At 38.1% G+C, this 56,594-nt stretch carries 51 protein-coding genes and 4 tRNA genes (1 of these 55 only partly in view); 8 read left to right on the top strand and 47 right to left on the bottom strand.

Translation table 11 applies throughout. The annotated features are described in order from the left end of the window. The 13 genes from Q4493_RS07020 to ompR all read right to left on the bottom strand — a co-directional run. The coding region (locus tag Q4493_RS07020; RefSeq protein WP_303450793.1) for a GTP-binding protein at positions 1–155 on the bottom strand (155 nt) is incomplete at its 3' end. A 77-nt stretch (positions 156–232) separates the two neighbouring features. Continuing rightward, a tRNA-Thr gene (locus Q4493_RS07015) sits at positions 233–308 on the bottom strand. A 14-nt stretch (positions 309–322) separates the two neighbouring features. Then, a tRNA-Gly gene (locus Q4493_RS07010) sits at positions 323–396 on the bottom strand. A gap of 26 nt (positions 397–422) precedes the next feature. Continuing rightward, positions 423–507: transfer RNA gene (locus Q4493_RS07005), tRNA-Tyr, on the bottom strand. 47 nt (positions 508–554) lie between these two features. Further along, positions 555–630: transfer RNA gene (locus Q4493_RS07000), tRNA-Thr, on the bottom strand. A 124-nt stretch (positions 631–754) separates the two neighbouring features. Further along, positions 755–1,501 (bottom strand): type III pantothenate kinase, encoded by a 747-nt coding sequence (locus Q4493_RS06995; protein ID WP_303450754.1) that lies wholly within the window; start codon positions 1,499–1,501, stop codon positions 755–757. After that, positions 1,498–2,475 (bottom strand): bifunctional biotin--[acetyl-CoA-carboxylase] ligase/biotin operon repressor BirA, encoded by a 978-nt coding sequence (gene birA / locus Q4493_RS06990; RefSeq protein ID WP_303450750.1) that lies wholly within the window; start codon positions 2,473–2,475, stop codon positions 1,498–1,500. Before birA ends, Q4493_RS06995 begins: the two co-directional genes overlap by 4 nt. Before the next feature lie 10 nt (positions 2,476–2,485). Further along, on the bottom strand, positions 2,486–3,511 hold the full coding sequence (murB, locus tag Q4493_RS06985) for a UDP-N-acetylmuramate dehydrogenase (protein WP_303450747.1): 1,026 nt from the start codon (positions 3,509–3,511) through the stop codon (positions 2,486–2,488). 78 nt (positions 3,512–3,589) lie between these two features. After that, entirely contained in the window at positions 3,590–5,740 is a 2,151-nt protein-coding gene (locus Q4493_RS06980) for a polysaccharide biosynthesis tyrosine autokinase (protein ID WP_303450744.1), read from the bottom strand. Further along, positions 5,740–6,258 carry a polysaccharide biosynthesis/export family protein gene (locus tag Q4493_RS06975; protein WP_303450741.1) on the bottom strand — a complete coding sequence of 173 codons (519 nt, stop codon included), beginning with the start codon at positions 6,256–6,258 and terminating at the stop codon, positions 5,740–5,742. The genes Q4493_RS06980 and Q4493_RS06975 overlap by 1 nt, the downstream gene beginning before the upstream one ends. A 19-nt stretch (positions 6,259–6,277) precedes the next feature. Further along, positions 6,278–7,474, bottom strand: a complete 1,197-nt coding sequence (locus Q4493_RS06970; RefSeq protein WP_303450739.1) for an outer membrane beta-barrel protein — start codon at positions 7,472–7,474, stop codon at positions 6,278–6,280. 178 nt (positions 7,475–7,652) lie between these two features. Beyond that, positions 7,653–8,948 (bottom strand): two-component system sensor histidine kinase EnvZ, encoded by a 1,296-nt coding sequence (gene envZ / locus Q4493_RS06965; protein ID WP_303450736.1) that lies wholly within the window; start codon positions 8,946–8,948, stop codon positions 7,653–7,655. A 17-nt stretch (positions 8,949–8,965) separates the two neighbouring features. Next, positions 8,966–9,691, bottom strand: coding sequence for a two-component system response regulator OmpR (gene ompR / locus Q4493_RS06960; protein ID WP_303450734.1), 726 nt, complete (start codon positions 9,689–9,691; stop codon positions 8,966–8,968). A 347-nt stretch (positions 9,692–10,038) separates the two neighbouring features. Between ompR and Q4493_RS06955 the strand changes: the two genes are divergently transcribed. Beyond that, on the top strand, positions 10,039–10,434 hold the full coding sequence (locus Q4493_RS06955; RefSeq protein ID WP_303450732.1) for a hypothetical protein: 396 nt from the start codon (positions 10,039–10,041) through the stop codon (positions 10,432–10,434). Here Q4493_RS06955 and Q4493_RS06950 read toward each other — a convergent pair. From Q4493_RS06950 to Q4493_RS06940, 3 genes are all read right to left on the bottom strand, one after another. After that, on the bottom strand, positions 10,403–10,873 hold the full coding sequence (locus Q4493_RS06950) for a hypothetical protein (protein WP_303450730.1): 471 nt from the start codon (positions 10,871–10,873) through the stop codon (positions 10,403–10,405). The two genes, Q4493_RS06955 and Q4493_RS06950, sit on opposite strands and share 32 nt — an antisense overlap. Positions 10,874–11,044: 171 nt before the next feature. Beyond that, positions 11,045–13,264 (bottom strand): xanthine dehydrogenase family protein molybdopterin-binding subunit, encoded by a 2,220-nt coding sequence (locus Q4493_RS06945; RefSeq protein ID WP_303450729.1) that lies wholly within the window; start codon positions 13,262–13,264, stop codon positions 11,045–11,047. Continuing rightward, positions 13,264–13,734, bottom strand: a complete 471-nt coding sequence (locus Q4493_RS06940) for a (2Fe-2S)-binding protein (RefSeq protein ID WP_303450727.1) — start codon at positions 13,732–13,734, stop codon at positions 13,264–13,266. The genes Q4493_RS06945 and Q4493_RS06940 overlap by 1 nt, the downstream gene beginning before the upstream one ends. Positions 13,735–14,039: 305 nt before the next feature. On the opposite strand from Q4493_RS06940, the gene Q4493_RS06935 reads away from it, so the two are divergent. Beyond that, a complete protein-coding gene (locus Q4493_RS06935; RefSeq protein WP_303450724.1) occupies positions 14,040–14,498 on the top strand; it encodes a TlpA disulfide reductase family protein in 459 nt (152 codons plus the stop codon). 2 nt (positions 14,499–14,500) lie between these two features. After that, the gene (locus tag Q4493_RS06930) at positions 14,501–15,313 is read left to right on the top strand and encodes a formyl transferase (protein WP_303450721.1); all 813 of its coding nucleotides are present in this window, start codon (positions 14,501–14,503) and stop codon (positions 15,311–15,313) included. Between the two features lie 59 nt (positions 15,314–15,372). Here the strand turns inward: Q4493_RS06930 and Q4493_RS06925 are convergent, their stop codons facing one another. The 6 genes from Q4493_RS06925 to pepN form a co-directional block, all read right to left on the bottom strand. Next, a complete protein-coding gene (locus tag Q4493_RS06925) occupies positions 15,373–15,840 on the bottom strand; it encodes an FKBP-type peptidyl-prolyl cis-trans isomerase (RefSeq protein WP_303450718.1) in 468 nt (155 codons plus the stop codon). Between the two features lie 242 nt (positions 15,841–16,082). Beyond that, positions 16,083–17,021 (bottom strand): PDZ domain-containing protein, encoded by a 939-nt coding sequence (locus Q4493_RS06920; protein ID WP_303450716.1) that lies wholly within the window; start codon positions 17,019–17,021, stop codon positions 16,083–16,085. A gap of 78 nt (positions 17,022–17,099) precedes the next feature. Then, complete coding sequence (locus Q4493_RS06915) at positions 17,100–17,630, bottom strand: PDZ domain-containing protein (protein WP_303450713.1); 531 nt, start codon at positions 17,628–17,630, stop codon at positions 17,100–17,102. 13 nt (positions 17,631–17,643) lie between these two features. Further along, entirely contained in the window at positions 17,644–18,219 is a 576-nt protein-coding gene (locus Q4493_RS06910; RefSeq protein ID WP_303450711.1) for a hypothetical protein, read from the bottom strand. Continuing rightward, positions 18,206–18,775, bottom strand: a complete 570-nt coding sequence (locus Q4493_RS06905; RefSeq protein WP_303450708.1) for an RNA polymerase sigma factor — start codon at positions 18,773–18,775, stop codon at positions 18,206–18,208. The genes Q4493_RS06910 and Q4493_RS06905 overlap by 14 nt, the downstream gene beginning before the upstream one ends. Before the next feature lie 149 nt (positions 18,776–18,924). Further along, entirely contained in the window at positions 18,925–21,624 is a 2,700-nt protein-coding gene (gene pepN, locus Q4493_RS06900; RefSeq protein ID WP_303450706.1) for an aminopeptidase N, read from the bottom strand. A 305-nt stretch (positions 21,625–21,929) separates the two neighbouring features. Here pepN and Q4493_RS06895 point away from each other — a divergent pair, with 305 nt between their 5' ends. Next, a complete protein-coding gene (locus tag Q4493_RS06895) occupies positions 21,930–22,853 on the top strand; it encodes an alpha/beta hydrolase (RefSeq protein ID WP_303450703.1) in 924 nt (307 codons plus the stop codon). A gap of 7 nt (positions 22,854–22,860) precedes the next feature. Here Q4493_RS06895 and Q4493_RS06890 read toward each other — a convergent pair whose 3' ends face one another. From Q4493_RS06890 to Q4493_RS06775, 24 genes are all read right to left on the bottom strand, one after another. Then, positions 22,861–23,838, bottom strand: a complete 978-nt coding sequence (locus Q4493_RS06890; protein WP_303450700.1) for a tetratricopeptide repeat protein — start codon at positions 23,836–23,838, stop codon at positions 22,861–22,863. A gap of 3 nt (positions 23,839–23,841) precedes the next feature. After that, positions 23,842–24,543, bottom strand: a complete 702-nt coding sequence (locus Q4493_RS06885) for a phage tail protein (RefSeq protein WP_303450697.1) — start codon at positions 24,541–24,543, stop codon at positions 23,842–23,844. A gap of 29 nt (positions 24,544–24,572) precedes the next feature. Further along, positions 24,573–25,412: a hypothetical protein gene (locus tag Q4493_RS06880; protein WP_303450694.1), complete on the bottom strand. Its 840-nt coding sequence runs from the start codon at positions 25,410–25,412 to the stop codon at positions 24,573–24,575. Positions 25,413–25,611: 199 nt separating this feature from the next. Beyond that, positions 25,612–28,089 carry a beta-N-acetylhexosaminidase gene (locus Q4493_RS06875; protein ID WP_303450692.1) on the bottom strand — a complete coding sequence of 826 codons (2,478 nt, stop codon included), beginning with the start codon at positions 28,087–28,089 and terminating at the stop codon, positions 25,612–25,614. An 11-nt stretch (positions 28,090–28,100) separates the two neighbouring features. Continuing rightward, positions 28,101–29,549, bottom strand: a complete 1,449-nt coding sequence (locus Q4493_RS06870) for a sodium:solute symporter family protein (RefSeq protein WP_303450690.1) — start codon at positions 29,547–29,549, stop codon at positions 28,101–28,103. A gap of 47 nt (positions 29,550–29,596) precedes the next feature. Continuing rightward, positions 29,597–29,983: a RidA family protein gene (locus Q4493_RS06865; protein ID WP_303450688.1), complete on the bottom strand. Its 387-nt coding sequence runs from the start codon at positions 29,981–29,983 to the stop codon at positions 29,597–29,599. 42 nt (positions 29,984–30,025) lie between these two features. Beyond that, positions 30,026–31,558, bottom strand: coding sequence for an amidohydrolase family protein (locus tag Q4493_RS06860; RefSeq protein ID WP_303450685.1), 1,533 nt, complete (start codon positions 31,556–31,558; stop codon positions 30,026–30,028). A gap of 1 nt (position 31,559) precedes the next feature. Then, positions 31,560–32,411 (bottom strand): MurR/RpiR family transcriptional regulator, encoded by an 852-nt coding sequence (locus Q4493_RS06855; RefSeq protein ID WP_303450683.1) that lies wholly within the window; start codon positions 32,409–32,411, stop codon positions 31,560–31,562. Next, complete coding sequence (locus Q4493_RS06850; protein ID WP_303450680.1) at positions 32,411–33,718, bottom strand: amino acid deaminase; 1,308 nt, start codon at positions 33,716–33,718, stop codon at positions 32,411–32,413. Before Q4493_RS06850 ends, Q4493_RS06855 begins: the two co-directional genes overlap by 1 nt. Before the next feature lie 230 nt (positions 33,719–33,948). After that, positions 33,949–34,860 (bottom strand): LysR family transcriptional regulator, encoded by a 912-nt coding sequence (locus Q4493_RS06845; RefSeq protein ID WP_303450677.1) that lies wholly within the window; start codon positions 34,858–34,860, stop codon positions 33,949–33,951. Positions 34,861–35,003: 143 nt separating this feature from the next. Beyond that, positions 35,004–36,584 carry a S41 family peptidase gene (locus tag Q4493_RS06840; protein ID WP_303450675.1) on the bottom strand — a complete coding sequence of 527 codons (1,581 nt, stop codon included), beginning with the start codon at positions 36,582–36,584 and terminating at the stop codon, positions 35,004–35,006. Positions 36,585–36,690: 106 nt separating this feature from the next. Beyond that, positions 36,691–37,137 carry an SRPBCC domain-containing protein gene (locus Q4493_RS06835; protein ID WP_303450674.1) on the bottom strand — a complete coding sequence of 149 codons (447 nt, stop codon included), beginning with the start codon at positions 37,135–37,137 and terminating at the stop codon, positions 36,691–36,693. Position 37,138: 1 nt separating this feature from the next. Next, positions 37,139–37,438, bottom strand: a complete 300-nt coding sequence (locus Q4493_RS06830; protein ID WP_303450671.1) for a helix-turn-helix transcriptional regulator — start codon at positions 37,436–37,438, stop codon at positions 37,139–37,141. Between the two features lie 213 nt (positions 37,439–37,651). After that, positions 37,652–38,509, bottom strand: a complete 858-nt coding sequence (locus tag Q4493_RS06825; RefSeq protein ID WP_303450668.1) for a tryptophan 2,3-dioxygenase — start codon at positions 38,507–38,509, stop codon at positions 37,652–37,654. Beyond that, a complete protein-coding gene (locus Q4493_RS06820; protein ID WP_303450665.1) occupies positions 38,509–39,927 on the bottom strand; it encodes an NAD(P)/FAD-dependent oxidoreductase in 1,419 nt (472 codons plus the stop codon). The genes Q4493_RS06825 and Q4493_RS06820 overlap by 1 nt, the downstream gene beginning before the upstream one ends. Continuing rightward, entirely contained in the window at positions 39,920–41,209 is a 1,290-nt protein-coding gene (gene kynU / locus Q4493_RS06815; RefSeq protein ID WP_303450663.1) for a kynureninase, read from the bottom strand. The genes Q4493_RS06820 and kynU overlap by 8 nt, the downstream gene beginning before the upstream one ends. Positions 41,210–41,254: 45 nt before the next feature. Further along, positions 41,255–42,274 (bottom strand): amidohydrolase family protein, encoded by a 1,020-nt coding sequence (locus Q4493_RS06810; RefSeq protein WP_303450660.1) that lies wholly within the window; start codon positions 42,272–42,274, stop codon positions 41,255–41,257. A gap of 120 nt (positions 42,275–42,394) precedes the next feature. Next, positions 42,395–42,949: a 3-hydroxyanthranilate 3,4-dioxygenase gene (locus tag Q4493_RS06805; protein ID WP_303450658.1), complete on the bottom strand. Its 555-nt coding sequence runs from the start codon at positions 42,947–42,949 to the stop codon at positions 42,395–42,397. Then, complete coding sequence (locus tag Q4493_RS06800; RefSeq protein ID WP_303450656.1) at positions 42,946–43,389, bottom strand: RidA family protein; 444 nt, start codon at positions 43,387–43,389, stop codon at positions 42,946–42,948. Before Q4493_RS06800 ends, Q4493_RS06805 begins: the two co-directional genes overlap by 4 nt. Before the next feature lie 50 nt (positions 43,390–43,439). Then, positions 43,440–44,912 carry a 2-hydroxymuconic semialdehyde dehydrogenase gene (locus Q4493_RS06795; protein WP_303450653.1) on the bottom strand — a complete coding sequence of 491 codons (1,473 nt, stop codon included), beginning with the start codon at positions 44,910–44,912 and terminating at the stop codon, positions 43,440–43,442. A gap of 197 nt (positions 44,913–45,109) precedes the next feature. Further along, the gene (locus Q4493_RS06790; protein ID WP_303450650.1) at positions 45,110–45,961 is read right to left on the bottom strand and encodes an ROK family protein; all 852 of its coding nucleotides are present in this window, start codon (positions 45,959–45,961) and stop codon (positions 45,110–45,112) included. 98 nt (positions 45,962–46,059) lie between these two features. After that, positions 46,060–48,741 carry a family 20 glycosylhydrolase gene (locus tag Q4493_RS06785; protein WP_303450645.1) on the bottom strand — a complete coding sequence of 894 codons (2,682 nt, stop codon included), beginning with the start codon at positions 48,739–48,741 and terminating at the stop codon, positions 46,060–46,062. Between the two features lie 46 nt (positions 48,742–48,787). After that, positions 48,788–50,044 carry an MFS transporter gene (locus Q4493_RS06780; protein ID WP_303450642.1) on the bottom strand — a complete coding sequence of 419 codons (1,257 nt, stop codon included), beginning with the start codon at positions 50,042–50,044 and terminating at the stop codon, positions 48,788–48,790. A gap of 61 nt (positions 50,045–50,105) precedes the next feature. Beyond that, complete coding sequence (locus Q4493_RS06775) at positions 50,106–51,182, bottom strand: acyltransferase family protein (RefSeq protein ID WP_303450640.1); 1,077 nt, start codon at positions 51,180–51,182, stop codon at positions 50,106–50,108. Positions 51,183–51,347: 165 nt separating this feature from the next. Between Q4493_RS06775 and Q4493_RS06770 the strand changes: the two genes are divergently transcribed. Further along, positions 51,348–52,223: an AraC family transcriptional regulator gene (locus Q4493_RS06770; RefSeq protein WP_303450638.1), complete on the top strand. Its 876-nt coding sequence runs from the start codon at positions 51,348–51,350 to the stop codon at positions 52,221–52,223. Between the two features lie 57 nt (positions 52,224–52,280). Here Q4493_RS06770 and Q4493_RS06765 read toward each other — a convergent pair whose 3' ends face one another. Next, positions 52,281–53,114: a mechanosensitive ion channel family protein gene (locus tag Q4493_RS06765; protein WP_303450636.1), complete on the bottom strand. Its 834-nt coding sequence runs from the start codon at positions 53,112–53,114 to the stop codon at positions 52,281–52,283. A gap of 412 nt (positions 53,115–53,526) precedes the next feature. On the opposite strand from Q4493_RS06765, the gene Q4493_RS06760 reads away from it, so the two are divergent. The 3 genes in view from Q4493_RS06760 to Q4493_RS06750 are tightly spaced (at most 57 nt apart) and all read left to right on the top strand, a layout consistent with a single transcriptional unit that may run on beyond the window. Further along, entirely contained in the window at positions 53,527–54,645 is a 1,119-nt protein-coding gene (locus tag Q4493_RS06760) for a glycosyltransferase family 4 protein (RefSeq protein ID WP_303450635.1), read from the top strand. Positions 54,646–54,702: 57 nt separating this feature from the next. Further along, a complete protein-coding gene (locus Q4493_RS06755; RefSeq protein WP_303450633.1) occupies positions 54,703–55,977 on the top strand; it encodes a lipopolysaccharide biosynthesis protein in 1,275 nt (424 codons plus the stop codon). Then, positions 55,974–56,594, top strand: partial view of a glycosyltransferase gene (locus Q4493_RS06750; protein WP_303450631.1) — the 5' portion only. It continues 480 nt past the right edge of the window; 621 of the gene's 1,101 nt are visible here — the first part of the coding sequence; the start codon lies at positions 55,974–55,976; its stop codon lies beyond the right edge, outside the window. The genes Q4493_RS06755 and Q4493_RS06750 overlap by 4 nt, the downstream gene beginning before the upstream one ends.

Raw genomic sequence — 56,594 nt, 5'->3', positions numbered from 1 at the left:
TTATCAATTTGTGCGAAGTCTTTTACATCACCACCGAAAGCTTTTGTTAATACCGCAGAGATAGCAGCTGTTAACGTAGTCTTACCGTGATCAACGTGTCCGATTGTACCAACGTTTACATGTGGTTTCGAACGTTCAAATTTTTCTTTAGCCATTATAAAATACCTCAAGGGTGTTAACAAAATTAATAAATTATTTACTAGAGATAAAGAATAGACCAAGAATTAAGGAATGGTGCTGATAGGCAGATTCGAACTGCCGACCTCACCCTTACCAAGGGTGCGCTCTACCAACTGAGCCATATCAGCATTCAACTTAAAAATGGAGCGGGCGGCGAGAATCGAACTCGCAGCTTTAGCTTGGAAGGCTAAGGTATTACCACTATACGACGCCCGCTTAATCTTTTAGTTATCTCTGCAAAATGGTGGAGGGAGGTGGATTCGAACCACCGAAGGCGGAGCCGTCAGATTTACAGTCTGATCCCTTTGGCCACTCGGGAACCCCTCCAATATTTTGGACTTAATCACTATTTCATCATAGTCATTAAGTATTAATGGTGCCGACTGCCGGAGTCGAACTGGCGACCTACTGATTACAAGTCAGTTGCTCTACCAACTGAGCTAAGTCGGCACTACATTAAGTGGTGCGAATTCTAGAGTAATGTTTTGCCCCTTGCAATAAAAAAGCGTAAAAAAATAAAGTTTTTTATACTTTTTTATTGCAAGTGATGTTTTTTTACCCAAAGTCGATTTATTTAAGCACAGTTCTTCGCATCATAACGGTTAATTCCTACAAAAATTAACTTTTCAATGTATTCACATTCTATTGCCATTAATTGCTTAAGCTTTGCCGCATTTCCGCCAGTTAAAATAATCTTTAACGATTCATCTTGAGATAAGTATTGTGAATGAGCACTAGCAATTGCAATATTGATGCAACCTATTGTTGCCGCCCAGTTCGCTTGATTAACAGCATCAGAAGTATTATTAGCGAATGCTATTTGATTGATTTCCTTTGGCGTAGCAATCACTTTTTTCGTATTGTTAGTCACACTTGAAAACATTAACTCTATTCCAGGTAATATCCATCCACCTTGATGAACACCTGAAGATGTTAATAAATCTATCGTGGTAGCCGTGCCAACATCAATAATCAGTGCAGCTTGATTTGGAAATAACGTTGACGCTCCAATTAATCCTAACCAACGGTCAACACCAAAGGTACTTGGGTCGTCGTAAGCACATCTTAGATTAAATTTTTCCGTTTCACTTTTAACAAAACAATACGCTATGTTTTGAGATTCACACCACAATGAAATAGTTTGGTTAATTTGACTATCATTAACGTTACTCACTATGCATTGTGCTACGGCTGGAAAGTTTTTTGTTAACCATTGCTGATTGATCAAATGGCTTTCAATTGAGGTAACCGCCGATAGTTCGCCTTGTTGAAAGGTCACGTATTTGCACAGCGTATTGCCGACATCAATCAATAATTTCACAGTAACCCTCGCAAACTCACTTCACCACCGTAAATAGGTTTAATTTGTCCATCTACTTCAAGCATTAAAGCGCCTTGATTATTAATACCTCGACATATTCCTAACGTTTCTTTTTCGCCGGTAATTAGTCTTACTGGTTTGTTTAAATACAAATCTTGCTTGTGCCAATCGTCAAGCATGGTCACTATACTGCTTTCTTTATGTTGATTTAAACGGGAGATAAGACAATTGATGAGCGTTGCCACTAACTGATTTCTATCAACTTCAACAGAAATAATTGATTGTAAATCGGTCCATGGTTGATCAATATTTTCTGCCGCTTTCATCGGCATATTAATGTTTAAACCTATCCCTATTACACAATGGCTTGATTCTAACGCTTGCCCTTCTAATTCAATTAAAATACCCGCTAATTTTTTGCCATTTGCATAGATATCATTCGGCCACTTTAATTCTACTTCAACATCATATAATTGTTTTATTGCATCACTCACGGCAATTGCCGCAACAACACTCAGCCCCATGGCCGCAGAAATCCCTTGCGTTAAACACCAATACATAGACATATAAATATGTGAGCCAAACGGTGAGATCCATTGTCGCCCCCTACGACCACGACCGGCATTTTGAAACTCAGCCACACAAACTTGACCCAATTTTACTTGATGTGGAATTCGGCGTAATAAATAACTATTGGTCGAATCAATTACACTATGCACTTCTAGGGAAACGGCACAATCATCGTCTTGTAAATGTTCACTGATAAGCGTTTTATCTAATAAATGCAGTGGTTGTGCAAAACGATAGCCTTTACCGGTCACACAAAAAACATCTAGCCCCATTTCTTGTAACCCAGAGATATGCTTAGATACTGCGGCCCTGCTGATCCCAAGTTCATCACCTATCGCTTGACCAGAGATAAACTGCCCCGGCGCAAGCCGTTTAATTAATTGTTCTTTTACTGATTTTGCCATATGTCGATAATTACGCTTGATTAGGTTGAGTTAATTCAATTAAACCTTTGCTCGATAATAATCTGACTTCAGGTTGAAGAAAAATATCGAATTTGGCTAATACTTGGCTTTGTACATATTGCGCTAAATGAATAATATCTTGACCGTTTTTACTAGCGTAGTTCACCAGTACTAATGCCTGTGTTTCTGCTACGCCAACCTCACCTGTGCTATATCCTTTTAACCCTGATTGTTCAATCAACCAACCCGCAGCTAATTTTACTTTGCCATTGTCTTGCATATAAGCCGGCATATTTGGGTATTTTACTTTTAGTGTTTCGAAGGTTTGCTTGTCAACCACAGGGTTTTTAAAGAAACTCCCCGCGTTAGGTAAAATTTCTGGATCAGGTAATTTAGCTTGGCGAATAGCAATGACCTTATTGAACACTTCTTTGGCGGTAGCATCACTGGGTAATTCATCTAAGCCACGATAAGTTAAGTTTGCTTGCCACAGTTTAGCTAACCGAATGGTAACTTCAACAATAAGTCCTTTACCCGCAAGTTGATTTTTAAAGATACTATCTCGATAAGCAAATTTGCAGGCCGAGCGATTTAACTTTTTAATGGTTTTGCTGGCAAATTCATACCATAAGACATGATCAATAACATCGGCCAGTTCAGTGCCATAAGCGCCAATGTTTTGCACAGGTGCTGCACCAACACTTCCAGGGATCAAGGCTAAATTCTCAATACCATAATAATTATTTTCAACGCAAAAACTGACTAAAGTATGCCAATTTTCACCGCATTGAGCAGAAATAAGTATAGAGTCGCCGGCGTCTTTAACCGTTATACCTTGAAAGTCAGGTTGTAAAATTGCGGTAGTAGTGGCTTCGGTAAACAAAGTATTGCTACCAGCTCCTAAGATATAAAAAGGAGAAGTTAAGTGTTCTAGAATATCTTCCAATTCTGATAACGAGTGCGGTTGATAAAATGCAGGACAAATGGCTGGAAAAGCAAAACTATTATGCCGACTTAAATCGTATTCTTGCTGCATTGTGTTCATTTTTAGAAAAGAATTTCGCTCATTGTAATAGAAATCAATCAGCTTAGGTATGGAAAATTTTGTTGGTAATTATCCTTGCTTACGCATCGGAAGCTTAATGATATTGGCTTTACTAGTATAATATTTATTTTGGTATTTATCGGTATCTATGTTTTCACTGTGGTTAATGACTACGCCATCTACAGGAGCATTAACTTGTCTGAGTAAACGTAAACCTGTGGTAATTTGTTCTCGCTTGGTTTTTCCACCATGAACAATATATAAAACACTGTCCACCAAACGCGAAATAATTACGGCGTCACTAACGGCATTGACCGGCGGCGTTTCAATAATGATGCGGTCATAAAAATTACCAAAAACTTTAATAAGCATGTTAAAACGTTTCATCGACAAAAATGCAAGCGGATTTGCTGGGGTGATCCCTGACGTTAAAATATCTAACTTAACGTTTTTATCGCGTACTATACATTCATTAATTTGATGAGTTTTGGCTAATAAATTAGATAAGCCTGGGCGATGAGGCGGTAAATCCATATTCTTATAAATAGTTGGATGACGCATGTCGGCTTCAATTAATAACACTTTTTCCATTTCGCTAAAAGAGCGCGCTAACTCTAATGCAACGGTTGACTTTCCTTCATTTGGCACCGATGAAGTAACGGCAATAACTTTAGGCGGTTTTTTCTCATGATTAAATAACAAAGACGTTCGTAACGTGCGAATCGCTTCAACAAATCGATTATCAGTATAATATTTTTTATCACTATCGTTGGTTTTAGGTCGAAACTTCGGTAGTACAGCTAAAATAGGCGCTTCATTAAAGTTTTCTAATTTACGTCGTGAATTAAGCGTATCCATTAATAGTTCACGTAAAATCACCACCATAGAAATAAAACCAAGTGACAAAATAAAAGCTAAAATTACCGCCATTGTTTTATTAGGCGCGACCGGTCCTTTAGGAATAATAGCTTTATCGATAAAGCGAACATAGAAATTCGATTTATAATTGCCCATCGCATCAGTTTCTTTCAGACGAATTAAATAATTGCTATAAAGCTCTTTATTCGTCTCAACTTCACGCTGTAACTGTGAGAATTTATTTTTAAGCCGACTCATTTTTAAATAATTTTGTTTGGTAATGTTAAGTCGTTCCGTATCAGCTTTCACTTTTTCTGCCGAAGAAAAGTACTCTTTCTCAATCGCAATAACCAAGTCATTCACTTGTTCTTCTAAATTACGACGCAATGAGGTTAATTCAGCTTCAACAGACATTCTTTTCGGATGTTTAGGACCATAACGTTGAGAAAGCTCAGTAAGTTTACGCTCGATTTCTTCTTCAGCGCGGCGCAGTTGAATATAACTAGGCTTACTATTTATTTCTTGAAGATCCGTTAATTGCGTGTAATTACCTTTATGCTTTTGAATGTATTGATAAGTAACTTTTAAGTCGCCCTCTTTTTTCGAGGCTTTTAATAATGAGGATGTTAACTCGGTCAATTCCGACTCGATAAGACCGTCTAGTCCTTTAACATCAACAATGCCTTCACTTTCACGATAAGCTTGCAAAGCTTGTTCAGAGGTTTCAAGTTTTTTACCTAATTCTTCAAGTTGATCAACTAACCATTGCGAGGTTGATTCTTTTGAAGCGCTATGAATTTCATCTTGATATTGAAGATAAGTTTGACCCACTTGATTCGCCACTTTTTGGGCTAATCGAGGATCATAAGCAGTGAAGGTTATTTTTACTAATTCAGTTTCAACAATAGGCGATATTTTTAATCTGTCTTGAAAGTCTTCCACAACCTGACCAATACTCGGCGGTGTAGAAGGTTTATTTCTGTCAGCAAGAAACTGAAGTTTATCGTTATATTTACCACTGTTAAATTCTTCGTGAACTGTAAGATTTAACTTTGACACGACACGTTCAGCAAATTTTCTTGACCGCAACAACTCGTATTGAGTTTGAATTTGTTCGTAACTTGCTGAACTTTCATTAAACGCATCATTAATCGATAAGGTGTTTTTAGGTTTATTACTACCAATTTGTAAAATGGCAGTCGCTTGATAGGAATGTTTTAGAAGAGACACATAAAAAGCCACCACTAAACTCATTAGTAGTGTGAAAATAATAATTTTCCATCGTCTTGTCCAAAGCGGACTTAAAACTTCTTTTAAGTTTATTTCGTCTTGAACTATTTTAGGATGCTCGTGTTCGTTCATCAAAAAAAGCTTTGCTCTATCTCAATTATGTCGTCTGGGTACACCAATGTCATAACACTTCCGGTGATTATGACGCTCTTACCATCAACAATCCTTGTGATTTTCCATTCAGTTTTCGATGCTCTATTCCCTAAACCACCAGCAAGGGCTATGGCTTTATCAAGCGTTAAATCATCTTGATACGGATAACCGCCGGGTCGCATGACTTGTCCATGAATAAAAAAAGGTCGGTATTGTACAATCGACACCGTTACTTGTGGGTTGATCAAATAATCACCCAACAAACCTTGTTTAATTACATTTTCTAGTTTTTTAGGTGTTAAACCAATCACCTTAATATCATCTAAAAAAGGGAAGGAAATAAAACCTGTTTTATTAATTTTTACATTGGTCGATAAATCGGGTTCATCATAAACAACAATTGATATTTGATCCCCAGGCCCTAAAACATAATCAGAACCAAAAGAATTTGTACTAAAAGTACTAACCAACCAAAATAAAAAGACTAAAAATCGCATATTTTTTATCCACCCAATCCTAAAGAGTAACATCAAACCCTATTGAAATGCTATTTCTCTGATAATCGAGCACAATTTCAGAAGCACTTAAATCATGATATTGATATTTTAGGTAAATGGATAACCACTCGTTTCTTTGGTACTGCAACGTAAATTGACTAAATAAATAGTCTTCTTTTTCTTGGCTTTGCTGATAAATAATTTTTTCTCGTTTAGTGCCAACAACCGCAGTAACCTTGAATAAATCACTCAACTGAGAGGTTACATTCATATCAAAATTATCGACAATACGATAACTATTGGATAGACGGTTCGCTTCTTGAAAATCCCTCTCGGTTTTTATCGCGACTTTTGTAGAATAAATAGGATGCCATTGCCAATCAAATCGCCATTTAAAGCCGTCATCATCATTAAACGTAGCGTGAGCAAATTTTATCTGTTGGTATCCTAATAATAGTGCCAATTGGCTGATCTCAGTGGTTTGCCATTTCATCCCAGCTAACGCAGTATATTTCTTCTTATTGAGAACATTATTATGCTCAAAGGATATATTTTCATAGGCGATATTCGTTGCTAAATACGACCGCCCAGATAATAAATAGTCAAATGAAATATGAGCAAAACGCTTTTGTTGATCTAACAAGTAGGTATTATTTCTACGCGTTTTATATTGATGGGTATATTGTCCTAATTCGGCAGTTAATTTTGCCACGGAAACTTGTGAGCCATACAAATAACCGACTGAATAATTTGTGGCTTCGCGTTTATCGCCTTGGGTAAGTAACTTCGCATTACCTAAGGTCAGGCCTGTCCCTCGGTTTTCATAGCTATTAGCCAACCTTGTGTTAATAAAAAGTGCTTTGTTAGGTGCAATCTTATATTGATATCGAGGTGCGAGAGTAAAGTTTGTATGATCATCTTGTGAAAAATCTTGATATTTAACGTGCTCACTTTCAAAGTCGAGATTAAGTAACTGATTTTCAAATTGTGTTTGAAGCGCTAACGAAGGCGATAATGTGATAAAAGCGGTTTGTTCTTTATGCTGATTACTGAATAAAAAATTATCAGTTTGGCCTATTTCAGTATGTAATGAAAGATTAAAAAAATTGCCTGATTCCGTATTAAAATCACCTTTCGCAAAAACGTTTGCGCTTAGAAATATCCACGATAAAAGATAAACGTCAGTGAATTTTAATCGAAATTTTTTATTATTCATGTCAATAACAGCATTATTTTAATAAATGACATTCCACAGGATTTTAACGAAGAACACAAGCAGGTAGGCAAAAAATTTTACATTTTGTTAACCAAACGAAAATATATCACAATAAAATTAATTTTGCTTAAAATATCTTCACATTGCTTGTTTTGCAACCTTGATGAGATGAGTCGAGTTAATGAGAAACAGGTAAAATTACTTTTGCTGACAGCCCCCCTTCTTCTCGATTGGTCAGTAAAATTCTTCCTCCATGAGTATCAATAATTCGCTTAATAATCGCCAAACCTAAGCCACTACCTTCAGTTCCGCGAGCCTTATCACCTTGTGTAAAAGGTTGAAACAATCGCTCGATATCCGCTTCAGGAATACCGGGGCCGAAATCACACACGGAAAAATAAGCAAACCGGCCTGTCTCATCCATGCCTGAATTGATAATAATATCCCCCTCACTATAACGAACGGCATTTTGAATTAAATTGGCAACAACACGTTTTATAGCGACATAACGTAAAGGAATTTTTACTATTGGCTGTGCATTTAGAGTAATTTTTCTATCTAAAATAGATTCAGATTGCACCACTTCACTTAATAACACATTAAGATCATCAAGCTCAGCTTTATCTTTACTATCATGGCGTATGTAATCGATGAATTGATCGATAATGGTATTCATATCATCAATATCGCCATCAATGCCTTCTTTAAGAAACTCATCTTGTTTAGACATCATTTCTGTCGCTAACCTTATGCGTGTTAAAGGCGTTCTTAAATCATGGGAGATACCTGCCATCAATAAATTTCGGTCATCCTCTAATTGCTTAATACCTTTTGACATATGATTAAATGCTTGAGTAACAGCCACTATTTCTGTGGTACCACGTTCTGCTAATGGTTCTGGAAAGTCACCACGCCCCACATCATGTGCCGCAGATTGTAATGATTTAAGAGGACGGTTTAATTGCCGTACAAACAACCAACCACCAATAACACTTAAGGCACCCAGAATCATTAATACGATAATTAACGGACTATAATTGGCCTCTTCTAAACCCGTTAACGGTATTTTCACCCAATAGTTGGGCGCTTGAGGCGGACGTATCCAGAAAAGAAACTCATCACCTTGTGAAATACGAACTTCGGCTGGACCGCCTAACAGCTCAGTCATTATAGAAGAACGGAATTCAAAATAGGTCGCGTCTGCCAACCCTAACGGTAAAGCATCTTGTTCGGTGTAAATGCCAATGCCAGTTTCTAAGTGGAACGCTTTGGCCATGGCAGGAGTTAACACAGGGTCTTTTACATCTAAAAAAACCACGCGTACTTGTTTAGCTAACAATTGATCTACTTGATCTGATTGTGGCTGTACTATGTACACCATAATGGAAACCAATGAGACGACTTGATTGATTAATAGCAAAACACCAATCAATAAAATTGTTTGCCCAAAAGCACTACGTGGCAATATTTTCATAAAGGTTTATTTGTCAGTTATGCAACTGCTTTTCCTTCCGGAACAAACACATAACCTAATCCCCAAACGGTTTGAATATAACGAGGCTTAGCTGGATCTTCTTCAAGCATTCTACGTAAACGAGAAACTTGGACATCAATACTCCGCTCTAACGCTGAATAATCACGGCCGCGTGCTAAATTCATTAATTTATCGCGAGAAAGTGGCTCTCTTGGGTGAGTAATTAAGGCTTTTAATACGGCAAACTCACCACTGGTTAAAGGCATATTAACATCACCTTTAAGCATTTCACGTGTTGCTAAGTTTAATTGGTAATCGCCAAATTCAATAATATTTTCTTCTTGTGATGGTGCACCAGGGGCTTCTTGAACTCGTCTTCTTAAAACGGCTTTAATACGAGCCAATAATTCTCGTGGATTAAAAGGTTTTGGCATATAGTCATCGGCACCCAATTCCAAACCAATGATACGGTCAACCTCATCACCTTTAGCGGTTAACATGACAATAGGAATATCATTTGAACCTTGACGCAAGCGTCGACAAATAGATAAACCATCTTCTCCAGGCAACATTAAATCTAACACGAGTAAATGAAAGTTTTCACGTTCGAGTAAACGATCCATTTGTTCAGAATTTGCCGCACTCCTTACAACAAAACCTTGTTCAACAAGATACCGTTCTAATAATGCGCGCAAACGCATATCATCATCTACAACCAATACTTTAGGTGTTTCGTGGCTCATATCTCACCTTTATTTTTCCCAACTGTTATTTTTTGACTTATCGCTACTATATGCTATTGCCCGCAATTTTAACAAAGTTACTATGTGTCAAAGCAACAGCATTTGTTACAAATTATTAACAGTATAGATTATCTAAGACAAAGTATTATAAGAAAAAATTATTATATTTCCTCGCTTAGAAGTTATCATGAATTTCCATACTTACTAAATCTTTTCTGAACATGAGCAACGGAAACAAAAAACGCTCACCTTCTTTCATCACACAACATTCACGTTATAAATCTGGAAGGAAGTTCATATAATTTTTTTATCTGCGTTAATTACGAAAAGTAAGGTAGAATGCGAGCATGAAAACTTGGATTTATTTCTTTAAAGCACCTAGACGTGTGCTCAGTATTAATCGAAAGCGCCAACTAACGAAATTAAAGCGTCAGCTTATTCGTGTCAAAATTGCGCTCGCCCAAGAAAAAGTGGAAACTAAAGAAATGCTAAGCATCTACCGCCGTTACACTATCAAGCAAGCAACACCTGAAGAAATGAAACAAGCAAATAGGCAATTTCTTGATGTGTTAAAAGGATTAGGTATAGGTGTGTTTGCCGTATTACCTTTTGCCCCTATTACCATTCCTATCGTTATAAAATTAGGTAAATGGGTGGGTGTAGATATTTTGCCAAGTTCATTTAATGAAGAGCGTGTGAAAAATACAATTGTTATTTCAGATAACCAATCGCCTGATCAGTAACACACTGCGTGAAACTGCTTTGTCTTTCCTCTTTTGACAATCGAGATATTGCTTGTTTTACTAATTTTGTTTTAACTTTTCTGTCAGCTTCGGGTAAATCTTTCAGCTGCTCGTGAAAACAGCCAATCAGACCAAAATTTAAAGCTGTTTCTGAATTTGGCAGCTCACCTTGCAAACAAGTACTTAATTTTTCAGCAAGGTCATCTCGGGTCACTTTCGTCACTAACTCTGCAACTTGATAATTTACGTTATCTGTTTTTCTTACCTGATTACACGCAAAGAAAATATCTGCGACGGCGACTATAGGGATGAGCTTTTCATGTTGCATACTAAATTTGTCTTTTAACCACTTTTTATGCTCAGCTGTCATTTCAGATGCAGCAGCATTGACCACTAAACAAAAAAATGAAAGTAAAAAAACGATATTTTTAGATAACATAAAACCATCCATTAAAGTCAATAAATAGCGTGAATAAACCACTATTGTACGAAAACTATCATAGTAAAGTTCATCGCAAAGTTGAAGTAGATTTATCTTTCAATAATACAACTGAAATAAAAAAGCCATCTCAACATTGAGATGGCAGATTACAAAGGTAACATTCAGTTTTTAAACCGTCATAGGTTTAAATGGAATATCGCGATATCGTTTTCCAGAAGCCGCAAAAACGGCATTACTTAATGCCGGTGCAAACGGTGCAACACCAGGTTCACCAAGACCAGTAGGTTTATGATCTGATTCAACAATATGAACATTTACCTTAGGCATATCATTGATACGCATTACTGGATAGTTATGGAAGTTAGAATTTACTACCGCACCTTCTCTAAAAGTAATTTCCGTACTAAGCGCCAGCGACATGCCCATAACAACAGCACCTTCCATTTGCGCGGTTGCGCCATCACGGTTTAATACTTGGCCACAGTCAATGACACAATCAACTTGCAGTACTTTAATATTATCGCCATCTGACTCAACCCTAACAGCCATAGCGACATAGCTTTGAAAACTATAATGTACTGCTAAACCAATACCTTGTCCTTTAGGAAGATTTTCACGCTCAAACCAGCCCGACTGCTTAGCTGCAATTTCTAAAGCATTTTTAGAGCGACTGACTTGCTCTTTTTGCTCTTCAATATTATTTGCATCATACAATTGATTCAAAAATGTTAACGGATCTTTACCCGCTTTATAGGCTAATTCATCCGCGAAAGTACTAAATGAGAAACCATAAAAAATCGCATAAACAGCGCGATACCAACCAATTCGCGTATGTGCTTTCGCGTCGCCTATTTCACTTCTAAAATTAGGTAGGCCGAAAGGATAATTATCAACGGCAGAAACATCATCTTTAGACGGTTTGACAGTCGCTGGATTAAATAATGAGCCAATTGGCGGAAAAGCCGTACGATGTAGCCAGCCTGTTACTGCGCCGTTCTCATCTAGTGATGCTTCAATATGTTGAGCACTAATAGAGTGGTAATAACCCGTACGCATGTCTTCTTCACGAGACCACGTTAACTGTATAGGAAAACCGGTTTTTTCAGAAAGAACTGCCGCTTCATGTACGTAGTCACATTTAAATTTACGACCAAATGCACCACCTGCCATGGTGACATGAACAATAATATCTTTAGGTTCACGTTTTAAATACTGACCAAGTACTTTTTGGATATCAGCAGGAGATTGGGTTGCTGCCCACACCTCACATTTATCTTTTTCAACAAACACAACACTGGCATTGGGCTCCATAGGAGAATGCGATAAATGACCGCCAGTATATGTAGCTTTAAGGGTTTTAGCTGCCGTAGCAAAAGCAGAGTTTACGTCTCCCCGTTCAGTCGCTAGTTCAGCAGGGTTTTCAACATTTTTTACTAATTGTTTTTTATAAGCAACGGTGTCATAGCTGGCATTTTCACCTAAATCCCATTCAATCTTTAATTTCGCTAAAGCTTGTTGTGCAGTCCAAGTATTATCAGCCACAACGGCAACACCACCAATTGAACCATAAGGCACAGCTAAACGATCAACCACAATGACGTCTAACACTCCCTTCATAGCTAATGCCTCATCTTTTACAAGAGACTTCAACTTACCACCAAGTACCGGACAATGCGTAATGGCGGCATACTTTAAACCGGGTAATTTAGTATCTACACCATAAACACGTTCACCAACGACTACTTTTCCTTGGTCGTGTCTTGGCAGTGCTTTGCCAATGTAGTTATAGGCAGACTTTGCTTTTAATGCTGGTTTTTCAGGTACAGGTTGTGTCGCGGCTAGGCTAGCTAGTTGCCCGAAAGAGAGCTTTTTGCCTGTCGATTTTTGATATACAAAATGATTTTTTGCTTCACAGTCATCAACGGATACTTTCCAAACTTTTGCCGCAGCCGCAACTAACATAAGTTTAGCGGCAGCGCCTGCTTCACGCATTGGCTCGTACATCACACGAATACTTGCTGAACCACCGGTGCCCTGTGGACCATATTTTTCATCGCCATCAGCCTGTTGCACAGTAACCCGTGACCAATCTGCTTCCATTTCATCGGCAACCGCTGCCGGCAAAGCAGTACTAATACCTTGGCCCATTTCACAACGACCACAATATAGCAGTAAATCACCATTTTCTTGTAAATGAATAAAAGCATTAGGATTAAAAGCAGCCTCACTTTCCGAATGACTAAATGCCATCGCTTTTGAAGGAATTGCCACGCCTAGTACCAAACCAGTGGTCGCCACACCAGAAGCTTTGATAAAATTACGGCGACTGACATTTTCAATATGGTTGGTTTCGTTTGCTTTATTAGTTAATTTTTCAAGAATACTCATTACGAAACCTCCTTGGCTAATTCAAAGGCTGCTTCACCAATCGCCTTTTTAATACGTTGATAAGTACCACATCGACAAATATTGCCTTGCATCGCAGTATCAATTTCTTCAGCAGTAGGCGTTGGATTAGTCGCCAAGAACCCCGCCGCGTTCATAATTTGTCCAGCCTGACAATAGCCACACTGAGGAACATTATTATTTAACCAAGCTTTTTGTAAGGGGTGGTCACCATTTTCAGATAAACCTTCAATCGTGGTAATTGCTTTTCCTGCCAACATGCCAACAGGCGTTATACAGGCGCGAGTTGCAACACCATCAACATGAACTGTACAAGCACCGCATAAACCTGCGCCACAGCCAAACTTAGTGCCTGTTATTTCTAAGCGGTCACGTAAAAACCACAATAACGGCATATCATTGTCAACATCGATAGGGTGTTGTTCACCATTTATAGTTATAGATTTATCCATAGTAGTCACTTATTTTTCGGTTAAGTAATCAGCACTTTATACAGTAACACTTGCTGATGATCAGAGTACAGTAAAACGATTTAACCCCTTTTTTATAAGATAAACAACGGGTAATTAATACTTTGTTACAAGTGATAAAAGTAATCTAATCGGGTAAGTTTGTTTCAATAATGTTGACTAATGGTAGTAGCAATTAAGTTTAATTTCTATTTAAATTGGTAATTAATCCCTTGCAAAAAATAGTATTTAAAAGCTTATAACTGTGTAAACATAACCTTAGCGTCTTATTAACTTGTAGAGAACAAATGAACAAATACAATATTATTTTGATCGCGGCAATATCATTATTGATAAGTCATATTAGCTTCGCCGATACGTTAAGCGACTTTGAAAGCCAAGTAGCGCGCCACAAAGGCAAAGTTATTTACGTAGACTTTTGGGCATCTTGGTGCATTCCCTGTCGAAAATCTTTTCCGTGGATGAATGACATGCAAGCTAAATACGCGGATAAGAACTTTACTATTCTCAGTGTTAATTTGGATGCAGAGTCAGACTTAGCTGAAAAGTTTTTAAAAGAGACTCCGGCACAATTTCCAATTTTTTATGATCCAAAAGGTAAGGTTGCCCGAGCATTTAAATTAAAAGGCATGCCCAGTAGTTTTATCATAAATAAAGAAGGAAAAATTGTCAGTACTCATGTTGGTTTTACCGAAGAAAAGAAGCAGCAATACCAACAAGAAATTGTAAACTTATTGGCTGAATAACGGTGAAAATATTATTTCTTGCTAATAAAGATCTGGCCAGCAATTTTGCTCTGAATAAGATATTACCTGAAATATCGGCAAATCATGACACTCACTTATGGTTATCTGCTCGCGTAGGAAAAGAAGGCAATCCACCAAAACAATTAGCTCGATTAAAGTTTTTCGAACAAGATTTATTTAATCAATTACTCAGTCCTCTCATACAGAGAGCGAAGAATAAAAAGTCATATAAAACTTTTGAGAATTTCACCTCTCTTTTAAGTTCAGAAATAAGAGAAGTTAACCAAATTAACTCACCACAAATGATTGAAGATTTAAAAGCTCTTGCGCCAGACCTTATCGTTTCAATTCGCTATGGCGGTATTTTAAAAGAGCAGGTTATTAACGTTCCTCACAGAGGCGTTATTAACCTTCATTCGGGGATATTGCCAAAATATAAAGGTGTCATGGCGACATTTTGGGCACTGAAAAATAAAGACAGTGAAATAGGCACTACTTTACATACGATTGATGACAGCTCTATTGATACCGGGAAAATCATAAAGGTTTCAAGGTTAAAAGTAATGGCAGGCCGCTCTTATCTTTATCATGTACTTGAGCTTTATAAACAAGGGGCTTTAGATATTTTAAGCGCGATTGAAACGCTTTCAGCAGGATTAACTCTCAACTCTCATCCACAAGATGAGAGTCAGAGCTATTTTACATTTCCAAATGCTTCAGAATGTGAGGAATTTGAAAATGACGGACTAACAATCGTTGATGAACAGGCATACATGGCGTTTATGCAACGTTATTATATTGATAATAACGCTTAAGCCTTTAACCTTTAACCTTTAACCTTACAGCCTACTCAATGTATTGATAAATGAGCAATTTATTGAATCGCTAACAGCTCAACTTCAAAGATAAGCAATGAACCCGGTAGTATTTTACCCGTAGCACTATTACCATAACCAAGATTAGCCGGAATAAAAAATTTAAACTTATCGCCAACAGTCATGAGTTGCACACCTTCGGTCCACCCTTTTATCACTTGGCTTAAACCAAAACTAAGTGGTTTACCACGCACAACAGAGCTATCGAACATAGTACCGTCTAGTAACGTTCCATGGTAGTGAACACTTACCTTAGAACTAGCGGTTGGATGTTCTGTGCCTTCCCCTGATTTCAACACTTGATATTGCAAGCCAGATTCCGTTTCTATCACCCCTTCAACCGATTTATTGCTCGCTAAAAACTGCTCACCTATTTTAATATTTTCTGCCGCTAATGCTTTGTTATTGTTATTTCTCACTAAAAGAAAGATTATCAAAACAATTGCTACCACTAAAAAAACTTTCATTACTTTCCTATAAAAAATTATTACGCTGAAATCAGTCTAACATTCGAAGTAATACAGATAAAATTAATAAGTGAATAATCATTATTTATTGAATAGCAAAAGGATAAACAATCAGAATCATTTATTTCACAGATAAAAAAGCACTTCGATGGAAGTGCTTGTATGAGCGAACTCAAGTTAATAAACTTTTATAAGTAAATTAGCTAACTAAAAATTCCTACTAATAATTTCATGTTAATAAATTAAAGACTACATTCCTTAGTTTCAGTCTTCCATATAACTGGCTGCCACTTAATTTTCTTCTGAATGCGAGTACCCATCGTATGTCTAGTCCTATCAAAACGAGATTCGTCATGAATTTTTACGGCGACATAATAAGTCGTATTAGCCTGAATATCTATTTCTAATGGCATGGCTTTACCATCAGGGCGCCCACTTGAAACTCCATTATAGCCACGATATAAAGACAATTGATGTTTACCAACAGGTAACTGTATAAACCTTCTCTCTATTGGAACTCCAAGACCATCAACTTGTTTAAACAATGCATCATAAAGTTCACCCGATCTGAATAAAGAAACAGCCCCACAAGCATTATCTAAGTTTGTTATTTCACCTTCTAAAGGTTCGTTACTTGTCATAGATGAATTATTTGAACTACTATTGCCCATACTCAAAGTGACGGCAGGCACTGAAACGCCACTGAGTTTCGTTTTGAATTCTTTATAATTACCTGATGTTTCGCCCCCTAAAGTTAACTCCTCATTAGGTTTTATATTACTTAATGCATTTAACGCCGCATTTGAGGGTAACGTTTTTAATTCAATACCATTAATGTGCTGGATAAAATCATTGACTTTCAATCCTAGCTTTTCTGCACTGCTGCCTGCTTTAACCGAGATAATTTGATATCCTGTATTGGCGATGTTGCGATTTAATAAGACGCCTAAATTTACATACAGCTTTTCTGGCAACGATAATGAATGATAGAAATTTTCCATATCATTTCCTGAATTACTTTCATTGACCGCGATAGCCAGTCTTGTAGCTTCTATTTTCTTTTGTAATTGCTCGATAAGTTTTTGTGAGTCATCCGTTAAAACGGTCGAATCTAACGTCGCAGCTGATGAAAAGCTTAATAACATCCAACTGGTAACTAATAATAATTTGAGTAATTTCATAATATTCCCTATTTTATAATAGTAATTCTCTTGTTAAGTTAAATTTGAACTATTAATTGAACAAGCTGAACTATTTCCTTAGTTTTTACCTACATTCAATCTGATAGCAGGAAGCAGTACACCATGAATTTTCACAACAATTTCTTGATAAACACCTTTAGATTCAACGCCTAGCGATATAACATCATCAGGGTTTACCTTATATAAAGTACCAATAACTGCCTTTTTCGATAATTCCCCAACATTCACGCCATCAATTTTTTGTATGAAATCATTAACCCGTATGCCAAGTTTATATGCATCGCTGCCAGGCGTTACAGATATCACCTGATACCCCTGATCTTTTATAGTTAAGTTTACTAATAATCCTAAGTTCGCATATTGCTTTTCAGGCAATGAAATAGCGTAATTTAGTTCAGTAATATCTTTATTCTTACTGCTTTCATTCTTGGCGATAGCAAGAGTCGTTGCTTCAATTTCTTTCTGTAAGTTCGACAATAATTGTTGAGTACTTGGCGTATGCTCAACTTTTTTTGAGTCTTGAATCGCATATGCTGAAGCATTAAAGGTTAAACCAATTAACAGCGCGAGTAAGATAGTTTTTGTCATCAGATAATTTCCATTAAATATTGACGCTACTTTGGGAAGATTGACGAGAAAATTGATTTTTCATTAATGCCAAACGTTGAGTCCACAACTTTGATAAATCATCAATTGCTCCTTCTTCAAGGTAAGCTTGCTGAATAGACAAATCTATTAGACTTAATTCAGACTGCATTAGAGCAACATCTATTGGTTGATTATTCTTTTCGTTTAAAGACTCAAATAACTGTTGCTGTAGTTGATTATTTTCTAATATCAAATTAGCTAATTGCTGATCTTTATTTAATTCTGGTGCATTTAACATATTCACTGATGGCATATAAATCATTAATAAAGCGGACGCCGCTATCGTTAAACTCGCCACTTGCCAAAATTTAAAAGCGGAAATACGTGGTTTAGCTATCACTTGCTGACTTTCGAATTGCTCTTTAATTGCTTGCCAATTTTTGTTTGGCATCTCAACGGTTGGCAAAGCATTGAATTGATCTCTAATCTTTATAAGGTTTTTAGCTCGTAAACTACACTCTTTACATTGTTCTAAATGATGTTTATTTTCATCACTTAGTTCAAGCAACTGTTGATCATTTAAGTGCATGGTTTTGCCCTCGATCTAACGTCATTTCCATTAAACTGCTATACGCTCGACTTAAAGTGGTTTTTGAAAAACTTTCTGACTTACCAAAAAAGGCAGCTATTTCTTTATGCTTATAACCTTCTATTTCGTGCAATATAATTACCGCACGACTCATAGTGGGTAATGCTTTAAGCAAAAAATCAAGATCGCTACATGCAGAAAGCCACTCTGTGCCAAATAAATTTGTTTCTTGTTGCTCTAAAATTTCGTCATCTGAAACAAGACGTAAAAGGTTTTCAGACTTCACTCTATTAATGGTTTCATTGGCGACAATACGTCTCACCCACCCAGCAAAAGCACCATCATGTTTAAATTTGTTGATATTATTCATTACTTTAATAAAAGCCTCTTGCACAATATCTTGAGCTAAAGCTTGATTATTACAAATGCGAAAGGCCAAGTTATAACTCGCATCAGCATACGTAAGATAAATTGTCTCAAATGCCAAAATATCGCCCGCTTGAGCTTGCTGTATCACTCCTTGTGATAAATGCTGTTGAAATCCTGATAAGGCCATTAAACGTTCTTTTAATTAGTCGTTATATAGATAGACAAATGAAAATGTAAAAGGGTTACAAAATATATCAATTAAATTGTATTTACTTTTCAATATACAAAAAAAGCACTTCGATGGAAGTGCTTTTTGTTCACAAGGTTAATCGAAAATTACTTAAGTAATGTTAATGCTTTCACACATCGTTCGACATTTTGATGTTGTGCTTTAACTGACTTTAACGCTTGTGGTTTCATGTCTTTATAATCATCAACAAGTTTTGCCAATTCAGTCTCACTTTCAGCCGTACATTCTGTCGGTAACATTGAACCGGTAAATGCACTTAATAATTCTAAATCGCTACCTTCGTTCAACTTGGGAATATGCGCTAGAATTTTTGCTTTATAAGGAGCTTCAAGCTTACCTTGATCTGATGGGAATAACCCCCACATGATGTAGCGCAATGTTGAAAGTTTTAAGTTGTCTGGGTTATTCACCACCACATCAAACCATTTAGCTTTTACTTGTTCTTCTGGGCGAAGTACTTCAGCATATATCGCGCTTTTAATGCCGCTGTCTGAATTATCTTTCGCTTTTTCGGCTTCAAGTAAAGCTGCATAGTTTCCGTGTTGATAACGATTTAATTGCGTAAGAATCTTCCAACGCTTATCTTGGTCGATCGTTAAACCATCATACGATTTTTCGCCTTGTAGAACATTTAAAAGGTTTTTTAAATGTTTATCAGACTTAGACATAGACACATAACGGCTATACCACATTTTTTGAAAATCAGAACCCGCTTCAGCTTTTTCTAGTAAACCTAAATATAAGTCTTCAACTTCACGATATAAATCAGCATAATCTTTCTGCTCCAAACGAGTTGCCGTTGTTAAATAGCGCAATGCTGTGGTTAAACTTCCGGCAATTTTTCGCACGACGTTGTAGTCAGTTTCACCTTCGATATTGGCAATAGCAAAGTGCACAAATTTGTCAGCTGCTAAGTTGGCATCACGAACACTGTCAGACAAACTTTGCCATAACATTAATCGCATTGTGGTGCTTTCAACGGCATTGATATGTTTTTCAACTGAGGCAAGTGACTTGTCATCTAAATCAACTTTAACAAAGCCCCAATCAGCTTCGTTAGGATAAACAAGATCAGGACATGCTTGACCAATTGCTGCTGTAACTTCCGTATTCGCGCCTTTATAAGTCACCGGAATTGCTGTCGTTAAAGTCATCTTATTATCAGCATAATTATATAAGCCAACTTGTACACGTTGCTCACGTAACGTTGGATAATCAGACGGCGCTGTTTGTTCAATGTTCAATTGGCTAATTTTATTATCGCTACATTGATAATTCACTTTAATAGTATTTAAGCCGGCATTGTATAACCAGTCTTGTGTCCACTGCGTCATATCTTTACCAGCAGCTTTACCCAATTCGCCAATAAAATCATCAAGCTCAGTATTTTTATATGAGAATTTTTTCAGATAATTACTCACGCCAACGCGGAAGTTTTCTTCACCTAAGTAATAAGGCAATTGCTTCAGTACTGACGCACCTTTACCGTAAGTAATGCCATCAAAGTTAGTTAACGCATCACCTGTTGAAGGTACCGGCAATTCAATCGCATGAGTATTTACTGAGTCATCACTTCTGTATGCCCATTGTTTAGTCCCTGAATAGAAAACATCCCAGGCGTTTTCAAAGTCACTCGCTTCATTAATCGCTAAATTTGCCATATAAGTGGCGAAACTTTCGTTTAACCATAAGCCATTCCACCAGCGCATAGTTACTAAATCGCCAAACCACATATGTGCCATTTCATGAGCGATAACATTGGCTAAACCCATTTTTGCCAGTGTCGATTTTTCTCCACGCGCAATATAACCTTCGTTAAACGTAACTGCCGCAACGTTTTCCATTGCGCCAGCATTAAAATCAGGCGCAACAATTTGATCGTATTTCACAAACGGGTAGCGAACATCAAAATAGTCATTAAAAAATTTAAAGCTTTGTTTCGTTGGTTCGAACCATTCTTCCGTTTTTACATATTCCGCTAAACTTTGGCGAGCAAACAATCGCAGCGGAATATCTTCAAATTTATCTTCCCATACGGCGTAGTTACCCGCATGAAGAGAGAAAATATAAGAAGAAAACTTGGCTGACTCTGGGAAGTTCCAAACATTGTTTTCACCTTGTTGATCAATTGCCGTTTCACGCACTGAAGTAATTACTTTCCAATGACTTGGCGCTGTTACCTGCATGGTGTATTTAGCTTTTAAGTCAGGCTGATCAAAATGTGGAAATAAACGGTTCGCATCATAAGGTTCAAAGTCTGTGTATAAATACACTTCGCCATTTTCAGGGTCTACAAAACGATGTAAACCTGAGCCATCGGTCGCATAAGGACGTTGATAATCAACGGTAACTGTATTTTTACCTTCTGCTAACTCAGCGGCAGGCACTGTGATAAACCATTTTTCATAAGTAAATGAAACCGGTTTACCATTTACTTTTACTGAATTTACCGACCCCATTTCAAAATCAATGGTTAGGTCGTTTTGATTGTTGGCGACTAAATCAAAACTAAGATCCGTTACCCCAGAAAAACTTTCCGTTTTGTTATCTAGGGTAACTTGTAAGTTGTAAGTAACATTATTAACTTGCTGAGCACGCATTTTCGCATAATCCTCATATAAGGATTCGCTATTTTGACGTGTTACTTTAGCTATCGCAGTTTGTTCAGCAACAGACGGGGATTGAGGCGCTTGAGCAGTGTTTTCTTCACATGCAGTTAAGCTTATCGCAGAGGCAGCAATAGCTAAAGCTAGCGCATTCTTAAGGCGAGATTTTACTATGTTCATTATGTGGAACCTTGTTGTTAGTTATTTAGGTTTTATGCTTTTATCATTATTTTTTATGTAGCAAATTTGTTAACGGGGTTTTATATCATAAGTTTTCAAGTACGTCAGGGCATTATATTGTATATCTTGGGTTTTGAGATAAATTAACTGATTTATCAGATAAATGAATGATTAACTAAAACAAAAATCATTATTTAACGACTCTCAAATTATCTATAGTGAAACAAACAATTACCCATTATCGAAATATTTGACTGAAATTTTGGCTTAACTTAAATAGCCGTGTGGAAATAGCAGAGGCTCATTTGTCTAAAATAAAAAACAATCACTTGCTCTATCAAGACTTCGATTTAAAATCACTTGAACAAGAATACTCACCGAGTAGTTGCATAGATGATATTAACGTCTACATTAACCAATACCTCACGTTGAGCCAGCAAAACCTCCTTTATGCACAGCAACAACATAAAGTGTTGGAAAATCTTCAATATGGTTATTCAAAAGATGAAGTACTAGATTTATTTCTGCCATTTGATTCAGGCAACGTTCAAAAGAAAATTCATGTTTATTTTCATGGTGGCTATTGGCAAGAGCTTTCAAAAAATGAATCTTGTTTTGCCGCCAATAACTTTCAACAGCAAGGCTTTCATTTTGCCGTCATTAATTATTCACTAGCCCCACAAGCAACATTGACAGAAATTGTTGAGCAATGTCGACAAGCCATCGTTTGGCTTTATCAACACGCGAATGAATATGGGTATGATAACAATGAAATTTATCTTTCTGGCAGTTCGGCGGGTGGGCATTTAGCCATGATGTTGGCGCTTACTGATTGGTCACAATACCTCACAGTTAAGTCAAATATAATCAAAGGCATATGTGCCGTTAGCGGTATTTATGATCTAACTCCGATTGCGCAAACCTATATCAACAAACCTTTGCAATTAACATCACAAGAAATCATTGAAAATAGTCCGCTTTTGATCGATTTAGAAAGTAATCATACAGCAAATATACCCTTACCTGACTGTAAAGTTATTCTGGCGTATGGTGATAACGAAACCAATGAATTTAAACGACAAACTAACGCAATGAAGCAACGATTAACAAAACAAAACATCCACTCGTCATTCACTGAAATTGAGGGTAAAAACCATTTCGATGTTATTCTCGACTTATCAATTCCTGACTCTTGGCTTAGCCAAAGTGTACTTCAACAAATGGCTTAACCGTTAACTAATCTAGAAAGTTATTCACCTGTTCGTCTAATTTAGGTTGCCAACTTTCAGGCATTTCATTGGTTATCAGCATTAAAAAATCAAGGTTCTCTTGACTAGGGTTAACTTGGTATGCCGTTTTAGCCCACAAGTAAGATTTGGCCAACACTGAGGACGCATTTTCGGCGTCAACAGTTGCTAACTTTCGCCAATATATAGCTGCTGTTTTTTCATAAGATGGGGCATATTTTAATGAGGAAGAGGTTTCCATCATCAAAACCGCTTTTTCCATTAAATCAGTATCATCTTGCTGAGTTATCACCATAGAATAATAAAGATTCGCCAATTTAAACGCTGCCTGTCCTGAATTGCGCTGAACAGCCTGTTGATACCAATATTCTGCCCTAGCAACATTTTGTAATGGTGAAGATAAAACATATGCATCACCTAAGGTAATTTGTGCAGCAACTGCACTCCGCTCTGCGGCAGGCGTACACCATTCAATTACTTTTTTAATATCTTGGTTTTGCCATTTCGAATCTAAATATAATCTGCCAATATCACAGCCTGCATCATGCAAGCCATTTTCAAAAGCTTTTTTATACCAATAGCTTGGCAGCGATTCTACGTCAGTTAGTTGTGATTCAAGGGGAGCGGCAAGATAGTTAAAATTGATACAGTCAGCAAACTCTTTTTGAGCTTGTGGGATCTCAGATAATGCCGCTTGATAAAACCAATGACACGCTTGAGAGTTATTTTTTTCCACTTTACCCCAGCCTAATTTATAAAATAAGCCAAGTGTCATGTTTGCAAGCGAATGATTATTTTTGGCAAGCGCTTCAAAAAGTTTAAACGATTGATCAAACTTTTCTTCTGCAAGTAATTGTTGTGCAACTTGTAATGATTGATTTGAGTCTTGTTTATTAGCTAGTATATTTTGGCTAAAGACAATAAAAAACAGCCCGATAACGAGCTGTTTGTAGGTATTAAATCTCATGAATTAATTCCTTGATGGAAATGTTCCTTGAGTTGCTATAATCCAATTCATGGTGATATAAGGTGCTCTGATATCAAATTGTTGTCCTGCGCCATTTGCATTAACGTTGGTGGTTGCTGTAGAAGTTACCGCACCCGATAAGTTTAACGCTATAGAGTCTGGATGCATGGCTACACTCGGCGCTGATGCACTGTAAATATTTTGACGATTAGGACTTTGGCCTAAAGCTTTACCGCCTGGAGTATTACTAGAAGAGCGCCCATTAACGGCATTTAAATCAGCAACACCATCAATTGTCACATCATTTACAACTGTTGTTGTCGCCGTATGAGTATGTGACGGCATATGAATAGTAGTTAACGTCTGAAATTCTCGTCCACTTTTTTGACCAAGTCGATAGTCTTGTAAACCTGGTCCATGTCCCGATCCAATAACCGAACGACCTCGCGTATCAGGCAAGGCAAAGGTTGTATATCCATTGCCGCCATATGTTGTACCTAAAATTGAAAATAGTGCACTGTTTTGACTGATAGGAAGCAACTGGCCTTGAGCCAATGCATACCCTCGAGGCGCGAAATTACCCGCGAATACACACATAGAACCAAGCATTGATTCGAATGAGCTACAAGCTAGGGCGCTTTTACCAATGAATAGACTCGGTAATAATATTAACAGTAAGGCAATTTTTTTATATAAATTTTTCATGGTTAAATCCTTTTTTATTTTTAAATGTTTTATATTTTTGAACGTTTTATTTTTGAACGGATAGATAGAATAAATATTGATAAAAACAGAATGAAAGAAGAAGGCTCTGGCACACTTGTAGGTGGCTGGCCAACATGAATTTGACGCACATCATTAAGGCCTAATTCTCCGAATGATTTTTGCATAGCCGGGGTAACGCCAGGGGGAATAAAACCAAAGGAAGCTTCTATCATCCCAGTAATATTTAAACTTTCACCTGCTAATAAGGTATGTGAGAAGTTGAAATACCCTGAATCTGCAACTGGACCACCATAAGGAGGAGGCAAAGGGGCTCCATTATGCTCATTACCAAAATCAGCATCTGAGATGATATCTGAATATAAGAACTCATCATTGTTATCATAAAGACTGATCAAAGAGCTAGAAAAGCCGCCAAATTCTGTGCTGACTTCGTTTAGAAAATTAAAAACAAAATAAAGCTCAAAAGTGTCTGTTGCATGAGTGTTTTCTATATACATATTAAAATCAAAGGCAACAATTTCATATTCTACAGCATGCGAGAACAAATTAGTGTTAAAGCTTAACTTCTGATCTGTATCTGTAATGGCGACATTACTCGTATTATCTCCAACAACATCTAATGCTCCAGGAAGGTTAGAAGGATTAACTTGACTCGAATTCGAACCAACAGACATGCTACCCGTAAATGTTGTATCCGGTGTGATCCACACGCCAGAAACTTGGTCAATTGAACCAAGGGCAATACTGCCTTCAACGGTTAAGTCTGATGTAATAATTGATGCGGAGATAGAAAAATGAGTGAATAGTAAAAAAGTGGTTAATATTATTTTTTTGTTAAAATTTATCATGTGAGTCCTTTCTTTAGTTTTTAGTTTTTCTCAATAAAGCAATTATTGAACCACGCTAACAATACTTAAGAAAAGCAACATATTACCACTAACGTGAAAATCTTAATTACGACATATGTAAAGGTTTCTGACAGTTTCATATTGATCTATTACACGCCAAATAGGTGTAATAGATCGATTCTAATACAAATTTTCCACATTATGCTTTACACGCGTCGAGTAGTTTTTCAACAAACAATCCAGAAGCCAAGGAAATCTCTCTTACATTTCGATGTAAATTAGCTAAGTGCTGCTTAATGCGCTTCACTTCGGGTGTTCTTATTTTAACGCCTGCTAAGCAACTATGCGCAACGGTTAATCCTAAGGTATTGATGGTTCTTACATCGTAAACAACTTCAGTTAGTGTTGATAACTTTGGGTTTTTCTTGATAATTTTTATTGCCTCGTCATAACTCGTATGCCATTGCCTCATGGTATTTACTATCGTTTGTAATCCGGCTTTATCGCCGCCTTTAAAGGCATAAAGTTGTTGCTGCATACTGACCAAAGCTAAACTTTCAGTCGGCAGATAATCAACAAAGCTATTTAAGCCAGCTCTTTGGTGATATTGACCTTTTTTAAACTTTAAATGATGGCGAGTATAGTAATGTGCTGGCTCTAATTGTTCCGCTAACATCATCAAAGAACTTAGCCTTGTCTCGGGAAATACTAGCCCACGAATACCGTTAATATTCTGTTGTAAATGATGTAATCCCAACTTAGCCGCACTAGCATTTATTTTAAATAAACGTTGGTACATCTGATTGATATTTTGTCTTGATTTTGCTGACCATAATCGTTCTGCAATTGCAAAGGTACGTGGCCAAATACGGAGATCAATATTTTTTTCTGTAACAAGCTCTGTCCATAGTGTTGCTTCGCCGCCAAGAATATTTTTTTCATGCTCAGGTAAAATATTGGGTAATAATTTAACGCTAGTAAAATCAAATTCATTTATCTGCTGGCCTTGCACATCATAATGAGCGTTACCCACTAAAATACGGCCAGTTAAGGTGGTTGGGTCAGACAAATCAAATTCACCACGTGTTGGCCCCATCCAGCTATCTACAGTAAAATTGATTTGCGTCTGTTGTAGAGTTAATTGACGTTCAAGTTGCACTTTTTGATAGTGATTATTATTTAATTTAACATAGGCATGGATAAGATAATTATTGCGACTAACCATAGCCAATGTGCCTTGTACCGCATTGCCTTTTAAACGTGGCATAGTAAATTGCCACGCCGAAATCGTATCTTCACTACTTGGTGTAACTACTGCATTTGGCCGCTTTGCTAACAATTCATTACGATAATGATAAGCACTGCTCTGTGGTTGATCGATATAAAAGCCCGTCGACAATAACCCTTGGTATTGATTGGCCGCAATTTGACTTAAAGATTCCATTCCTCGCCATGACTGCACCATAATATCTTTAGGTAATTTAGGGTGATAAATTTCATCCCAACCCATCATTTTTCGCTGATGTTTTGTCAGAATAGTTTGTACTTTTTCATTAAAATGTACTTGTAACTCATGGCTGTCTTTAACGTTGTTTTCGGCCATATACTGTTGAACCGCTTCACTTTTTTGCCACTGTATGGGGTGAACTTCATCACCACCAATATGTAAATACTCATCAGGGAAAAGTGAAGTAAATTCCGCAACAATTTTATCAATAAATACGTAAACATCAGGATTACTTGGGTCAAGTAATGGGTCGAAAACACCCCAACCATCTTCCATTGAGTAACGCTTTTTCTCGGTAATTAATTCAGGGTACGCCACAGCAATAGCTGATGCGTGACCTGGCACATCAAATTCAGGCACAACACGAATACCTAACTGACTTGCATAGTGAACAACGTCTTTGATTTCTTGTTGGCTGTAATATTGTCCGTCAGACGCTAATTTATGTAATTTAGGGTAGGCTTTTGATTCAAATCGCCAACCTTGATCATCGGTTAAATGCCAATGAAAGACATTTAATTTGGCAATAGCCATACCATCAAGTTGACGTTTTATTGCTTTAACTGAAATAAAATGACGAACACTATCAATCATCAAGCCACGCCAAGGAAAACGAGGAAAATCATTTATCACAACTTGCGGTAAAATCGTAATTTGTGATGAGTTATTAGCGGCAATTAATTGCATAAGCGTCGCTAAGCCATGTAAGGCACCAAAGTCATTATTCGCTAAAATATCAATACCTTGTTGAGATATTTTTAACTGATAACTTTCATCATTGTTAAGTGTTGGTTGATAGTTTTCGTGTGCTTTGCCTTGGTTGATGATCAAATTGATTTTACTAAACCCTTCACTATCAACAGACGGTTGTTGAATAACTTGATGCCCTAGCTTTGCAAATTGGCTAACGACACGTTTGTTTATAAATGATTGACGTTTTTCATGAACACCTTGTACCTTTAATTGCACATTCTTTGTTAACGTGTATTGTTCAGGCAATAATTTTACTGACTGTGGATAAGGCATCAAAGCCAATGACTTTTCTTGCGCGCTGGCCTGTTGCGTGAACATCATCATAAACAAACAGACGCTAATAACGATAATTTTTGCCATTGATAACTTATGGTTTGATAAGGTCATGTTGTAAAACTCATAATAAATATTTCTCATTCAGTAATTACCTAAAACGATTCCATTTCTGCACGCTCAGCATTTAACTTTGCTAAGGCCTGTTGGGTATTCAACGTAGATTGTCGCGTTAAAACTGTCACTATCACACCGGCAATAATACCGCTTATTAAGGCTGGTATTACAGGGTTACCCCAATATTCACTCCACGCTGGCTGTAAACTTACCGTTAATGCCGCACTCATCGACGCTAATAAACTAGCCATCGCCCCTTGCCAATTATAACGATGCCAAAAGCGCCCTAATAAGCCACAAACACACATGCCTGACATTAAAATTGCGATCATTTTGGTGATATAAGAAATAATATCATTGGAAAGTAACGCAAAACCTAACGAGATACTAATGGTGATCACTAAGCTGATTCTTGATAACCACACAACGCGTTCTGGTGTTGGCATTTTTCCCATAACCAAACGATAAAGGTCACGAAGCGCAACACTCACTCCAGCAATAGCATCAGAGCTAGCACTTGATAGTGTGGCTGATATGCCTGCGATGATAATAAATACACCTAAGCCTAATGGCATTACATTTAATGCAATATGTGGAAAGGCATAGGCGGCATTGGCTAATTCTTGGTTCATAGCAAATGCACTCATGCCAATAATGGCAGGAATAATCGAAAAACCTAAATACAATAAACCTGAATAGATAAACGATTGTCGAATCGACTTAACATTTTTGCCTGAATAAATGCGTTGTCTAAATGAAGGGGTCGCTAAAATCCCCACTAAAATAGCTAAAGATAAAGAAACTGCCGGTAAAACGCCGATTTTATCCAGAGCAAACCATGAAATATTCGCACTTGGTTGTGCCTCAATCATCGCTTGCCACCCACCGACATGTTGCACCGAAAAAATCGCCATCAAAATAAAGCCCGTAAATAAAATGAGCGCTTGAATAGAGTCGGTCCACACCACAGCAGTATAACCACCAATAACAACATAAATGGTAAAACTAATCGCGATAAACAGCTTAGCCGTATTAATATCTAAGCCGGTTAACCAAGATAAATACATACCACCACCAATAATATGTGCCCCTAGCCAACCTATGCTTGCGACATAAATAACGATGGCGATCACATTTTTAATCACCGGATGAGCGCCAACATAAAAAGCAATTTCTTCACTCATGGTCATAAATTTATACTGACGAACCGGTGCAAAAATCCATGCGAGTAATAAAATACCAATAGAACCGCCTATGCCATAAAGCATACCAGCCCAACCGTTGTGATAGGCAAAACCGACAGCGCCCATAGAAGAGCCTGTTCCAACCATAGTAGCAACCGTTGTACCTAAAGTTAGTAATAACGGTAAACTGCGGCCACCAAGCAAAAAATCTTCGCCAGAGTGATGCTTTCTTGAAACAAACCAACTAAGCGCGATCATTGCCAATGCATAAATAATAAAGGCAATGATAAAGGTGCTTTCCATAATATTATCCTATCATTTAACGTGTATTTTACTCGCGAAAAACAGTGTTATGGTGCTTTGTAACAAGTCACATCCACTTCAACTTTACAATCCACCACCAAATCAGCAACGGCACAAATTCGTGCTGGGGGATGTTCGCCAAAAAACTCTTTAAATACTTTATTGAACGATTGAAAGTATCGCGCATCGGTCAATATCACTTTGACATGTGCCACATGCTCTAAACCGTAACCGGCATCGGTCATAATTTTCAGACAGTTCTCAATGGCGATGCGTGATTGCTCAATAATGCCTCCTTCAACAACTTCACCATCACGCATTGGCGTTTGTCCGGAAACCATTAACCAACCACCGGCTTCCACGGCACTTGAAAAAGGTAAATGTTGTCCGCCTGTTCCCACGCCACCATCTGCGCCAAATCGTTTAATTGTCATTTTAATACCTCGTTATGTAAGTTATTTGTGTTGTGTTCATTACTATTTTTCTAATGTCTGTTCATTAAAATCAGACGTTACGCTATGTTCATGTTTTAAAAACAAGCCGGCTCTTGAAGTTTCATCGGTGATCGCACCTTGCTCTTCTTGATAAGTTAACTGACCATTCACCCATAAAAATTTAACGCCAATTGAACGTTCAAATGGTTGCGAAAAACTTGCTTGGTCTTGAATATTTTCAGCATCAAAAAGGACTAAATCGGCGAAATAACCCGTTTTGATAAAGCCACGTTTTAATAATTTAAAATTTGTTGCCGACAAGCCAGTCATTTTATGAACAGCTTGCTCAATGGAAAGGAGTTTTTTGTCGCGAGTAAAATGCCCTAACACTCGCGGAAATGAGCCCCATAATCTCGGGTGGGGATGAGGATCACAAGGCAAACCATCAGAGCCAAACATGCTACTTGGAAACTGCACTATGTCTTCAACATCTTTTTCATTCATGCCATGATAAACCGCACCGGCAGGCATCAGTTTTACAGCAGCATCATATAAAGATAATTGCCATGCTTTCGCGATGTCTGCTAAGGTTTTTCCTGCCATACTTGGCTCAGCATCCGACCAGGTAATAAATATTTCAAAGTCATCCGTCACTTGCTTTAAATCTAAGGTACTTGAGCTGGCATGATAAGGATAACAATCACAAGCAATTTCATGTGACTGTTGTGCTTTTTTAACATGAGCGATAACCTCTTTCGCCCTTCCCCAGTTTTGCTTGCCGGCACACTTTAAATGTGAAATAACTACGGGCGAGTTTACTTTTTTTCCTAAAGAAAACGCTTCATCTAACGCGCCAATAATACCGTCAAACTCGGTGCGTAAATGCGTGGTATAAATAGCATCAAAATTTGCCAGCTCTTTAGCTAAACTTGCTACTTCATCACTAGGCGCTGCTTGAGCATTTTTATAAGCAAGCCCGGTACTAAAGCCTTTTGCCCCTTGTGCTAAGGCTAACTTTAATAATGCCGACATTTTTGAAATTTCTTTGCCGCTAGCCGGTTGGGATAAATCATCCATTACTTGTGCGCGTAACGCAGTGTGCCCAACTAATGCCACAACATTCACGTTGGGTTTTTGCTCGGAAAGCTTAGTCGCATAGCTGGCTAAATCGGCAAATTGAAACTCTGTTGATTGACCCAGTAAATTAATCGGGTCGGGTAACACGTTTTTAAGCGAATAAGGACTAGCACTAATTCCGCAGTTGCCGACAACAACCGTGGCAACACCTTGGCTAATTTTCGCCATCATTTCTGGATTGCGCACCACCTCAAGATCATCATGGGTATGTACATCAATAAAGCCAGGCGCTAATACCAACCCTTGACCATTAATTACGTTTTTTGCTGTGCAGTTAGACAAGTCACCAATGGCAGCAATTTTATTACCTTTTATTGCAACGTCTTGTGTGATGCCTTGCTTACCAGAGCCATCAATGACCAAAGCTTGACTAATAACCGTATCAAAAACACTCGATTCTCGTTCAGCGTTCAAGGCCTTTAGGGTTTTCAATACCATATTAATCACCTAGCGGCGCACGATTGTCACCGTCGCGATGTTCATCTAGATGGAGCTTTAAACGGCGTAATTTCTCACGAGATTTGCGTTGATTTTTTACCGCAACTTCACTGGCCAAAATATCAATCGCAGCCATCATCACATAACGTGAAGCACTCGGTTTAAAAATATAATCCACTTCTTGCGTTTGAATGGCTAAGTGAACGTCTGCGATAGCTGACAACTTGCTTTGTGGGCAAATCGCAATCACCTTAGCGCCATATTCTTTAGCTATTGTCGCGGCTTGATAGACATCAGGACTGTCGCCACTTAACGATAAACAAATAACCACATCTTTAGCATCAACGGTTGCAGCTGTCATACGCATCAACATGGGATCAGAATAGGCATTACTTTTAATGCTCAGGCGAAACAATCTATGGTGGCATTCTTGTGCCATCACCGTACTGCCTCCACCGACACCAAAAATTAAACAATGATCGGTTTGCACAATAAGTTGCGTTGCTTGCTGGATGACCTCATCAGTGATCAAACCGGCATTGAGGGTTAACGCATCATGGATAGATTGATAAATGGCCGAAATTTCTTTTTTATCGACTGTTTTATCTTCAGTAAATCGTTGCCCTACTGCCGCAGATTGGGCAAGTTGCATCTTTAAGTCACGAACATTTTTACAATCTAGTGTTTTTGCTAAGCGAGTGATTGACGCATGACTGACGCCTGATTTTTCTGCCAAAAGATGAATCGGTAACTGAGTAACATATTCTAAATTTTGGCGAATATATTGAGCAATTTTTTGTTCTGAACGTGGCATATGGTCAAAACGTTGATTAATACGAGCGATAATATCCATTAGAAGTACGTCGCTATTTGTTGAGTCACCCGATAATTGTCATCGACAATGGCAATTTTTCGCCATTTATCTAAGGTTAAGCACGGATGAGAAGTTGAAAAACACAACATATCGCCAGGTTTAATATCATCATTTGCACCAATTTCCATCATGCAATGTTGATCCATGATCTTAGTTACTTGCCAATGTTGAGGGCTTGATTTTGGCGAAGTTTGTCCCGGTCTAAAATGCAACTCTGGCGTAGGCAGACCTGCATCAAATGCCGCATCACGCTTGCCTAAGCCAATTATCGCCAACCCTTTTTCAGGCACTGAATGTACATACGCCCACACAGTTAAACTTGACGTTAAATCGCCGCCGTTTTTGTCGCGAATATCACACGCTAATTGGCTACGATTGATCACGGAATTTTGCGCGTCTTGATAAATACCTGTGTCATGAATTAAATAACAACCTGGTCGAATAACAGGGGTGAAGTTTAAGTGTTGTGTCTTGGCACTTAATTGCTTGGTAGTTAATTGCTTGGTAGTTAATTGCTTGGCAACTACATCGTACCACGCAGATCCGGCGCCGGTGATAATCACCTCTTGTTGATGAAAGGCCTTTTCTTGCTGCAACTGGATAAATAATTGCTTAATGTTTTCGATAAATTCAACGATTTTATTGGTGGCGTTATCACCATGAATAACCCCTTCATAAAAACTTATTCCTGCCAATTGCAGTTGAGGATAGTCAGCAATAGTTTCCACTAATTGATGGATGTTAGTTAAATCACGCCAACCGCAGCGACCGCCTGCAACACCAATCTCAACTAATAGCTTAAGTGTGACCTTTTTATCGGCAAAATAATGACCAAGCCATTGAACATTTTCTATCGAATCAACAAAGCAATAGAAATCGAAAGCCTCATCTTGTAATAAGGGTAGTAATTGCTGGCAATGAAACTTACCGATTAACTGATTAGCTAAAATAATGCGTTTAATGCCATGTTGATAAGCGTTTACCACTTGAGGAATTGTCGCCAAGCTCATGCCCCAACAACCGGAGTTTAATTGTAATTTGAATAACTCAGGCGCCATTGAAGTTTTGCCATGCGGGGCTAATTTTACTTGTGCCTGCTCACTAAAACTTTGCATCCATTGAGCGTTATGGAAGATATCTTTCTCGCGCAACACCGCAATAGGTAGACTGACTTCTTCGGCAAGAATATTCCAGCCTTGCGTTGGCAAACTGGCTAAATCGCCTGAGCCTTTTTCAAAGGTTAAGCCTTGCTCATCATAGGAGGCAGCATGTAAATGACGGTTCATAATCAAAGTTCCTTCAGCACCACAGTAAGCATAAAACTTACGGCCTTAATAGCGGCATACTTTACCGTTATTAAATAACCAAAACAACAATAAAAAACCGTTACTTACTAACATTCTTTATCGGTTTATTTCAACATTATTTAAAAAATCATTTAAATTTCAAAGAGAAAACCTGAACAATCACCTTGTTATCAACTCACTTTAAGAGAGAAAAGGTGTGGCTGTAGCGGCTAGTTTTGCAATAAAGCGATGACACTTTCAGCTGGTTCAGCGATTAAAGGCTGATTGGCATACACTAAATGCCAATATAAAGTTAAGCCATGTTCACCTAAAGGGATCAGTTTAATATCTGCGTCATACGATAAGCGTTTTAATTGATTTCTCGAAAAGATTGAGACGCCTACGTTAGCTTTAACTAATTCGATGATCGCGTCATTAAACCCTACTTGTAGCACCTTTTTAGGTATGACACTCTCCGGTTTAAAGAACAACTCATATTCACGATCTTTTTCCGGCACGGTTGAATTAGTCACATAGGTTTCATCGAGAAAATCACTTGCAATTAAATAGCTTTTATTGGCATTTTTATGTTGTGTCGAAAGACAAGCCACCAGTTCATCTTGATTTAAACAATGGGTTTTAAAGTTTTTTTCATCTAATTCAAGCTCAGAGCTAGCACTTGAAATCATCGCAATATCTACATCATGATTAAATAATGCATGCAGTGGTTGATTAGCGGCTTCGGAAGAAATTTCTAATTCAATATTAGGATGCTGATGATTAAAACCTTGGATTAATTTGGGTAACCATTGAAAAGAAGCATAATGCGGCAACCCGATGCGTAACACTTGTTCAATGCCATCGGTTAAACGCGAAATATCATGTTCTGCCCGCGCTAATTCTTCCAGTATTTTTTTCGCCGATTGTAATAAGCGTTTGCCAGCATTCGACATAATGATTTTACGACCTCGCCGATAAAACAGCGAGGTGTTTAAACGCCTTTCTGCTTCACGGATACGGTTTGTCAGCGCTGGCTGTGTGATAAATAACGCTTGCGCGGCTTCTTTTACCGTTTCGCAACGCTCTAACTGACAAATCATTTTTAAATGACTAATTGATAACTGACTTTTCGTGATATCCATTTTCATCATCTCAGATACGGGTCTCAAGTATGTGGATCAGGTAAGTTTATCGATACGCGACAGGTAATCATTTATTTACCGTATAAACAAAAAAACTCATTCAAAAACTGAATGAGTTTTTTAAATCATATCAAATAAAGTTATTACTTGTTGAGTAAAATTCGATTTCGAGAGAACTTGCTACGAGCTCGTGTATCTTCTACTGAAAATTGATAATCAATGAATTGCTTAACTGCCGCTTTAGTGGTTTCTTCCGTTGCTATAACTTCAGGACATTGGCCATTTTCAAGATAATACATGGCAGTTGAAAACATGCCTTCTTGTTGATCACCTAAAGGCTTAGTGAGATCATCTACCGCATCACAGCCTTGAATATCGGTCTGATATATCGGTGCGTCACTTGGTGAAAAACCGTCAGCATAATCACCAAAACCTTGATCGTTCACGCCTTTAAACTGCACAGTAAAGTAAGTGGTATCACAATTATCTGTTGGGTAAAAACCATAAGGTTTACCGCAAGTCGTTGAGCCAATTTGAATTACTTCAACTCCAATGCCACGTAAGCCATTAATAAAAGCCTCACTAGCAGAACATGTGCCTGCTGATGTTAGCACAAATATCCGAGATAAATTCAGCGTTGGCAACTGAATACCGCCACGAATGTAATCGTCATTAAAACCAATGGTTTCTTGGTAAAATGGCGTTGGCGATAAACTATTGCCGGTTACCGGATTGGTATTGGGGTATTTATCGTTAAAAATAGTTTGCTCAAAAGTGCGATTAACCGTTTGATTACCCGCTACCATATAACCTAATTGACTTGCTAACGCTAAATAACCGCCGCCGTTATAACGAAAATCTATCACTAACTCATCCACATTGGCTGCTTTTAATGTAGAAACAGCGTCGTATAATCCTTTTTCCGCGGTCGCAATATGATCATTAAACACCATATAACCGACAGTATTAATATCCGTTTCAATAACTTTAGTTAAAGGCACAGGATCAGAAATAATTGTTTGAGCAGTTAATGTTACTTCTCGTGGTTCTTCACTGTTTAAATCACGAATAAGAAATACGCTTTCTTGACCATCTTCACTGGGAAATAAGCCATGGTTTAAGGTATCAATACTGGCAGCATCATTAGCAGACGCGACATTTACGCCGTCTACTTCAACAATAATTGCGCCACGGTTGACATTAGCGTTAGCTGCCGGAGTGTTAGGATCTGAATAAGTAATGGTAATTGTTCTTTCAACGCCAACACCTTGTTCGATACTGATATTAAAACCGAAGCCGACTGATGAGCCAGACGTTGAAAGGTTTTCCCATTCTTCTGCGCTCATAGAAAAGTGAAATTGATCTTTTAGTTTTCCTGAAGGCGTAACTGCAGTGGTGACAAGTTCATCGAAGTATTCTAAAACGGTAAACGGCGCCGGGTCTTGATCGAAAATTTCATCGTACCAAAGATAGGTATCATTACTGTATGAACGTAACCATAGCTTTTCAGCCATTGCTGAGCCAGAGCCCGCTGCGCATTGGTTCGCTAATTGAGTGTGAGAAGTAAATTCACCTGCTACCCAAGTAGGCGTACTAGTTGAATTACCGTTGCCGTTGCCAGCAAAAGAATTTGAACCGTTAGAAGAGCCTGAACCACCACATGCCGTTAACGCTAAAACACCGCTCACTAGCAAACTTCTAAAAAAATAATCTTTTAAAAACACTTATTACTCCTACTTAAATCCATTTATCGGGCAATAAATTTACCTGATATTTGAAATAGGTCATAGAAAAAAATCGTATATTTTTTTAAACTTGCTAAACACTTAGTCACACTTCAATCATTCGGCACTGCTCTAGCATATAATTTTCTAAATCAGTCAGTTCTTGTTGCCAACCTGCTACATTTTCTTGTCTGTGTTTTGCTTGTGCAAAACCTGATTCAGTTAACGTTAATGCGGTGCCACCATTTTCTATTGAAGTAAGTGACCACTCTACTAACGTAGATTGTTTCTCATCAAACGCAACGCCTTGTTTATGCATCCATCGCCAAGCAAAATAATGTGGCGCCTTAATGCTTTCAATACGCATAGCAAACTGCCCTTCACATTCATCTTGCCACTCAAAATAACCTAGCTCGCCTTCTTTTAATTTAAAACTTGCAGCAGAGCCAAACCAAAGCTGAATTTTTTCAGGACAAGTGATAGCTTGCCATACATGTTCGATAGATGCGTTAAAGGTAACGTCCCTGACAATTGAATCAATATTATTTCGCATGTTAATCTCCAATAAATTTTTCTAAATTGTTAAGTTTGTCATCCCATTGTTGCGCAAATGGGGCTAACCAATTAAACAAGCTTTGCATCGCTTTAGGATCTAATTTATGAATGCGTTCTTTACCAACAAATTCTGCCTGTACAATTTTGGCTTTTATCAAAATATTTAGATGCTTAGTTATGGCTTGTCTAGATACTGATGAATTTTGCGTTAACTCTTTGATCGACTGATTACCGCAATGATGCAAAGTTTCGATAATATGTCTTCTCTGTTTGTCTGCCAAAGCGGTAAAAATATTCATAAGATATCCGTAATTTGTAACTACCTTAAAGTAAGCAACCAAAAGGTTGCATGTCAAGTTTTAAAAATAAACACTTGAAAATAAGATTAAGCTAAACCTAAAGAAATTGTTCACAGTAGAAAACAGCTAAAATAACAAGGGCTACAAAATAGTAGCCCGGTTAAGTGTTTACTTTACACTTTTTTTCATATCGTTTTTTAATGCTTTTTTCTCTTAAAGATGAGTTCTAAGTTCAAATAACTCTGGGAAGAAACTAATATCTAAGGCTTTTTTCAAAAAACTCACCCCCGATGAACCGCCAGTGCCCATTTTATTGCCGATGATACGTTGCACGGTATACATATGTTTAAAACGCCATTGCTGAAAGGCATCTTCGATATCAATTAATTTTTCCGCCAATTCATATAATTCAAAGTGTTCATCGGCATTTTTATATACCGCTAACCAGGCTTGCAACACAGCGTCGTTGTGTTGATAAGGCAAAGAAAAGTTCGCTCTTAACTGCGCAGGCTCCGCGATTAATTTTCTATCCGCCAATAACTTGATCACTTCATCATAAAGGCTAGGCGCTTCAAGTACCGCCGTTAGTTCTTGATGAGCCGTAGGGTTTGCTTTGTGCACCTCCAGTAGCTTTGCATTTTTATTCCCTAATAAAAACTCTAATTTACGATAACCAAATGACTGGAAACCTGAAGAATGGCCTAAACTATCCCTAAATTTCAAATAATCGACCGGCGTTAACGTTGAAAGAATATTCCATGATTGGGTTAATTGATTGAAAATGTGTTTAACGCGAGAAATCACTTTAAACGCATGGCCAAAATCTGCTTCTTGAATATTTTTAATCGCTTCACTGAGTTCATGACCCGCCAGTTTTAACCATAATTCACTGCTTTGATGAATAGTAATAAATAGCATTTCATCATGTTGATCCGATAAGGGTTTTTGCGCTGACAATATTTGCTCTAAACCTAAATAATCGCCATAAGACATATCATCGTTAAAGTCAGTATGAATAGTCGATTCTACTTCTCGATAATTTTGCTTTTTCGGTTGATGTGGACAGCTCATCATTTCACCTCTGGGAGTTGATTAACCAACGCTGTTTGCGCTAATTGATGAAGTTTTTCATAGACATGGTCTTGCTGCCACTGCACTTCAATATCTGGTATCTGCATGATTTCATCCATAATGGTTTGTTGAATATCACCTACATGCAAGGCAGTTTTATAGGGAATATCCGGCGAGAATGTCACCATAGAATACAAAGGGATCCATAACTCAGGGTGCATTTTATGAAATTTGGCCTCTATTTTTTTGCGCAGTAAAAAACGCTCGTCGCCGGCTAAATCGCTCATTTCAATAAAATTACGTTTCGCCAATTCGATAATCGCATCGCCATTTTCTTTGCGTTCATCTTGATAAGCATTAAGAATTTCGGACCATTGATGATCATGCTGCTCAACCAATTCTGCTAATACTCGACAATCTTCAAAACCACAATTCATCCCTTGACCATAAAAAGGCACCATGGCATGCGCGGCATCGCCAATCAGGGCAATAGTATCATTCACTAACCAGGGATATATGTGTACTAAGCATAAAGGGGAAGGCGTTTTACTTAAAAAGTCTTCTATCGGATCCGCTAAATATTGCATCGCCTCAGCAAAATACTGATGAAAAAACGCGGTGACTTTTTCTTTAGTATTTAATGAAGCAAACGAAAGCTCACCTTCATGACTTAAAAATAACGTACAAGTAAAAGAGCCATCAATATTTGGCAGAGCGATTAACATAAAGTCTTTTCTTGGCCAAATATGTAAAGCATTTTTTTCAAGCTTATGACTGCCATCTTCATTGGCCGCAATCGAAAGTTCCATATAACTTTGTTGCATGTAATCAAGGCTGTAGCTAATTCGCTCTTTCGGCAACTCTTGCATTAAACGTCGAACTTTTGAAAACGCACCGTCGGCGCCAAAAACTAAATCACTCTCATGAATTTTTTGATGATGATTTTCATTGAGGTAGACGGCCGTGTTATCAGCAAAATTAAGCTGCACTAAACGATGACCAAAATGAACTTTGACCTGCGGCTCTTGCTCTGCCAAATCAATTAATTGTTCATTAATGCCTGAACGCGACACTGACCATATAGCCTGATCTTCTGTGCCATACGGCTGCTTAGTGATATTGCCCTCAATATCATGCATGATTCGACAATACATAGGGATGGCTTGTTGTCGAATTTCTTCATCTAAACCAACCGCATTTAACGCTTTCCACCCTCTATCTGATAACGCTAAGTTAATCGATTTTCCTTGGTAAATATTGGTTTTTCTAGAATCAGGGCGAGACTCGAACAAGTCAACGTGATAACCCTTTTTCGCTAACATCACCGCTAACAAGGCACCGACAGGACCGGCGCCATTGATGGCAATTTTTTCTTGTCGATCGCTATCCAAGAACGATTTTTTCGTTATATCATTCATTGTGCCACCCGAATAATAATGATTTTAACGTTTGACCAAACAGATAAACATCTTCAAAACTATTATATAAAGGCGTTGGTGCTAATCGCACCACATCAGGCTCTCTAAAGTCAGCAACGACACCAGCTTGGGTTAGCGCTTTAAAAAATGACTTATCAGTGCCGACTAACTTAACCGACAGCTGACAACCTCTTTTTTCTGGTGCTGTGGGTGTGATGATCTCCAGTTCAATATCAGAAAATTGGCTGACAATATCATTGAAAACAAATTCTAAATAAGCGGTTAATTGTAAACTTTTCGCCCGTAAGTTTGCCATCCCTGCCGCTTGAAAAATATCTAAAGACGATTTAAGTACCGCCATGCCCATGATCGGCACATTACTTAATTGCCAACCCTCAGCGCCTGACATAGGCTCAAAAGTATTTTCCATCAGAAAACGGCGTTCTTTGTTATGCCCCCACCAACCGCCAAAACGTGGTAAGTCGGTATTATCACCATGTTTATCATGAACAAAAATACCGCCAACGTTTCCCGCACTACTATTGAGGTATTTATAAGTACACCAAGCAGCAAAATCGACCTGCCAATCATGTAATTGCATTGGCACATTACCAACGGCATGAGCGAGATCAAAACCAGCTAACGCGCCAACATCGTGCGCAGCTTGGGTAAGTTTTTTCATATCGAATAATTGACCGGTAAAATAATTTACGCCGCCAAAAAACACTAAGGCAAGCTCATCTTTGTGGGTTTCAATTGCCGCGAGAATATCTTCTTCGCGAATAAGGTGCTCGCCTTCGCGTGGCGCCACTTCAATGATGGCATCATCAGGGGCAAAGCCATGATGTTTAACCTGTGTTTCGAGTAAATAACGGTCGGAGGGAAACATTTTCGCTTCACTAATTATTTTATAACGTTGTTGGCTCGGGCGATAAAAAGAAACAAACAATAAATGTAAATTCGTGGTCAGTGAGTTCATACAAACCACTTCTGACTCATTCGCACCAACAAGCTCGGCACTAGCTGGCGTTAAAATTTCGTGATAACTCACCCAAGGATTTTTCGCTTCAAAATGACCTTCAACACCCCATTTAGCCCATTCATCTAGTTCTGCATTAACATACTCTTTTGCCGACTTTGGCGCGAGCCCCAGCGAGTTACCGGTAAAATATAATACCCGTTTGTCATTGATAACAGGAAAGTGAAATTTGTCACGAAAGACCGACAATTCATCTTGGCTATCTTGTTGTTGTGCGAAGGTTAAGCTGTTTTCAAAAGTCATACAATTCTCATTCTATATTTGCTGTTGATGTCGTAAATAACAGCACTACACTGAAATCGGTAAATTAAAAAATTGCTCGGCATTGCTCGCCAATAATTGTTGTTGTTCGATTGCTGTAAGTGTTGAGGAGGTTTTAATTAACTGTCCCATTTTTTGCTCCCCTAACGGAAACGGATAATCAGTACCAAACATGAGCTTTTTCGTGGTCATTTTTTTCACCAGTAAATCTAAAGCGTCATGATCAAACACTGCGGTATCAAGATAAAATCGGTCAAGGTAATGGCTTGGCGGGAAAGCCGACTTGCCACGCGCGATATCCCTAAAATGCCAAGCATTTTCTAATCGCCCCAGTAAAAACGCGAATGAGCCACCACCATGAGCGAAACATATTTTTAATCTATTACTAACCTGATCAAAGCCGCCGCCTAAAATCATAGAAACAATTGAAAGTTGTGTTTCAGCAGGCATGCCAACCGTCCAGCCCATCATGTAGTCTTTGGTGCGCTCTCTCGCCATCATGTCCCATGGATGAACAAACACAGGAATATCTTCCGCTGCACAATGTTGAAGAAAAGTGAGCACTCCTTCATCGTCCATATTTTTTTCGCCGACATGGTTGCCAATTTGAATACCCACATGGCCATTGTTGACGGCCCTGCTTGCTTCTTTACACGCAGCATCAATATTTTGTAACGGCACTTGAGCCATAGCAAACAAGCGTCCTTTACCTTGCTGACAAATTTCTAACGCCGCATCATTAAATAATTGCGCACAATATAAGGCTTGTTCTATAGGTTTTTCATAAGCAAATAAAATAGGCGTGGCAGAAATAATTTGCTGCTCAAGGCCATGTTCATCCATTTGTTGTAAACGAACATTCGCATCCCAACAGGCAGCATAAATAGGACGAAATGCTTTGTTGCCTTTCATCAACATCGCTTTATCAAAACCATCCCCGCTATTCGGTAAATGCTTTAACCATGGCCAATCATCTCCACCAAACTTCTCTTGTAAACTTGGCCATGTTTTTGGAAAAAAATGTGAATGTATATCAATCACTTTCATTGTTAATTCTCTATTTATCAGTGTGTTATCTCGGTAGTAACATATCGGCTTAATGCATACTTTTTGCTCACAATTTTACTTTCACAAGGTGTATTTTTTGTAGCAACTACTGCAGAAAGGTTAAGTATCATCTAAAGTAACCCAACCTTCTGGTGGTTGTTTACCTGGATGAAGTGCGCCACATTCTGGACAGGTTCTGGCTTTTTCATCTTGATAAAACGCTTGATACACTGGAGGTAAATCATCAACGATAGATTTCAGCATCACTTCGCTTCTGTGCACTAACCCTTGGCAGTCAAAGCAATACCATTCAAACGCATCTTTTTCGCCAGCAGGACGTTTAGGTTCAATCACTAAACCAATACTGCCTTCCATGGGTCGCTGGGGTGAATGTCTAACATGTGCCGGTAAAAAGAAAACATCGCCTTCACGAATAAAAACATTTTTACATTCACCGTCTTCCATCACTTTCAACACCATGTCGCCCTTTAGTTGATAAAAAAACTCTTCAACCGGATCATCATGAAAATCTGTTCGTTGATTCGGGCCACCAACCACTGTCACCATCATGTCAGTGTTCTGCCACACTTGAACATTCCCAACAGGAGGCTTTAACAAATGTTGATGCTCTTCTATCCAACGCTGAAAGTTAAAGGCCGATAATTTTGCTTTCATAACTCGTCCTTATTGACTTGATCGGTTAACGGTTTGTACGCCACGGCTTTGCATTCAATTAACAAGTGAGGATGCGGCAATTGATGTACCGCAACCGTTGTCCGAGTTGGTCCATCAAAATCAAAATACTGACTATAAACCTCGTTATAGCCTTTAAAGTCATTCATGTTGACGAGAAAAGTGCTGAACTCGACAAGATCAGATAGCTCTGCACCTACCGATTGCAATATATCGCGAATATTTTCAATCACGGCTTTGGTTTGTACGGCAATATCTAACGTTGTTGCGCCAAATTCGTCCACTTCAACGCCAGCAAAACTATTATCTGGCAAGCGAGAACTGGTGCCCGAAATAAAAATAAAATCACCTGCGCGTTTTACATGAGGAAACTTGCCGCGCGGTACCGCTTTTTCTTGTAAGACTTTTGCCTTTGTTGTCATTTTCAGTCCTTTTAATCTTTAAACCTATTCACAAATAAACCATGTCAGGCTTAATCGATTTTAATACAAATATTAACTGGCTCTGCGTAAAAACTAAGTGAGTGCTTACCACCTTCGCGACCAATACCAGAGAGCTTAACGCCACCAAATGGTGCGCGTAAATCGCGTAAAAACCACGTATTTACCCACACAAGGCCAACGTCTATTTGCGGGGACACTCGATGAGCTCGGGAAACATTTTCAGTCCAAAGCGCGCAAGCTAAACCATATCGGGTATTGTTTACTCGTTCGATCACTTCGTCTTCTTCATCGAAGATCGAGATATGACAAATTGGGCCAAAGATCTCTTCTTGATTGACACGATTGTCATCCGCTAAACCGCTAATAATTGTCGGTTCGATATAACAGCCTTGATCACGCTCATCATTAAATTTTGGCACGCCACCACCAACAATAAAGTTCGCCCCTTCGTCTTTCGCTAATTGATAAAAGCTGAGCACTTTTTCTTGATGCTGTTTGGAAACCAAAGGCCCTAACAAAACATCTTTTTCTTTCGGGTAGCCAATTTTTATTGCTTGAGCTTGTTGTTTAAGTTGAGCAATAAATGCATCGGCGATATCTCGATGAACAAATACCTTTTCCGTACACAAACAGACTTGGCCACAATTAGTGAAAGTAGAACGTGCGACCCCTGCCACCGCTTTTTTAAGATCGGCATCTGCAAATACAACCGCTGAATTTTTACCGCCTAGTTCAAACGAGATAGGTTTAACCCCATCAGCCACCGCACGCATAATATGTTGTCCGGTTGCGCTCGCACCAGTAAAGGTAACCGCATCAACGTTTTGATGAGAAGTTAAGTAATCGCCAATATGCTTGCCCCGCCCCAGAATTAAATTGAATACTCCTTTAGGTACTCCCACTTCATCCATCACCTCGGCTAATAACACAGCGGTTGAAGAGGTTTCTTCTGAAGGTTTAAGGATCACGCAGTTCCCACACGCTAATGCAGGAGCTACTTTCCACGTAGCTAATAACAAAGGTAGATTCCACGGCGAGATCACAGCAACAACCCCAAGTGGTTTATTAACACTATAGTTAAGGGCTTTTTCGCCGGTAGGTGTTTCGGTGATAAAAGTTTCGCCAGTGTGAGTACGCGCCATATCAGCAAAAGCTCTAAAATTGGCGGCACCTCTTGGAATATCAATGGTTTGAACTTGATGTAACGATTTACCAGTATCTGCAATTTCTGCATCAATAAATGCTTGCTGACGCTCAGCCATGCGATCCGCAATTTTATGCAATAAATCGCACCGTTGATTAAGGGTCAACTTACCCCATGGCCCTTTTAATGCTTGCTTTGCGCTTTGAACAGCCATATCAATTTGCCGATTATCTGCTTCGGCAATTTCAGAAATTTTTTGACCATTAACAGGATTAATATTATCGAAATAACAATTACTTGGAACAAACTGCCCATCGATATAGCAATGTAATAAAGGATAAGGTGAAGGCGCTGACATTCAATTTCCTAGCAATTAAGGTTCACACTTTATTAGTGTAGTAGGAATTTAACTGTAGCTTTTTACTATTAATAACAAAAATTAATAAATATAAGAATAACGATACATTTTATGAATACGTTGTACTTAAAAAAATATGACAAGTAGTTATACCAAACAAGAATATTGAATGGCTAAACGGAACGGTATAGTTTTACTTAAGTTTTACTGTTGAGATATAAATGCGCCGCACCAAGCAAAGCAGCATTTTCTAAATCACTTTTTACTATCGTTAAGTTATTTATCACTCTTTGATATGGAAACTTTGCTAACGCTCGCCATAAAGCATCAATAAATAAATGGTAAGACTTGGCAACTGATCCCCCTAATACAATCACTTGCGGATTTAGCACAAATAATATCATTGAGATCGCCTGCGCTAAATGCTCGCCAAACTCTTCAAAAGCTTTGATCGCTTTAACTTCATTCTGCTCCGCTAATTGTGCTAATTCGGCACCCGTCATTTGATAATGATCTGTAAAAAACTGTCCCGAACAATAATCATCAATAGTGCCATCTAAATAACTGATACCGCCTACTTCTCCGGCACAACAATTTTGCCCAGCATATAATTGCTTATTGAGGATATATCCGGTACCGAATCCCGTTCCTAAACAAATACCTACAACGTCTTGATATGACTGTGCGCCACCAAAAGCATATTCTCCGGCAACAAAGCAATTGACGTCATTATTTAAATAAATGTCGCAGTGGTAATGCGTTGAAAGTGCCGCTTTTAAATGATAATTCTGCCAAGCAGGGATATTAATCGCATCAAAAACTACGCCTTGTGCAACATCAAGAATACAAGGTACACCAATTGCGATAGCTATGGTGTTAGCTTTTTTAACGCTGTCGATACATTCAACAATAAACGCTAATATTGCCGCTTCGTTTTCATGAGCAGCAAAACTTCGTACCTTAAACTCTTCGATAATACCGTTTTGAAAACGTCCCGCGTTAATCGTGGTACCACCAATATCTAAAGTGACAATAGAAGAGGAATTCATAAACAGGCCTAATTTTTACAAAATACGATTTTAATTCGGCTCATAGTTTAAGCCTGAAGTTGAAAATTCAGGCTTAAACTAAGGTAAATTTACCGAGGTTAATTAACAGTGAAGCTTCTACCTGCTCTTTGCCCATCGGCAGATCTAGCTCTAACTTCAACAGGTAAAGTAACGGCTACCGGTGAAGAATAACGGAGCCACTCGCCGTTTACTTGGCGGTATTCCAACGGTAAGCCCACTAGAGAACTATTGATCTGTAATTTGTTGTCGATAATTTTCGCGCCAACGGTAGGAATACGATAAAAAACGCCGAGTTTATCTAATTTGATCAATTCTTTTTGCGCGATGGTATTACTAAACATCTGCCATTTTTCATCACGTAACGCTTTTAATTCATCGGTAAAAACCTGACTGCTGTGGTTATATTTTGCCCCTTGATAATTATATGGCACTGACCAATCGGCATGATGCCACGCACGCTCAGCCATCGCTATCATACGTGGATAAAGCATATACTCCGCTTGATTTTCACTGCGAATGGTTTCACTCCAAATTTGTCCTTGAACGCCGACAACCTTGAATTGCTCTGGCATAGGACGATGGATAACCTTGCCGGCTTCATTTTTTTGTAGACGGTCATCAATTTCAAAGTTTTGACCGGAAGTATCGACGCGAAACTCAGCATGAATTGGTAAATTATCAGGCATAAAGTTAAACACGTTTTGACTATCGATACGACGAGAAGCCCAATTATAGCCACGCTCTTTTGGGTCAACTTCATACGGAAAATCAAAATAAAAGACATCAGGAACCGACAAAACAACATTCCAACCACGGTGTGCTTGTTCACTTACCATTTTGTGTGCTCCACCCGGTAAAGAGCCCCAGATATAAGAATAAACATCTTTAGGCATATTCTCAGCATGTGTTTCACCTAAACCATCATTCCAACCCCCGACCGAAATACCTTTACTGGCGATCATGTTTGATACACGCTCAATAAAATGTGCCCCTAAGTGTTTTATGTCGTTCACCTCGTTGCTAGTATCCGCGACTAAAGCTTGACATGCTGGAGATTCAACCCAAGCACCGGCGGTTTCATCAGCGCCAATATGATACATTTGCAATGGATGCTCCGCTTGATTATGCAGAGAAATTAGATCTTCTAATACACGATCAACAAACGCATAAGATGACTCTAAGCAAACATTGATCGTGTTATCGTTGTAATTTTGAATCGACATATATTGGGTTTTATCATCAAAATCACTTAATAAATATTGCGTGGCAGCCACTTCATTTTCTTGCTCGATAAATCGGCGGTAACGTGCTTCCATAGCTTTGATTGCCGCACGTGAATGCCCAGGCATATCAAGCGAAGGGATCACTTGAATATGATGTTGGCTCGCATAGTGTAAAATGTCTAAATAATCTTGAACGCTGTAAAAACCATCTCTATCCGCCGAGTCAGCACCACCAAGTTGTGGCTGCATACAAGCTTTGTCAGAAAGATCCATACAACGCGTTGCGCCAATGTCTGTAAGCTCAGGAAAACTTGGTAACTCAATGCGCCAACCTTCATCTTCCGCCAAATGCATATGTAGCTTGTTTAACTTATAAGCCGCCATTTGTTCAATTAAACGAAAGACCATGGCTTTATCATGAAAATTACGAGCCACATCTAAATGTTGGCCACGATAATGATATTTAGGCGCATCATTTATCACAACATAAGGAACCGTAAGCGTGTCTACCGTTAATAAACTCGCTAATGTTTGAATACCATAAAAAGCGCCTGCTTTATCGGCTGCAATAATAATAATGCCTTCATCAGAAACCGTTAATTGATAACTTTCTGTTGCGTCAGCTTTGCCATTCAATTTAGCATCGATATTCACGTGAACAGGTACACCTGCTTGTGATTGAGCAACACCAAGTTTTGCTAATCGAGTTAACGCTGCACTCACATCGCTTTCATCAAGTCCTTGATAACTAATCGCTAATCCTTTCGTCAACGATAAGGTTTTATTGTTATCCGTTAACGCGACAGATTTCGGCGTAGGAATAACACTACTGGCTAATGCTTCTGTGCTCGCCACTGCTACATCAGCATTATGCTCAAACAACCAAGCTGCATCGGCATATTCATTAATGTCATTGGGATTTGCTTTGATTTGTTTAACTATATTGTCATAAGGCACAATCCAAGGCGTGAGCTCAAGCTGAGTGTCGGGATCTATTTTAGTGCGGGTACTATCAATTACAGCAGGCGTTAATTGCGGAGCCGACAGCCAATAATTCGGCATTAATTGTGAATGAGTCAACACGGTTGCTGCCATCCAAATTTTTAAGCTTTGCTTTTCGCCTGCTTTAAAGCCAGTAAAAGCGGAAGTTGGTTTTATTTGATGAATATCGCCATTATGTAATGCAATGGTAAAGGCGTCAGATTTGCCAGCATAAATCGGGTAAACTTGTGAATATTGAATCGTCCATTGATTTACATTCAAATCAACCGGCGAGGTAAAATGAATATAAGCGCTAAAACAATGCTTAACCGCTTTACCCTCTTTATCTGGACAGTCAGTTTCGATATTACTTAGTACTTGATACTTCACCTCGAGAGACGCTGCCATTTGGTCAAGTTGAGCTTGATTAATTGCTGTTATTTCGTTGAGTGATTTGTCACTTTCAACCACATTTTTGTTTGCCTGACCACAAGCAACCAAAGTGGCTAAAGCAACACTTAACCCACACTTTGCTAATATCGAACGTTTTATCATGTAATAACCTTCATCAATTTTAATTTAACTTATATATTTTAGTAACTTAACAACTTTCTTCGCGCTTAAATAACGATACCGTTTTATTGGCAACCAAAGGTTTTGCCCAAAAACCGATAGAAAAAATATAACCTAAGGTGAGATACACTACGACCATACCAATACGTAGATCACCTGACAGATCTGCAATTAAACCTATCAAAGGCGACGCTAGACCGCCACCAACAATACCTGTACATAAAATGCCAGCAAATGAGCCGTGATGTACTTTTAGCGAATTTAACGCTAATGAAAAAATCACTGACCACATCACAGATAAGAAAAACCCCACTAATGGAAAAGCCATTACTGCGACCTCGCCTGAGCCAAATAAAGCCGCGGTTAAAGCAAGCATAGCTCCCATAGCAAATAATTTAAGCACGATACGGCTATCAAGTATTTTCACTAACGCTAAGCCTAAAAAACACCCTAAGGTTAACATCATCCAAAAGTTACTGACGGTATTAGCGCCAACGGTTACTGGATCTAAACCATGGTATTGCGATAAAAATAGTGAGATAACATTGGCAACACCTTGCTCAGTACCAACATAGGCAGCAATACCAATAAAAAACAAAATCACTGTTTTGTTTTTAAATAAATCTTTATATATTTGCCATGCGCCAACTTTTTCATCGGCTTGTAACGTTACTTTCGGTAATTTTATAAAATAAATAAGCACTAACATCAGTAATGAAATGAGCGCGAATATCCAATACATCGACAGCCAGGTCATATTGGCAGGAACATTTTCTTTAAAAAACGTCAAAACTCCACTGACCTCTTCTCTAGCCATCCCTTGCACAACAGCACTGTATACCATAGGGCTTAATGTAGCGGCACCGCCAAATAATAATTGCGCCATCACTGAATAAAACGCGAAATGCTCTTTACCGCCAGCCACTCTTAGTAACGGATTAATAGCAACCTGTAACATTGCCATCCCTGTACCAATAAAAAATAGTGAGGCCATTGCCATAATAAAACTCGGGGCTAAAGCAAATAAAAAAGAGCCAAATGCAGACATAATAAAAGCAGATAACATTACGGGCTTTTCGCCATATTTATCAACTAACATACCGGCAGGAATAGACATTACGCCATAGGCGGCAAAGAATGAGAAAGGTAAAAAACCTGCCACAGCTAAGCTGATTTCAAAATCTTTCACCAACGAAGGAAATAAAGGTCCTAGAATATTGGTAATAAAAGAGATAGCAAAAAAAGTGACTAAAACCAAAATCAGCGCGGATATATTCGTTTTCATGTTATTCATTGTTCCTATTACTGAAAATAATTAGAGCGATAAACTTAACAAGCGCTTGCGCTTAAATTTTGATAAATATTTTTCGCTCGTATAGCCACTTTGAAAACCAACCAAAAAGAACAACATGACTTAAAGCAAAAACAAATGACGCTAACTTTTCAGGTAAAAACGAGGTCAAACTAGCAAACATGTATTGATGCAAACCTTGCTCTCCTACTTGAAACAAACCGTAACTTGCAACCCAAACCCAAGATAATACATAGATGAATAAAGGATTGGTGCCATAAATAAACAATGGTGTCATGGGCTTTTCAACCTTTTTCAAATCAATTAAGTAAACAAACAGCGCCAAAACCAAGCAGGAAAATCCTGTGGTATAAATAACATAAGTACTCGTCCACAATGCTTTATTGATTGGTATAAAGACATCCAGTATTAAGCCCACCACAACGGCAATTACACCTAGCTGCAATAATTTAACTAACGATTGCTGTTTGCTTTCACATTGACTAATAAGTCGAGTGACTTCAAAGCCAAACAAGACACTGACAATAGACGACAGAGTACTTACTAACCCTTCGGGATCAAAGGCAACACCAAAGCCGCCATACATATGCTCAGTACCAAGAATGAGCAGATCAATTTCTCTGACAATATTCATTTCAAGGCTATAAGCACCTTCTCCCGCCAACGTTAAGATAAAGTGATAAGCCACTAAAATAATGCAAGCAAGTACTAACACTTGTTGTCGTTTTAACGTCAAGACAATAAAAGCGGCAAATATATAGGCGATACCAATGCGTTGTAATACGCCCATAATGCGCAATGATTCAATGGAGTTGTTAAATGGGTAAGCATTTAACGCTAACCCTATTAAAAACATAATGATGCCACGTTTAATAATTTTAATTGCGGAATCAATATTTAAAGTGAAATCTTGCTTTTTAAAAGCAAAATACATGGCTGAGCCAACAATAAATAGAAAAAAAGGAAACACTAAATCAGTTGGTGTGATGCCATGCCAGCTCGCGTGTAACAAGGGAGCATAAACGAAATTCCATGAGCCAGGCGTATTCACTAAAATCATTAAAGCTATGGTCAAACCGCGCAAAGCATCTAACGCTAAATAACGTTGCATAGTATTTTCCTATTGATAATTATCACCTTACTCATCAAGTCTTTGAGTTAGCGCTGTGAGTTTTTGTGAATGAATAGGTTATTTTGCTATACGCTCAGCATTAACAGATAAACTTTTCTCTCACTTTATGATACTTTTCTATCAATAATAAAAAGGATGCTTGCTATGAAATTAATGTTTGAAAAAATCTTACCATCAGAAAATTCTTCATGGCGATATTGGTTATACAAACTCGATAACATTGAATTTAATTGGCATTATCACCCTGAATATGAAATTGCCTTAACGCTGAATAGCCAAGGACAGCGTTATGTCGGTGATAATATTGAAAGTTACCACGAATTAGACATGGCGTTTTTAGGCCCTCATTTACCCCATACTTGGTCTTCATCACCGGCGGTGATCGGTAAACCACAGAAAGTATATGTTGCTCAAATCCCCGTTCGTTGGCTTGAAAATTTAACGTTAAGCATGCCTGATCTAGCTGACTTTAAACCATTACTTGAACTATCTCGAAGAGGGATAAAATTTAGTGAAAGCACGGTAAAAAAATCAGCTAGAATATTTGCAAAAATGCAACATGCTAGTGCCTCACAACGCTTTATTGGTTTAATGGAGATTTTTCAATTGATGCTTGATGATCAAGATAAACAAGTGTTATCGAGTAATGGTTACAATATTTCTGTCACCTCAGATGCTTCCACCGATAAACTCGATAAAGTGATCCGTTATATTCATCAACATTACACGGGGAAATTACCGGCGGCAGAAGTCGCTGATTTGGTCCATATGAGTACCAATCATTTTCATCGATTTTTTAAGCAAAGAACAGAGCAAACATTCACTGAAGTGGTGAATCAATTACGTATTAGTAAAGCCTGTTCATTATTAATTAACTCACAACGACCCATAGCAACTATCAGTGACACTTGTGGTTTTAACAATATTGCTAACTTTAATCGACGTTTTTTACAATTTAAGGGAATGAGACCAAACGAATTTCGACAGATTTATGCAGGTAAACCTGTCAGCGTAAACTAAAACGGTGTTCAATTAAGATAAAGAAATAGCTTAATAAACACCGTTTATCGAGATTAATTATCCATTGGCTTGAATAATATGTACATCTCTTTGTGGGAATGGAATTGTGATATTTTCACGATCAAAGGCAAGTTTCACCTCTTCCATCATACCAAAGTAAACAGGCCAATAATCCTCAGATTTCACCCAAGGGCGAACTAAGAAATTAATTGAGCTATCAGCATGAGCAGAGACAAAAATATCAGCCCCTGGCTCTTTTAAAATCATGTCATTGTTATCAACAATACTCGCTAAAATACCTTTAACTTTAGCGATATCGTCTTGATAACTAATACCAAACGTTAAATCAACACGACGAGTTTCTTCAACAAAAATATTTTTCACGCAACCATTCGATAATAATGCATTTGGGATTATCACCCGTTGATTATCAAGCGTGCGTAAAATGGTATTAAAAATTTGAATTTCTACCACTTTGCCGACAAAGCCTTGCGCTTCAATAACATCACCCGCTTTAAATGGCTTAAATAGTAAAATAAGAATACCGCCGGCAAAATTCGCCAAACTGCCCTGTAACGCTAGGCCAATAGCAAGACCTGCAGCACCTAACACCGCAATCAGTGAAGCCGTTTCAACCCCAACCATAGAGGCAAACACGATAACGAGAATTGCTTTGGCAATAATACTGACAATACTTAATAAAAACTTATGAAGAGTCACTTCAACTTGCTTTTTCTTCATGCCTTTTTCAAAAACGTTTAGTACCTTTTTGATTAGCCAAAGACCAATAAAAAAGACCACTAACGCCATCAATAATTTTCCTCCCCATTGCACCGCCATTTCGCTGACAATGTTAAGGTAGTGTTCAATTTTTTCTGTTGATTGTTCCATAATATTTTTACACCTTGTTATATAAGATAAAAGTTAGTGTAGTTGTTAGCTGCTGATTAATAAACTAAAAAAAGTCGCACATAGTATTCTCTTTAAAGCTATTCACATATTTGCACTTAAAAAATCCATTGTTTAGCTAAGCGTAAATGTCTCGGTTTTTTCAGCAAATTAACCTCATATTTTTTCGTAAAAACCGATGATTCAGTAAATAGATTATTGAAATAAAAGATCTAGACCTATTGAATGCTCACAAGGTTTTTAACGCGATAAAAATTACCACCCCCCTGATAAAGCAATTAATTACCTTATATATAAAGATGCTTGTTTATTTAACGGCAATTGCTTGGTAGATTATCTAAAAAAGAATAAGTGGCACGCCTTTGTCCACAATAAAATTGATGACGAGCCTTCCATGAGCAAAATAGCTTTTATCACTGCAGCACCTGAAACTATCAGTGCATTTTTACTCGCATATATCAAAGCGTTAGCAGAGCATCATGACATACATATCATTACCTCTTTAAAAAATGGCCAGTCGATTAGAGGACTTGATAGTAAAATAATTGTGCACAATGTTAATATTCATCGTGATCCTAAAGTTTTTTCGGATGTAAAATCACTTGTCACCCTTTATCGCTTATTCAGAAAAGAGCGTTACGAATTAGTACATTCGTTTACGCCAAAAGCAGGGTTACTCACACAAATAAGCGCTTTTATGGCGCGTGTACCAAAACGTCTGCATACCTTCACTGGTCAAGTGTGGGCGACAAAACAAGGCACTGCCCGTGTATTCCTGAAATTTTTAGATAGTATTACCGCAAAACTTGCAACATATTGTTTAATCGACAGCCCTTCGCAAAAAGCCTTTTTACTCAAAGAAGAACTATTAACGGATGAGCAATGTAGCGTATTAGCATCTGGCTCAATTTCTGGGGTAAATATTGAGAAATATAACTTCTCGCAAGAAAATAGAAACCAGTTAAGGGCTAAACACCATATTGCTGACGATGACTTTGTCTTTATGTTTGTCGGCAGATTAAAAAAAGAGAAAGGCGTACCTGAATTATTAGCGGCGTTTAAGCAGATTAATCAAAATAACAAGGTAAAATTGTTCATCTTAGGATCTGACGAAGAAAATCTAAGCGAACAATTAAATGCAATCAACAACCTTCATTATTTAGGCTTTATCCCGAATACCGAAGATTACTATTCATTTGCCGATGTTTTATGTTTACCAAGCCATAGAGAAGGCTTTGGCAATGTAATTATTGAAGCGGCGTCATGCCAGCTGCCGGCACTCGCCTCAAATATTTACGGACTATCTGATGCAGTAGAGCACAATGGCTCGGGCATTTTGCACCCAGTAAAAGACGAACAAGCCATAGCAACCGCTATGCAGTCGCTGATTGATAACCCAGAAAAATTAACTGAAATGAGAAAAAGGTGCCGAGCTAGAATTGAAGAAACCTTTGACGAAAAGATATTAGTGAACGAATTTATGCATTTTTATCAAACATTGGGATTGAAGTGATCACTAAGATGCTGTTTTACAGTGAATGGCAAACTAACAAGATAATAATGCAGACCTATGTTTAGTAAATTAACCACCCTAAAAGATGCCAGCTTAACTACTCTGGCTAATGTTGCCCAAGCATCGGCACAGTGGCTTTTATTGATCATAATCGTTAAGCAATTCGATGATTTAATTTTAGGTCAGTTAGTACTTACGCTGTCTATTGTCACCCCCATCTTTTTATTGCTCAGTTTTAAATTAAGAACCTTAGTTGTCACCGATTACCACAATGAACGCTATTTTGAGCAATACTTACACGCACGATTTTTCGCGCAAACAATTGCCATTATTTTATTAGTATTGCTATCACCTTGGCTGCTATCAAATGTATACGCCAGTATTATTACTTCAGTGATTATTTTTAAAGTAGGCGATGGTACCTCTGAGCTTTGTTATAGTTATTTACATAAACAACAACAATATAAACAAGCGGCAATTTCTCAAACCACCCGTAGTTTTTTCACTATCACGTTGTTATTAGCGGCTTCACTATTTACTCATAATATTCACTTTACCTTCTTTACTTGGGCAATCACTACAATTGTTTTCTCATGTATTGATGTCTACACAGTGCGAAAAATTATTGCCGAAAAAGAAAATCGCGCCTTCTTTTTATGGTCAACTTGTAAAAATATAGCAGCCATCTTCGCCTCATTGGAGATCTACAAAAAATATTGGCCAATTAGTGTCTCAATTTTATTTAGCGCGATGTTTGTTTATATTCCCAATTATACGTTAGAGTATTTTCACGGCACACAAAGTGTCGGACATTTTGCCGCGATCAGCTATTTCCTTGTTGCTGGCGGCATTTTAATTCATAGCCTTTCACAAGCGGTGACGCCTAAATTAACGCATTTATTTCATCAAGGTAACTATCAAGCCTTTATAAAAACCACGCGTTTACTGATGTTAATTGGTGCTGGTATCGGCTTAATCGGTTTAGTCTTTGCCCATTTTATTGGCGAATGGATACTTACCATTATTTATAACCAAACCATTGCTTTACTCACCGACGAATTAAAACTCATCATAATTGCCAGTATGTTCCGCTACAGTTACACCTTTTTAGGCTCTGCTTTAAACGCATTAAAATGTTTTAATCGACAAGCGTTTGTTTATGGGTCTGGCAGTTTAACCTTGTTGATTGCTTGTTTATTTTTAGTGCCATCCATGGGCACTATCGGCGCGGCCATTGCGATGATTATCGCTTGTAGCGTTGAAATGCTCATTATGTGTGTCACTTTTTTTGTTCAATGGAAAAAAATTAATCGAATCAAGGCTCATTCATGAATAAAAAAGTCCTGCATATTTTCGGAAAAATGGACAGAGGCGGCGCAGAGCTAAGAACCCTCGCGACATTACAACCGCTATCGAATAAAGGGGTAAATATCGAATTTTGCTCATTATCAGGTAAGCAAGGTTTACTCGATGAAGAAATTAAAGCGTTAGGCAGCGAAGTGCATTTATGCCAATTAGGGGTATTTTTTCCGATTAAATTTTATCGATTATTACGTCAGCATAAATTCGACGTTGTCCATTCTCATGTTGCTATGGTGTCAGGTTTTATTTTGTTTTTAGCTTGGCTCGCCGGAGTCAAGCAACGTATTGCACACTTTAGAAATACCCATGATGCAGCAAAAACCTCGTTTGTTCGCAAATGGCGTAACCGTTTTTTACATGAGTTGATTAATCTATTTGCCACCGATATTTTAGGCGTTTGTAATGCCGCTTTGTCTATTTTTTGGCGACCAGATTGGCAGCAAGACCCAAGATGTCAAACCATCTATAACGGGTTAAATCATCAGACATTATTAGCAAAAAAACCGACTTTCTGGCAAGAAAATAACATCACCAATCATTACCCTGTCATGCTCAATGTTGCTCGCATGGTCGAGCAAAAAAACCAT

The sequence above is a fragment of the Colwellia sp. 1_MG-2023 genome (assembly GCF_030546755.1).
In the GTDB taxonomy this organism is placed as follows: Bacteria; Pseudomonadota; Gammaproteobacteria; order Enterobacterales; family Alteromonadaceae; genus Thalassotalea_H.
Note: the sequence above shows the minus strand (reverse complement) of the source record. Positions and strands in the feature narration are given on the sequence as shown.

Excerpts from the sequence above, each read along its gene's own strand:
- Q4493_RS06780 (WP_303450642.1), bottom strand. The coding sequence starts at position 50,044 with ATGAAAACGAATATATCCGCGCTGATTTTGGTTTTAGTCACTTTTTTT.
- murB (WP_303450747.1), bottom strand. The coding sequence starts at position 3,511 with ATGCAGCAAGAATACGATTTAAGTCGGCATAATAGTTTTGCTTTTCCA.
- Q4493_RS06785 (WP_303450645.1), bottom strand. The coding sequence starts at position 48,741 with ATGATAAAACGTTCGATATTAGCAAAGTGTGGGTTAAGTGTTGCTTTA.
- Q4493_RS06820 (WP_303450665.1), bottom strand. The coding sequence starts at position 39,927 with ATGAATGATATAACGAAAAAATCGTTCTTGGATAGCGATCGACAAGAA.
- Q4493_RS06765 (WP_303450636.1), bottom strand. The coding sequence starts at position 53,114 with ATGGAACAATCAACAGAAAAAATTGAACACTACCTTAACATTGTCAGC.
- Q4493_RS06800 (WP_303450656.1), bottom strand. The coding sequence starts at position 43,389 with ATGACAACAAAGGCAAAAGTCTTACAAGAAAAAGCGGTACCGCGCGGC.
- Q4493_RS06910 (WP_303450711.1), bottom strand. The coding sequence starts at position 18,219 with ATGCACTTAAATGATCAACAGTTGCTTGAACTAAGTGATGAAAATAAA.
- Q4493_RS06845 (WP_303450677.1), bottom strand. The coding sequence starts at position 34,860 with ATGGATATCACGAAAAGTCAGTTATCAATTAGTCATTTAAAAATGATT.
- pepN (WP_303450706.1), bottom strand. The coding sequence starts at position 21,624 with ATGAACATAGTAAAATCTCGCCTTAAGAATGCGCTAGCTTTAGCTATT.
- Q4493_RS06855 (WP_303450683.1), bottom strand. The coding sequence starts at position 32,411 with ATGGATATTATCGCTCGTATTAATCAACGTTTTGACCATATGCCACGT.
- Q4493_RS06805 (WP_303450658.1), bottom strand. The coding sequence starts at position 42,949 with ATGAAAGCAAAATTATCGGCCTTTAACTTTCAGCGTTGGATAGAAGAG.
- Q4493_RS06890 (WP_303450700.1), bottom strand. The coding sequence starts at position 23,838 with ATGAGATTTAATACCTACAAACAGCTCGTTATCGGGCTGTTTTTTATT.
- Q4493_RS06790 (WP_303450650.1), bottom strand. The coding sequence starts at position 45,961 with ATGAATTCCTCTTCTATTGTCACTTTAGATATTGGTGGTACCACGATT.
- envZ (WP_303450736.1), bottom strand. The coding sequence starts at position 8,948 with ATGAAAATATTGCCACGTAGTGCTTTTGGGCAAACAATTTTATTGATT.
- Q4493_RS06850 (WP_303450680.1), bottom strand. The coding sequence starts at position 33,718 with ATGAACCGTCATTTACATGCTGCCTCCTATGATGAGCAAGGCTTAACC.
- Q4493_RS06980 (WP_303450744.1), bottom strand. The coding sequence starts at position 5,740 with ATGAACGAACACGAGCATCCTAAAATAGTTCAAGACGAAATAAACTTA.
- Q4493_RS06885 (WP_303450697.1), bottom strand. The coding sequence starts at position 24,543 with ATGAAAAATTTATATAAAAAAATTGCCTTACTGTTAATATTATTACCG.
- Q4493_RS06775 (WP_303450640.1), bottom strand. The coding sequence starts at position 51,182 with ATGCAACGTTATTTAGCGTTAGATGCTTTGCGCGGTTTGACCATAGCT.
- Q4493_RS06795 (WP_303450653.1), bottom strand. The coding sequence starts at position 44,912 with ATGTCAGCGCCTTCACCTTATCCTTTATTACATTGCTATATCGATGGG.
- birA (WP_303450750.1), bottom strand. The coding sequence starts at position 2,475 with ATGGCAAAATCAGTAAAAGAACAATTAATTAAACGGCTTGCGCCGGGG.
- Q4493_RS06955 (WP_303450732.1), top strand. The coding sequence starts at position 10,039 with ATGAAAACTTGGATTTATTTCTTTAAAGCACCTAGACGTGTGCTCAGT.
- Q4493_RS06905 (WP_303450708.1), bottom strand. The coding sequence starts at position 18,775 with ATGGCCTTATCAGGATTTCAACAGCATTTATCACAAGGAGTGATACAG.
- ompR (WP_303450734.1), bottom strand. The coding sequence starts at position 9,691 with ATGAGCCACGAAACACCTAAAGTATTGGTTGTAGATGATGATATGCGT.
- Q4493_RS06935 (WP_303450724.1), top strand. The coding sequence starts at position 14,040 with ATGAACAAATACAATATTATTTTGATCGCGGCAATATCATTATTGATA.
- kynU (WP_303450663.1), bottom strand. The coding sequence starts at position 41,209 with ATGACTTTTGAAAACAGCTTAACCTTCGCACAACAACAAGATAGCCAA.
- Q4493_RS06860 (WP_303450685.1), bottom strand. The coding sequence starts at position 31,558 with ATGGTATTGAAAACCCTAAAGGCCTTGAACGCTGAACGAGAATCGAGT.
- Q4493_RS06865 (WP_303450688.1), bottom strand. The coding sequence starts at position 29,983 with ATGACAATTAAACGATTTGGCGCAGATGGTGGCGTGGGAACAGGCGGA.
- Q4493_RS06975 (WP_303450741.1), bottom strand. The coding sequence starts at position 6,258 with ATGCGATTTTTAGTCTTTTTATTTTGGTTGGTTAGTACTTTTAGTACA.
- Q4493_RS06940 (WP_303450727.1), bottom strand. The coding sequence starts at position 13,734 with ATGGATAAATCTATAACTATAAATGGTGAACAACACCCTATCGATGTT.
- Q4493_RS06920 (WP_303450716.1), bottom strand. The coding sequence starts at position 17,021 with ATGAAATTACTCAAATTATTATTAGTTACCAGTTGGATGTTATTAAGC.
- Q4493_RS06915 (WP_303450713.1), bottom strand. The coding sequence starts at position 17,630 with ATGACAAAAACTATCTTACTCGCGCTGTTAATTGGTTTAACCTTTAAT.
- Q4493_RS06830 (WP_303450671.1), bottom strand. The coding sequence starts at position 37,438 with ATGAATATTTTTACCGCTTTGGCAGACAAACAGAGAAGACATATTATC.
- Q4493_RS06880 (WP_303450694.1), bottom strand. The coding sequence starts at position 25,412 with ATGATAAATTTTAACAAAAAAATAATATTAACCACTTTTTTACTATTC.
- Q4493_RS06945 (WP_303450729.1), bottom strand. The coding sequence starts at position 13,264 with ATGAGTATTCTTGAAAAATTAACTAATAAAGCAAACGAAACCAACCAT.
- Q4493_RS06950 (WP_303450730.1), bottom strand. The coding sequence starts at position 10,873 with ATGTTATCTAAAAATATCGTTTTTTTACTTTCATTTTTTTGTTTAGTG.
- Q4493_RS06925 (WP_303450718.1), bottom strand. The coding sequence starts at position 15,840 with ATGAAAGTTTTTTTAGTGGTAGCAATTGTTTTGATAATCTTTCTTTTA.
- Q4493_RS06825 (WP_303450668.1), bottom strand. The coding sequence starts at position 38,509 with ATGAGCTGTCCACATCAACCGAAAAAGCAAAATTATCGAGAAGTAGAA.
- Q4493_RS06835 (WP_303450674.1), bottom strand. The coding sequence starts at position 37,137 with ATGCGAAATAATATTGATTCAATTGTCAGGGACGTTACCTTTAACGCA.
- Q4493_RS06770 (WP_303450638.1), top strand. The coding sequence starts at position 51,348 with ATGAAATTAATGTTTGAAAAAATCTTACCATCAGAAAATTCTTCATGG.
- Q4493_RS06760 (WP_303450635.1), top strand. The coding sequence starts at position 53,527 with ATGAGCAAAATAGCTTTTATCACTGCAGCACCTGAAACTATCAGTGCA.
- Q4493_RS06810 (WP_303450660.1), bottom strand. The coding sequence starts at position 42,274 with ATGAAAGTGATTGATATACATTCACATTTTTTTCCAAAAACATGGCCA.
- Q4493_RS06755 (WP_303450633.1), top strand. The coding sequence starts at position 54,703 with ATGTTTAGTAAATTAACCACCCTAAAAGATGCCAGCTTAACTACTCTG.
- Q4493_RS06875 (WP_303450692.1), bottom strand. The coding sequence starts at position 28,089 with ATGAGAAATATTTATTATGAGTTTTACAACATGACCTTATCAAACCAT.
- Q4493_RS06870 (WP_303450690.1), bottom strand. The coding sequence starts at position 29,549 with ATGGAAAGCACCTTTATCATTGCCTTTATTATTTATGCATTGGCAATG.
- Q4493_RS06970 (WP_303450739.1), bottom strand. The coding sequence starts at position 7,474 with ATGAATAATAAAAAATTTCGATTAAAATTCACTGACGTTTATCTTTTA.